General features: G+C 61.1%; 51 protein-coding genes and 2 pseudogenes (1 of these 53 cut by a window edge). 25 read left to right on the top strand and 28 right to left on the bottom strand.

The genetic code is table 11. The features are described from left to right. The first annotated feature begins 163 nt into the window (after positions 1–163). Entirely contained in the window at positions 164–577 is a 414-nt protein-coding gene (locus BKX96_RS17330; protein WP_046818513.1) for a c-type cytochrome, read from the top strand. A 139-nt stretch (positions 578–716) separates the two neighbouring features. Then, positions 717–2,639 (top strand): acetyl-CoA hydrolase/transferase C-terminal domain-containing protein, encoded by a 1,923-nt coding sequence (locus BKX96_RS17325; protein ID WP_077184909.1) that lies wholly within the window; start codon positions 717–719, stop codon positions 2,637–2,639. A gap of 120 nt (positions 2,640–2,759) precedes the next feature. On the opposite strand, the gene BKX96_RS17320 is transcribed toward BKX96_RS17325, so the two are convergent. Then, positions 2,760–3,332 (bottom strand): xanthine phosphoribosyltransferase, encoded by a 573-nt coding sequence (locus tag BKX96_RS17320; protein ID WP_007934646.1) that lies wholly within the window; start codon positions 3,330–3,332, stop codon positions 2,760–2,762. Positions 3,333–3,389: 57 nt separating this feature from the next. Continuing rightward, on the bottom strand, positions 3,390–5,399 hold the full coding sequence (gene rep / locus BKX96_RS17315; RefSeq protein ID WP_046818511.1) for a DNA helicase Rep: 2,010 nt from the start codon (positions 5,397–5,399) through the stop codon (positions 3,390–3,392). Between the two features lie 263 nt (positions 5,400–5,662). On the opposite strand from rep, the gene BKX96_RS17310 reads away from it, so the two are divergent. After that, on the top strand, positions 5,663–7,336 hold the full coding sequence (locus BKX96_RS17310) for a putative bifunctional diguanylate cyclase/phosphodiesterase (protein WP_046818510.1): 1,674 nt from the start codon (positions 5,663–5,665) through the stop codon (positions 7,334–7,336). A gap of 111 nt (positions 7,337–7,447) precedes the next feature. Here BKX96_RS17310 and BKX96_RS17305 read toward each other — a convergent pair whose 3' ends face one another. Then, a complete protein-coding gene (locus tag BKX96_RS17305) occupies positions 7,448–8,842 on the bottom strand; it encodes a NorM family multidrug efflux MATE transporter (protein ID WP_077185150.1) in 1,395 nt (464 codons plus the stop codon). Positions 8,843–9,000: 158 nt separating this feature from the next. Here BKX96_RS17305 and BKX96_RS17300 point away from each other — a divergent pair, with 158 nt between their 5' ends. Next, positions 9,001–9,921 carry a LysR substrate-binding domain-containing protein gene (locus tag BKX96_RS17300; protein WP_077184905.1) on the top strand — a complete coding sequence of 307 codons (921 nt, stop codon included), beginning with the start codon at positions 9,001–9,003 and terminating at the stop codon, positions 9,919–9,921. Between the two features lie 59 nt (positions 9,922–9,980). On the opposite strand, the gene BKX96_RS17295 is transcribed toward BKX96_RS17300, so the two are convergent. From BKX96_RS17295 to BKX96_RS17245, 11 genes are read right to left on the bottom strand one after another with little or no spacing between them, the layout of a single operon-like run. Next, entirely contained in the window at positions 9,981–11,471 is a 1,491-nt protein-coding gene (locus BKX96_RS17295) for a vWA domain-containing protein (RefSeq protein WP_046818508.1), read from the bottom strand. Positions 11,472–11,528: 57 nt separating this feature from the next. Continuing rightward, entirely contained in the window at positions 11,529–12,035 is a 507-nt protein-coding gene (locus BKX96_RS17290) for a hypothetical protein (protein WP_046818507.1), read from the bottom strand. Positions 12,036–12,039: 4 nt separating this feature from the next. Next, entirely contained in the window at positions 12,040–12,771 is a 732-nt protein-coding gene (locus BKX96_RS17285) for a hypothetical protein (RefSeq protein WP_046818506.1), read from the bottom strand. A 34-nt stretch (positions 12,772–12,805) separates the two neighbouring features. Continuing rightward, a complete protein-coding gene (locus tag BKX96_RS17280) occupies positions 12,806–14,350 on the bottom strand; it encodes an SUMF1/EgtB/PvdO family nonheme iron enzyme (protein WP_077184902.1) in 1,545 nt (514 codons plus the stop codon). Beyond that, positions 14,340–15,563: an ABC transporter permease gene (locus BKX96_RS17275; RefSeq protein WP_077184900.1), complete on the bottom strand. Its 1,224-nt coding sequence runs from the start codon at positions 15,561–15,563 to the stop codon at positions 14,340–14,342. The genes BKX96_RS17280 and BKX96_RS17275 overlap by 11 nt, the downstream gene beginning before the upstream one ends. Beyond that, positions 15,547–16,248, bottom strand: coding sequence for an ABC transporter ATP-binding protein (locus BKX96_RS17270; protein ID WP_077184897.1), 702 nt, complete (start codon positions 16,246–16,248; stop codon positions 15,547–15,549). The genes BKX96_RS17275 and BKX96_RS17270 overlap by 17 nt, the downstream gene beginning before the upstream one ends. Before the next feature lie 10 nt (positions 16,249–16,258). Then, positions 16,259–18,250, bottom strand: coding sequence for a vWA domain-containing protein (locus BKX96_RS17265; RefSeq protein ID WP_080957060.1), 1,992 nt, complete (start codon positions 18,248–18,250; stop codon positions 16,259–16,261). After that, entirely contained in the window at positions 18,250–19,272 is a 1,023-nt protein-coding gene (locus tag BKX96_RS17260) for a hypothetical protein (RefSeq protein ID WP_077184894.1), read from the bottom strand. Before BKX96_RS17260 ends, BKX96_RS17265 begins: the two co-directional genes overlap by 1 nt. Positions 19,273–19,275: 3 nt before the next feature. Then, positions 19,276–21,987, bottom strand: coding sequence for a putative virulence factor (locus tag BKX96_RS17255; protein ID WP_077184890.1), 2,712 nt, complete (start codon positions 21,985–21,987; stop codon positions 19,276–19,278). Next, positions 21,984–25,049 carry a virulence factor SrfB gene (locus BKX96_RS17250; protein WP_046818500.1) on the bottom strand — a complete coding sequence of 1,022 codons (3,066 nt, stop codon included), beginning with the start codon at positions 25,047–25,049 and terminating at the stop codon, positions 21,984–21,986. The genes BKX96_RS17255 and BKX96_RS17250 overlap by 4 nt, the downstream gene beginning before the upstream one ends. 6 nt (positions 25,050–25,055) lie before the next feature. Continuing rightward, the gene (locus tag BKX96_RS17245) at positions 25,056–26,471 is read right to left on the bottom strand and encodes an SrfA family protein (RefSeq protein WP_077184886.1); all 1,416 of its coding nucleotides are present in this window, start codon (positions 26,469–26,471) and stop codon (positions 25,056–25,058) included. 231 nt (positions 26,472–26,702) lie between these two features. Between BKX96_RS17245 and BKX96_RS33425 the strand changes: the two are divergent. Then, positions 26,703–26,972: pseudogene (locus BKX96_RS33425) on the top strand (hypothetical protein); the annotation flags it as partial. Here BKX96_RS33425 and BKX96_RS17240 read toward each other — a convergent pair. Both BKX96_RS17240 and BKX96_RS17235 read right to left on the bottom strand, forming a co-directional pair. Further along, a complete protein-coding gene (locus BKX96_RS17240; RefSeq protein WP_046818498.1) occupies positions 26,859–28,352 on the bottom strand; it encodes a YifB family Mg chelatase-like AAA ATPase in 1,494 nt (497 codons plus the stop codon). The pseudogene BKX96_RS33425 and the gene BKX96_RS17240 sit on opposite strands and share 114 nt — an antisense overlap. Positions 28,353–28,720: 368 nt before the next feature. Then, on the bottom strand, positions 28,721–28,981 hold the full coding sequence (locus BKX96_RS17235; RefSeq protein WP_077184883.1) for an accessory factor UbiK family protein: 261 nt from the start codon (positions 28,979–28,981) through the stop codon (positions 28,721–28,723). A gap of 421 nt (positions 28,982–29,402) precedes the next feature. On the opposite strand from BKX96_RS17235, the gene glnK reads away from it, so the two are divergent. The 4 genes from glnK (at position 29,403) to sutA (ending at position 32,181) form a co-directional block, all read left to right on the top strand. Then, positions 29,403–29,741 carry a P-II family nitrogen regulator gene (glnK, locus tag BKX96_RS17230; RefSeq protein WP_002555808.1) on the top strand — a complete coding sequence of 113 codons (339 nt, stop codon included), beginning with the start codon at positions 29,403–29,405 and terminating at the stop codon, positions 29,739–29,741. A 35-nt stretch (positions 29,742–29,776) separates the two neighbouring features. After that, positions 29,777–31,114: an ammonium transporter gene (locus BKX96_RS17225; protein WP_046818496.1), complete on the top strand. Its 1,338-nt coding sequence runs from the start codon at positions 29,777–29,779 to the stop codon at positions 31,112–31,114. A 216-nt stretch (positions 31,115–31,330) separates the two neighbouring features. Beyond that, complete coding sequence (locus tag BKX96_RS17220; RefSeq protein ID WP_046818495.1) at positions 31,331–31,756, top strand: secondary thiamine-phosphate synthase enzyme YjbQ; 426 nt, start codon at positions 31,331–31,333, stop codon at positions 31,754–31,756. A 101-nt stretch (positions 31,757–31,857) separates the two neighbouring features. Next, the gene (gene sutA / locus BKX96_RS17215) at positions 31,858–32,181 is read left to right on the top strand and encodes a dormancy-specific transcriptional regulator SutA (RefSeq protein ID WP_007980816.1); all 324 of its coding nucleotides are present in this window, start codon (positions 31,858–31,860) and stop codon (positions 32,179–32,181) included. A 168-nt stretch (positions 32,182–32,349) separates the two neighbouring features. Here the strand turns inward: sutA and BKX96_RS17210 are convergent, their stop codons facing one another. The 6 genes from BKX96_RS17210 to lptM are packed head-to-tail and all read right to left on the bottom strand — an operon-like array spanning position 32,350 to position 36,960. After that, positions 32,350–33,057: an HAD family hydrolase gene (locus BKX96_RS17210; RefSeq protein WP_077184880.1), complete on the bottom strand. Its 708-nt coding sequence runs from the start codon at positions 33,055–33,057 to the stop codon at positions 32,350–32,352. After that, complete coding sequence (xerC, locus tag BKX96_RS17205) at positions 33,054–33,953, bottom strand: tyrosine recombinase XerC (protein ID WP_046818493.1); 900 nt, start codon at positions 33,951–33,953, stop codon at positions 33,054–33,056. Before xerC ends, BKX96_RS17210 begins: the two co-directional genes overlap by 4 nt. 2 nt (positions 33,954–33,955) lie before the next feature. Beyond that, entirely contained in the window at positions 33,956–34,681 is a 726-nt protein-coding gene (locus BKX96_RS17200; protein ID WP_046818492.1) for a DUF484 family protein, read from the bottom strand. A gap of 13 nt (positions 34,682–34,694) precedes the next feature. Next, entirely contained in the window at positions 34,695–35,525 is an 831-nt protein-coding gene (gene dapF / locus BKX96_RS17195) for a diaminopimelate epimerase (protein WP_046818491.1), read from the bottom strand. Positions 35,526–35,529: 4 nt separating this feature from the next. Next, positions 35,530–36,777 (bottom strand): diaminopimelate decarboxylase, encoded by a 1,248-nt coding sequence (gene lysA / locus BKX96_RS17190; RefSeq protein ID WP_046818490.1) that lies wholly within the window; start codon positions 36,775–36,777, stop codon positions 35,530–35,532. A 9-nt stretch (positions 36,778–36,786) separates the two neighbouring features. After that, positions 36,787–36,960 (bottom strand): LPS translocon maturation chaperone LptM, encoded by a 174-nt coding sequence (gene lptM / locus BKX96_RS17185; RefSeq protein WP_046818489.1) that lies wholly within the window; start codon positions 36,958–36,960, stop codon positions 36,787–36,789. 318 nt (positions 36,961–37,278) lie between these two features. Between lptM and cyaY the strand changes: the two genes are divergently transcribed. The 3 genes from cyaY (at position 37,279) to rnk (ending at position 38,407) form a co-directional block, all read left to right on the top strand. Then, a complete protein-coding gene (cyaY, locus tag BKX96_RS17180) occupies positions 37,279–37,611 on the top strand; it encodes an iron donor protein CyaY (RefSeq protein WP_046818488.1) in 333 nt (110 codons plus the stop codon). Positions 37,612–37,615: 4 nt separating this feature from the next. Next, complete coding sequence (locus tag BKX96_RS17175; protein WP_077184877.1) at positions 37,616–37,843, top strand: DUF1289 domain-containing protein; 228 nt, start codon at positions 37,616–37,618, stop codon at positions 37,841–37,843. Between the two features lie 153 nt (positions 37,844–37,996). Next, positions 37,997–38,407 carry a nucleoside diphosphate kinase regulator gene (rnk, locus tag BKX96_RS17165; RefSeq protein WP_046818486.1) on the top strand — a complete coding sequence of 137 codons (411 nt, stop codon included), beginning with the start codon at positions 37,997–37,999 and terminating at the stop codon, positions 38,405–38,407. Positions 38,408–38,414: 7 nt separating this feature from the next. Here the strand turns inward: rnk and BKX96_RS17160 are convergent, their stop codons facing one another. The 3 genes from BKX96_RS17160 to BKX96_RS17150 form a co-directional block, all read right to left on the bottom strand. After that, positions 38,415–41,261: a class I adenylate cyclase gene (locus BKX96_RS17160; protein WP_077184871.1), complete on the bottom strand. Its 2,847-nt coding sequence runs from the start codon at positions 41,259–41,261 to the stop codon at positions 38,415–38,417. A gap of 195 nt (positions 41,262–41,456) precedes the next feature. Next, positions 41,457–41,702, bottom strand: coding sequence for a TIGR02647 family protein (locus tag BKX96_RS17155; RefSeq protein WP_046818484.1), 246 nt, complete (start codon positions 41,700–41,702; stop codon positions 41,457–41,459). An 84-nt stretch (positions 41,703–41,786) separates the two neighbouring features. Then, positions 41,787–42,071, bottom strand: coding sequence for a hypothetical protein (locus tag BKX96_RS17150; protein ID WP_046818483.1), 285 nt, complete (start codon positions 42,069–42,071; stop codon positions 41,787–41,789). 124 nt (positions 42,072–42,195) lie between these two features. Between BKX96_RS17150 and BKX96_RS17145 the strand changes: the two genes are divergently transcribed. Beyond that, complete coding sequence (locus BKX96_RS17145) at positions 42,196–42,855, top strand: glutathione S-transferase family protein (protein WP_077184868.1); 660 nt, start codon at positions 42,196–42,198, stop codon at positions 42,853–42,855. Positions 42,856–42,973: 118 nt separating this feature from the next. On the opposite strand, the gene argH is transcribed toward BKX96_RS17145, so the two are convergent. Beyond that, positions 42,974–44,368 carry an argininosuccinate lyase gene (gene argH, locus BKX96_RS17140; protein WP_046818481.1) on the bottom strand — a complete coding sequence of 465 codons (1,395 nt, stop codon included), beginning with the start codon at positions 44,366–44,368 and terminating at the stop codon, positions 42,974–42,976. Positions 44,369–44,700: 332 nt separating this feature from the next. On the opposite strand from argH, the pseudogene BKX96_RS33550 reads away from it, so the two are divergent. From BKX96_RS33550 to BKX96_RS17105, 8 genes and pseudogenes are all read left to right on the top strand, one after another. Continuing rightward, positions 44,701–44,823, top strand: a pseudogene (locus BKX96_RS33550) (sensor histidine kinase); the annotation flags it as partial. Further along, complete coding sequence (locus tag BKX96_RS17135) at positions 44,820–45,566, top strand: LytR/AlgR family response regulator transcription factor (protein WP_046818480.1); 747 nt, start codon at positions 44,820–44,822, stop codon at positions 45,564–45,566. The pseudogene BKX96_RS33550 and the gene BKX96_RS17135, both read left to right, overlap by 4 nt. 139 nt (positions 45,567–45,705) lie before the next feature. After that, positions 45,706–46,647 carry a hydroxymethylbilane synthase gene (gene hemC, locus BKX96_RS17130; protein WP_077184865.1) on the top strand — a complete coding sequence of 314 codons (942 nt, stop codon included), beginning with the start codon at positions 45,706–45,708 and terminating at the stop codon, positions 46,645–46,647. Beyond that, positions 46,644–47,411 (top strand): uroporphyrinogen-III synthase, encoded by a 768-nt coding sequence (locus tag BKX96_RS17125; RefSeq protein ID WP_046818478.1) that lies wholly within the window; start codon positions 46,644–46,646, stop codon positions 47,409–47,411. Before hemC ends, BKX96_RS17125 begins: the two co-directional genes overlap by 4 nt. 17 nt (positions 47,412–47,428) lie before the next feature. Further along, positions 47,429–48,589, top strand: coding sequence for a uroporphyrinogen-III C-methyltransferase (locus BKX96_RS17120; protein WP_046818477.1), 1,161 nt, complete (start codon positions 47,429–47,431; stop codon positions 48,587–48,589). Then, entirely contained in the window at positions 48,586–49,824 is a 1,239-nt protein-coding gene (locus BKX96_RS17115; protein WP_077184862.1) for a heme biosynthesis protein HemY, read from the top strand. Before BKX96_RS17120 ends, BKX96_RS17115 begins: the two co-directional genes overlap by 4 nt. 229 nt (positions 49,825–50,053) lie before the next feature. Beyond that, entirely contained in the window at positions 50,054–50,605 is a 552-nt protein-coding gene (locus BKX96_RS17110) for a disulfide bond formation protein B (protein ID WP_046818475.1), read from the top strand. A gap of 175 nt (positions 50,606–50,780) precedes the next feature. Further along, a complete protein-coding gene (locus BKX96_RS17105) occupies positions 50,781–51,239 on the top strand; it encodes an Rsd/AlgQ family anti-sigma factor (RefSeq protein WP_046818474.1) in 459 nt (152 codons plus the stop codon). A gap of 60 nt (positions 51,240–51,299) precedes the next feature. On the opposite strand, the gene BKX96_RS17100 is transcribed toward BKX96_RS17105, so the two are convergent. Further along, positions 51,300–51,965: an FKBP-type peptidyl-prolyl cis-trans isomerase gene (locus BKX96_RS17100; protein ID WP_046818473.1), complete on the bottom strand. Its 666-nt coding sequence runs from the start codon at positions 51,963–51,965 to the stop codon at positions 51,300–51,302. Positions 51,966–52,157: 192 nt separating this feature from the next. Here BKX96_RS17100 and BKX96_RS33000 point away from each other — a divergent pair, with 192 nt between their 5' ends. Beyond that, complete coding sequence (locus BKX96_RS33000; RefSeq protein ID WP_077184859.1) at positions 52,158–53,318, top strand: AlgP family protein; 1,161 nt, start codon at positions 52,158–52,160, stop codon at positions 53,316–53,318. Here the strand turns inward: BKX96_RS33000 and BKX96_RS17090 are convergent. After that, positions 53,315–53,779 carry a TIGR02444 family protein gene (locus tag BKX96_RS17090; RefSeq protein WP_046818471.1) on the bottom strand — a complete coding sequence of 155 codons (465 nt, stop codon included), beginning with the start codon at positions 53,777–53,779 and terminating at the stop codon, positions 53,315–53,317. The genes BKX96_RS33000 and BKX96_RS17090 overlap by 4 nt on opposite strands. 50 nt (positions 53,780–53,829) lie before the next feature. On the opposite strand from BKX96_RS17090, the gene BKX96_RS17085 reads away from it, so the two are divergent. From BKX96_RS17085 to rhtB, 3 genes are all read left to right on the top strand, one after another. Next, the gene (locus BKX96_RS17085; RefSeq protein ID WP_046818470.1) at positions 53,830–55,740 is read left to right on the top strand and encodes an ATP-binding cassette domain-containing protein; all 1,911 of its coding nucleotides are present in this window, start codon (positions 53,830–53,832) and stop codon (positions 55,738–55,740) included. Then, positions 55,740–56,321 (top strand): mechanosensitive ion channel family protein, encoded by a 582-nt coding sequence (locus BKX96_RS17080; RefSeq protein WP_046818469.1) that lies wholly within the window; start codon positions 55,740–55,742, stop codon positions 56,319–56,321. Before BKX96_RS17085 ends, BKX96_RS17080 begins: the two co-directional genes overlap by 1 nt. An 81-nt stretch (positions 56,322–56,402) precedes the next feature. Next, positions 56,403–56,578, top strand: the 5' end (the start) of a protein-coding gene (rhtB, locus tag BKX96_RS17075; RefSeq protein ID WP_046818468.1) for a homoserine/homoserine lactone efflux protein. 457 nt of this gene lie beyond the right edge of the window; the window shows 176 of its 633 coding nt (coding positions 1–176); its start codon is at positions 56,403–56,405; the stop codon falls past the right edge of the window.

The following is a 56,578-nucleotide window of genomic DNA, read 5'->3' as shown; positions in this document are numbered from 1 at the left end:
GTATGGCCGAGGCACTTGAGTCGTTTGACCGTTGCGCAACAAGACCCCTTCGACTTTGGGGTTGTTTCAGTGTCGCGGGCTTACCGCTATACTTGCGCCCGCCTGCGAACCGTGGCCGTAGGCGTGACTAGCCACCATTGAGGGTGAACGCGTGAATCTAATTATGAAAATGCTGGCCGTACCAGCAACCGTATTGGCCCTCTGGGCTGTCAGCGCTCAAGCTGCGACCAACGACGAAATTGCCAAGCGCCTTGAGCCAGTCGGCCAGGTCTGTGTCCAGGGCAAAGAGTGCAAGGGCATGGAAGTCGCCGCTGCGGCTGGCGGTGGTGGCGGTGCCAAGGCACCTAAAGACGTCATTGCCAAGCATTGCAATGCTTGCCATGGCACCGGCCTGCTGGGCGCGCCGAAAATCGGTGACAAAGCCGCGTGGAAAGAGCGCGCCGACCACCAGGGCGGCCTCGATGGCATCCTGGCCAAAGCCATTACCGGTATCAACGCGATGCCGCCAAAAGGCACCTGCGCCGACTGCTCCGACGACGAGCTGAAGGGCGCCATCAAAGAGATGTCCGGTCTGTAACCGGTACGCCTCTTTCGCGAAAAAGCCGCTTGCGAGCGGCTTTTTTGTGCCTGCGATTTACCGCCGGAGACTGTTCAATGCAGTAAAGACCCGGCAAGCTCGGTCCAACCCCACTTCATGGAATGTACGGGAGGATCGAATGGTACAGCTATGTTCAATCGAGCAAGCAGTCGATGACGTGTTGGCGCGGTTGCCTGCGCATATTCACATGGGCCTGCCATTGGGCCTGGGCAAACCCAACCATTTCGTCAACGCGCTGTATCAACGTGTCGCGCAGTTGCCGCAGCGGCAACTGACGATCTACACCGCCCTGTGCCTTGGCCGCCCTGCGTTGGGCGACGGATTGCAAAAGCGCTTCCTCGAACCCTTTGTCGAACGGGTCTTTGGCGATTATCCGGAACTGGATTTCCTCGCCGGTCTGCAGCGTGACGATTTGCCGACCAACATTCACATCCAGCAGTTCTTCATGTTGCCGGGCAGCTTGCTCAACAGTGCATCGGCCCAGCAGGATTACGTCAGCAGCAACTACAGCCATGCCGCCCGCGACATCAATGCCGCCGGGTTGAACCTGGTCGCGCAATTGGTTGCCAGCCATGGTGAGCATCCCGATCGCTTGAGCCTCAGTTGCAACCCGGACATTACCCTCGACCTGCTGCCGATGATCGCCAGGCGCCGGGCAGCAGGGGAAACGATCCTGATGGTCGGCCAAGTGCACGACGACTTGCCCTACATGCCCGGCGATGCCGAGGTCGGTATCGATACCTTCGACTTGCTGATTGACGAGAAAGACAGCACGACGCTGTTCTCCACGCCGAACATGCCAGTAGGTTTCCAGGATCATTTCATCGGCCTGCACGCCAGTACGCTGGTGCGCGATGGCGGCACTTTGCAGATCGGCATCGGATCCATGGGCGATGCGTTGACCGCTGCGTTGCTGGCGCGCCAGGCCGACAACGACACTTACAAGGCATTGCTGGCCGACATGAATCTCAGCCAATGGGCGCAACTGATCGAGCGTGAAGGCGGCATCGAACCGTTCGCCAAGGGCCTATACGGTTGCAGCGAAATGTTCGTCAATGGCTTGCTGGTGCTGGCCGACGCCGGGATCGTGCGGCGCAAGGTGTACCCGGATGTGCCGACCCAGCAGCAGGCCAATGCCGGCACGCTCGACGAAGCGGCACAAACCGACGGTATCTCGGTGCACGGCGGGTTCTTCCTCGGGCCGCGCAGTTTCTATCAACGCCTGCGCGAGTTGCCGCAGAGCAAGCGGCTCGAATTCAACATGACCCGTATCAGCTACATCAACGAGCTGTATGGGCAGGAAGAGCTCAAACGCCTGCAGAGGCTCGATGCGCGATTTATCAACACGGCGTTTACCATGACCCTGCTAGGCGCCGGTGTGGCGGATCAGCTGGAAGATGGGCGGGTGCTCAGCGGTGTAGGCGGGCAGTACAACTTCGTTGCCCAAGGCCATGCGCTGGAAGGTGCGCGGTCGGTGTTGTTGCTGCGGAGCTGGCGTGAGTCGGGCGGTGATGTCAGTTCCAATATTGTCTGGGAGTATGGGCATTGCACCATTCCCCGGCATCTGCGCGACATCGTCGTCACCGAGTACGGCATTGCCGACCTGCGCGGGAAAACCGATGCGGCAGTGATCGAGGCGTTGCTGAATATCAGTGATTCGCGCTTCCAGGCGCGGCTGATTGGACAGGCACAGAAGGTGGGTAAGTTACCCAAGGATTTTCGCCTCGACCCGCGCTTCACTGATAACCGACCTGAACGTCTACAGGCGATTCAGGAACGCCATGCACGCCTGTTTCCGGAGTATCCGCTGGGCTGTGATTTCACTGAGATCGAACGGGATCTGTTGCGTGCGCTGAACTGGCTCAAGAGCAAGTTCAAGCTGAGTGAGGTACTGGAGTTGGGCAAGGCAGCGCTCGATGCGCCGGAGCCTGCATCGTTTCCTGAGCATCTTGAGCGTATGCAGCTGACGAAGCCCGAAGGGCTGAAGGAGGATTTGTATCAGCGCTTGTTGCTCACCGGCCTGAAGGCCACCGCGCCATAACGCCCTAGGACGGTCCCCTGTAGGAGCAGGCTTGCCAGCGAAGAGGCCATAACATTCAACATCCATGTTGGCAGTTAAACCGTCTTCGCTGGCAAGCCAGCGGCTACAGGAATCACGGCGTTATTCGATGAAGGTTACAACGCCATCCTTCAGCGATTGCACGCGCGCCAGCGACTCAACGCGATAACCCTGCGCATCCAGCTCCGCACGGCCGCCCTGGAACGACTTCTCGATCACGATCCCCAAGCCGGCGACGGTCGCGCCAGCCTGCTTGATGATCGAGATCAGCGCCTGGGACGCCTTACCATTGGCCAGGAAGTCATCGATGATCAGCACACGGTCGCTGCTGGTCAGGTGGCGCGGCGAGATCGCAACGGTGCTTTCGGTCTGCTTGGTGAACGAGTAAACGGTCGCCGACAGCAGGTTTTCAGTCAGGGTCAGGGACTGGTGCTTGCGCGCGAAAATCACCGGCACACCGAGGTTCAGGCCGGTCATGATCGCCGGCGCAATGCCCGAAGCTTCGATGGTGACGATCTTGGTGATGCCCGAGTCCTTGAACAGCGTGGCGAATTCATCGCCGATCAGCTTCATCAGGGCCGGGTCGATCTGGTGGTTCAGAAAGGCGTCGACTTTCAGGACCTGGTCGGAAAGCACGATGCCTTCTTCGCGAATTTTCTTGTGCAGTGCTTCCATGAAGCTGTCCTCGTTTGGCGCCTTTTGCGCCGAAGGTCTAAATAAAAGTGGTCAATTCTAGCGCTTTAACATCGCGCGTATATCCGCCAATGCGCTATTGCCTCGCACGGCTTTGACTTCGGTCGGGGTGTCGTCGTTGCCTTCCCAGGCCAGGTCGTCCGGCGGCAGCTCATCGAGGAAGCGGCTCGGTGCGCAATCGATGATCTCGCCGTATTGCTTGCGCTTGGCGGCGAATGTAAAGGCCAGGGTCTGGCGCGCGCGGGTGATGCCCACGTAGGCCAGGCGACGTTCTTCTTCGATGGTGTCGGCTTCGATGCTGGAACGGTGGGGGAGGATTTCCTCCTCCATGCCCATGATGAACACGTAGGGGAATTCCAGGCCCTTGGACGCGTGCAGGGTCATCATTTGCACGCCTTCAGCGCCATCTTCCTCTTCCTGCTGACGTTCCAGCATGTCGCGCAGCACCAGTTTGCCGATGGCGTCTTCGACGGTCATCTCACCGTCTTCGTCTTTCTCCAGGGTGTTCTTCAGCGCCTCGATCAAGAACCAGACGTTACCCATGCGGTAGTCGGCGGCCTTGTCGCTGGAGCTGTTGGTGCGCAGCCAGTTCTCGTAGTCGATGTCCATGACCATGCTGCGCAGGGCCGAGATCGGGTCTTCGCCGGCGCATTGCTCACGCACCTTGTCCATGAACCGCTTGAAACGCGACAGGCGATCAGTGAAGCGGCTGTCCAGATGTTCGCCCAGGCCGATTTCGTCGGTGGCGGCGTACATCGAGATTTTTCGCTCAGTGGCGTAGTTGCCCAGCTTCTCCAACGTCGTCGAACCGATCTCCCTGCGTGGGACGTTGATCACCCGCAGGAAGGCGTTGTCGTCATCCGGGTTCACGATCAGGCGGAAGTAGGCCATCAGGTCTTTCACTTCCTGGCGGCCGAAGAAGCTGTTGCCGCCGGACAGGCGATACGGCACCTGATGGTGCTGCAGTTTCAGCTCGATCAGCTTGGCCTGGTAGTTACCCCGGTAAAGGATCGCAAAATCGCTGTAAGGCCGGTCGGTGCGCAAATGCAGGCTGAGGATTTCCACGGCCACGCGCTCGGCTTCGGCGTCTTCATTGCGGCAGCGGATCACCCGGATCTCGTCGCCGTGGCCCATCTCGCTCCACAGCTGCTTTTCGAATTCGTGGGGGTTGTTCGAGATCAGCACGTTGGCGCAGCGCAGGATGCGGCTGGTGGAGCGGTAGTTCTGCTCCAGCATCACTACTTTCAGGGACGGATAGTCGTCCTTGAGCAGCATCAGGTTTTCCGGGCGGGCGCCGCGCCAGGCGTAGATCGACTGGTCATCGTCGCCAACCACGGTGAACTGGTTACGCTTGCCGATCAGCATTTTCACCAGCAGGTATTGGCTGGCGTTGGTGTCCTGGTATTCGTCCACCAGCAGGTAACGCACCTTGTTCTGCCACTTTTCCAGAATGTCGGCGTGCTCTTCGAAGAGCTTCACCGGCAGCAGGATCAGGTCGTCGAAGTCCACCGCATTGAACGCCTTGAGCGTGCGCTGGTAGTGGGTGTAGACGATGGCAGCGGTCTGTTCCTTGGGATTGCGTGCGTTTTCCAGGGCCTGGGCCGGCAGGATCAGGTCGTTTTTCCAGGCGCCGATCATGTTCTTGATCTCGTCGACGCCATCGTCGCCCGAGTATTCCTTTTGCATGATGTCGGTCATCAGGGCCTTGACGTCGGTCTCGTCGAAAATCGAGAAACCGGGTTTGTAGCCCAGCCGCACGTGTTCCTTGCGGATGATGTTCAGGCCCAGGTTGTGGAAGGTGCAGACCGTCAGGCCGCGGCCTTCACCGGCGCGCAGCAGGGTGCCGACCCGCTCCTTCATCTCGCGCGCGGCCTTGTTGGTAAAGGTCATGGCGACGATGTACTGGGCGCGGATGCCGCAGTTCTGGATCAGGTGGGCAATCTTTCGGGTGATGACGCTGGTCTTGCCGGAGCCTGCACCGGCGAGCACCAAAAGAGGGCCGCCGACATAGCTCACGGCTTCTTGCTGCCGGGGATTGAGTCGGGACATAGGTAAATTCAGGAGTCAGTCACGAAATGGGCCGGCATTTTAACAGGCTCAGCGAATTGTGCTGCTCTGTCCGACTTGTGACGTACAACGCGATCTGCATTTGCCGGTTTTGATACTTTCACGCAGGATGCGCAACGAATTCGCGTCTAATGTTGGTAATTCCTGATACAAAGGCCTCGTTTGAAGGCTATGTCCATTGGTCATTAGGGACCGGCGCGGCATAATGCGGTCGCCTACATTTTTGCAGAGTCTAGGGAGCTAGCTTGTCTACGCCTGTCGAACCCTTGCGTTTGCTGCTACTGGCCGAAGAGCCAGCATGGGCAGCGTTGTTGCGCGAGTGTCTGGCTCCTATGGGGAGCTCGGCCGTGCTCATCAGCGCGCCGAGCTGGGAGTCGGTCAGCAGTCTGTTCGATGACAACCGCAGCGCGGTGTTGTTGACGATCCCGTCTCTCCAGCCGGCGCCGGGCCGTTGCTGCCTGCCGACGGTATTGCTGCTCGAGCATGAGCCCTTGACCCCGCCCGACGGTGTAAGCGACTGGCTGGTACGCGACCATCTCGACCCGGGCATGCTGCGCCGATGCCTGCGCCATGTGCGTGAGCGCGGCGTACTGGAAAACACCCTGCAGCGCCTGGCCGAGCAGGATCCGCTGACCGGCATCGCCAACCGCCAGGGTTTCCAGACCTTGCTGACGGCGCGGCTGGCGGAAAACGATGGTCGCGGCCTGGCCCTCGGTCACCTTGACCTCGACAACTTCCGTCACGCCAACGATGCCCTTGGCCACCAGGCCGGTGACCGCCTGATCCTGCAGGTGGTCGCCCGGCTGAAAAGCCAACTTGAAGCCGGCGACCAGCTGGCGCGACTGGGCAGCGATGAGTTCGCCTTGTTGATCGACACCCGCCGCGCCCCTCAGCGCGCCGAATGGATGGCCGAGCGCATCACCGAAGCGTTGGCCGAGCCTTATTGGGTCGACGGGGAAAGCCTGCTGATCGGCTCCAGCCTGGGCATTGCCCATGCACGGGCACAGGCGGGCGCCGACCCGTTGATGTGGCACGCGCATATCGCCATGCAGCAGGCCAAGAGCACCCAGGGCTGTACGTTTCATATTTTCAACGAACGTATCAACCGCAACGCCCGCAGCATCGCCGACCTCGAAACCGAGCTGCGCCGGGCCTTGCGCCGCGATGAGCTGGAGTTGCATTACCAGCCCCGGATGAACCTTGAAGACGGGCAAATCGTCGGCCTCGAAGCCTTGGTGCGCTGGCGCCATGCCGAGCGCGGCTTGCTGCCTCCGAGCGAGTTCGTGCCGCTGGCCGAGCAGAGCGGTTTGATCGTGCCGCTGGGTTACTGGGTCATTTCCCGGGCCCTGCGCGATATGCAGGCGTTGCTTGAACTGGGTTTGCCGCCTTTGCACATGGCGATCAACCTGTCGTTCCGGCAGTTCCAGGACAGCCAGTTGCTGTCGACCCTCAGTCGCCTGATTGCCGAGCGCGGTGTCGAGGCGCAGTGGCTGGAGTTCGAGCTGACCGAAACCGCGGTCATGCGCCGCAGCGACCTGGTCAAGCAGACCATGGACGCCCTTGGGCGCCTGGGTGTGCGCTTCTCCCTCGATGATTTCGGTACCGGTTTTTCATCGTTCGTGCACCTCAACAGCCTGCCGATCACGCTGCTGAAGATCGACAAGAGCTTCGTCGGCGGCATGGAGCAGCGCGAAGAAAACCGCCAGTTGGTGCACGCGATGATCAACCTGGCGCATAACCTGAATCTGGAAGTCGTCGCCGAAGGCGTGGAAACACCAGAGCAGCTTGACCTGTTGCGCGGGTTCGATTGCGATCAGGTGCAGGGGTACCTGATCAGCAAGCCGTTACCGTTGGCGGAGCTGGTGGAATACCTGACGTTTGACAGCAGCCAGCAGGCGCCGCTGGAAATCGTCGTTTAAACACCCTCGCAAACCTGTAGGAGCTGGCTTGCCAGCGAAAGCGGACTTTCATTCAACATATGTGTTGTCTGACCCACCGCCTTCGCTGGCAAGCCAGCTCCTACAGGTTCTTTATTCGGTCTGGATGGCGTCGAAACGCTCTGACACCGACTCCCGCCGAATCATCCGCTTCATCTTCCACTCAAACGCCAGCGTCAGGCTCACCGCTGCGCAGGCCAGTCCCAGCGCCAACCCCCACCAGACACCCGTTGGTCCCCAGTGCAGGTGGAACGCCATCCACCAGGCTGCCGGGGCGCCAATCAGCCAATAACAGCCCAGGCCCACGAGAAAAGTGGTCTTGGCATCCTTGAGCCCGCGAATGCAGCCCATGGCGATGGTTTGCGTGCCGTCGAACAGCTCGAACCACGCCGCCACAGCCAGCAGGCTCACTGCCAGGTTGATGACGTCGCGGAACGCCGGGTCGTTGTGATCGAGAAACAGTCCGACCAACTGATTCGGCAACAACCAGAAAACCATCGCAAAACACAGCATCGCCGCCGCGCCAAAAGCCAGGCCGACCCTTCCGGCCAGCCGCGCGTCCAGCAACTGCCCGGCGCCATAATGCTGGCCGATGCGCATGGTGATCGCGTAGGAAATCCCCGCAGGCACCATGAAGGCCACCGAAACGATTTGCAGCGCGATCTGGTGCGCCCCCAATTGCGTGCTGCCCATGGTGCCCATGCACAACGCGGCGAAGGCAAACAGTCCGACCTCCACGGCGTAGGTGCCGCCAATTGGCAGGCCCAGGCGCCACAATTCCTTCAGGTACTGGCGGTTGAGCCGCGACAAGCCCTGGCGCAAGGGGTAGGCATCGTAGGCCGGGTGCTGGCGAATGTGCCATGCCAGCGCCAGGGCCATCAGGTTGGCGACAATCGCCGTGACCAGGCCAATGCCCATCAGTCCCAGTTTCGGCAGGCCGAACATCCCGGTGATCAACGCGTAGTTCAGCAGGAAGTTGGCGACCGTGCCGCCCAGGCTGATGACCATCACTGGCGTTGCCCGGCCGATGGCGCTGGTGAAACCGCGCAAGGCCATGAAGCTCAGGTAGCCGGGCAGGGCGAACGGCAGGAAGATCAAAAACTGACCGGCTGACTGCACGTTGCTGGCAGTCTGGCCGAACAACAGCAACACCGGCTTGAGGTTCCACAGCAACAGGCCGGCGCCCAGCGCCATCAGCCATGCCAGCCACAGCCCGGCCTGGGTCAATCGGGTTGCGCCGAGAATATCGCCGGCACCCTGACGAATCGCCACCAGCGTGCCAACCGCTGCGATCACACCGATGCAGAAAATCGACACGAACGAATAGGTCGCCGCGCCAAGTCCACCACCGGCCAGTGCCTCGGGACTCAGGCGCGCCATCATCAGGGTGTCGGTGAGGACCATCAACATGTGCGCCAACTGCGAGGCAATCAACGGCCCCGCCAGCCGCAGGATGGCCCAGAGTTCAGTACGCGCTGGATGCTGCATGATCATCACGCTCGGTTATCAAAGGGAACAGCAAAGCGTCGATTCTCGGCGCTCTGCGATGTTTGCACAAAGGGATAAAAAGGATGGGTAGCATGATTCAAACTCATGCTGGAGAGTATCTGCTAGGGTATTCGAAAACCGCTGTAGGAGCTTTCCTGATGTCGCGTCGTCTTCCTCCTTTATATGCCCTGCGCGCATTCGAAGCGGCGGCGCGACACACGTCGTTTACCCGAGCCGCAGAAGAACTGTCGATTACCCAAAGTGCAGTGAGTCGGCATATCCGTACGCTCGAAGAGCATTTTGCCTGTCGCTTGTTTCACCGCAGTGGGCGCAACCTGCAGTTGACCGAGTCAGCCCGCTTGCTGCTACCCGGCATTCGCGAAGGCTTCACCGCCCTGGAGCGAGCCTGCAATACCTTGCGCGCCGAAGACGACATCCTGCGCATGAAAGCCCCATCGACCCTGACCATGCGCTGGTTGCTGGCGCGGCTCAGTCGCTTCCGCCATCTGCAGCCGGGGAACGAGGTGCAATTGACCAGCGCCTGGATGGACGTCGACTCGGTGGACTTCAATCAGGAACCGTTCGATTGCGCCGTGATCCTCAGCAACGGGCACTTCCCGCCGGACTGGGAGGCTACTTTGTTATTTCCAGAGGAACTGATTCCGGTGGGCGCGCCTAATCTTCTGAACGATCAGCCTTGGGACGTCGCACGCCTGGCCAGCACCGAACTGCTACACCCAACGCCCGACCGTCGCGATTGGCGCAGTTGGCTGGAGCGCATGGGCCTGACCGATCAAGTCTCACTCAAGGGCGGCCAGGTGTTCGACACGTTGGAGCTAGGGATGATCGCCGCCGCCCGAGGCTATGGCGTGTCCATGGGCGATTTGTTGATGGTGGCTGAGGATGTTGCGCAGGGACGTCTGAGTTTGCCGTGGCCGACGGCGGTCGCCAGCGGTGAGAATTATTACCTGGTCTGGCCGAAAGCCCGCCCCGGAGGTGAGCGTTTGCGCCGCCTCAGCGTTTTTCTCTTGGGTGAGGTTCGGGCCATGGAGTTACCGGCGGTCGAGCACCTGCGCTGAATCATCGCGGGCAAGCCGGCTCGCGATGGGCTCACCTCAATTTCGGATCTGTCCCCAAGCTAATTGCACTTGGCACTGCTGGACACTTCCTTGCTCGCCTGTTTCAACAGGCTGCCCAGTTCAGCCGCATTGGTGCTGTTGTAAACCCGGCCACCGGTGTTTTCAGCGATACAGCGTGACGGGCCGCCAGCACCGATTTTCACCACGTTGACCCGCAGGCGCGGTTGTTCCCTGGCGATTCGACGGGATACCGCGCAAACGTCCTGCCCGCAACCGTCCTCACCGTCGACAAACATTACGATAACTGCATCGTTATTGCGCCCGTCGACGGTACTCGCCGCGTGGGCCAGGCTGTCGGCCAGCGGCGTGCCGTCGTCCGGAACCAGACCTCGAATGCCATTGATCAGCCGCGGGCGGTCGCCGAACTTGAACACACCCCGGTCCGGTGTTCTTTCGCAGCCGGCGAAGGTGATCAGGCGTGTGTCGATCTTCGGGTCCAGCCCGTTGATCATGCCGGCCAGCGAGTCTTTGGCGACGTCCATGCGGCTGGGTTTGGCGGTGAGACGCATGTAGCGATTCGGGTCCATGAGCTTGTTGAGGTCACCACTACCGAAGAACCAGTCCTCGTCGGCTTTCACTGACTTGATGTTCAGGTTCATCGAACCCGAGGTGTCGAGCACCACCACGAATTGCGGGACCTCTGCGGCCGGCGCATTTTTACGGCATGCGAAGTTGTCCAGCGTCGGGGCCGGTGGCGGTGGTGGCGGGGCAGCCACTACCGGTTTTGGTGGTGGAACCGGTTTGGGTGGCGGGATCGGCTTGGGTTCCGGTGCCGGTTTGGGTGGCGGGACAGGCTTGGGCTCTGGCACCGGTTCTGGTGTGGGTTCTGGTACCGGAGCAGGTTTCGGTTCTGGTTCCACGACAGGTTCGGGGACAGGTTCAACCGGCTTCTCAACCGGTTTCTCAACGGGTGTCACCACCGGCGCCACAGGCGCTACCGGAGGAGCCACGACAACCGGCTCACGGTGCAGGAACCACCAGAGCCAAAGCGCCAGAAGCAGCAACAGCAGTGCAAGCAAGGCCGCCGCGAGCCACCAGCCACGCCGCGACGGCGGTACGACCGGTACCACAGGAACCACCGGCGGCACGATCGGTTTGGGCGGGCGCTGGTTCCAGCGCACCACCAGAGGCTCACCGTTGAGGCTGTAGAGTTTGTCCAGCTCAGGCGCGCCGAGCAGGCTGCGCAGGTCGTCCGCTTCCGTTGGTTGACCGCGATTTTGCAGTTCGTCCGCCAGCTGTCCGAGGGACGTCTGGCGCACTTCATAGGTCTCCAGCAAGCGTCGTTGCGCATCCTCGTTGAGGTCGGCATAGGGCGTGGGTTGGCCACCCAGTTCGGTCCACCATTCCAGCACGTCGCCGCTGCCCATCCGCGGGATAGCAAACAGACTGGCGACGGTCGGCGGAAAGTGTTTCTGGATGAGGGCGACTTTGGCTTGCAGCGCACTCATCCCCTCCGATGTGGCTTGCGCATCCCTGATGACCCGCTGCATGACGACGATTCCTGAAAAAGTGCAGGCATCCGTCGGGATGCCCTGCGGGGTGAAAAGTTACTCTTCGTAGCCGAGGCTGAATTGCAGCTGATTGACCTTCTTCTGCAACGCTTTCAGCTCTTGTTGCTTGGCCGCCAGTGTCGCGGGTGTTGATTTGGTTGTTGGCGCCGCTTGCGAAGCCTTGAGCTGCTTCTCGAGATCGGCAATCTGCTTCTGCACCTGGGCTTCATTGCCACGCCGAGCCTTGAGCGAGTTCAGCAGTTGCGCCAGCGACTGATTCAGCGCCGCCTGGGATTTCTGCTGGCTGGCCAGATCGGTCTTGGTGCTGAGCTGCTGGGCCTGAATGTTCTCGTACACCTGATGGAACATTGCGTTTTGCTGACGGGACTCGCTCAGAGTCTGTTCCTTCTGCTTGACCTGATCGCTGTAACCACCGGAGTAGTCGCAGTTCATCTTGGTCAGCATGCTGCTGTCGCGATTGGTCGCATCGCACTCGCCGGGCTGGGTCGCGCAACCGCTCAGGCCCAGGACGGCAGTGATGACTATCAGTTGTCGTAGTGTCATGCGCTTAGCCCAGTGTGATTGCGGAGCGTTGGCTGTACAGAGCGTCGACTTCCTTCTGCAGGCTGACGACTTTCTGGTTCATTCTCTGAATGTTCATGTCCACCTGCCTGATCTCGGCGCTGCTACCTTGTGAACGCTCGGCGTCTGCCACTTTGCGGTACTCGGTGACTTTGGTACGCATGTTGGCCAGGTCTTTACGCAGGCGCGCGATGTCCGAATCGATCCCGGCGATTTGCGCCTGAGCTTGGCTCTTGTCGACTCTTTTGTTGGCGATGTCCTTTTTGATCTGGGCGATTTGTGCCTGATCATCTTTGATCACTTGCTGAGCGGTCGCGGTACGGGCGATCACCTTCTGCGTGTCTTGTTCGACGTCGCTGTTCATCTTCGCCAAACGGGTGGTGGTGTCGGCGTATTCGGCGCGACGTTGATCCAGGTAATAGTTCGCGCCCATGGCCACGCCGCACGCGGTAATGCCGGCGGCGATGACGCACACGGTTTTGTTGCTGCTGTTGGACAGCGCACAAGCGAGGATGCCCACACCGGCGCCAACGGCGCAGGCCTGGTATCCGGACTTGCTGAAGAACTCTGCGTCATTGCCTTGGGTCAGGCGCGGGTCGGCACCGTCGCCTTCGCCGAGCATAGAGCTGCCAGTGTTGGCGCATCCGGTCATTAGCAGGCTGCCGGCGACTACGAAAGCGATCTGTAGCTTGAAGCGAGTCCAAAGGCTGCGCGACATGGTGAAACTCCTACGTAACGGTGTTGACGCGTTGTTATTGACTGACGGTTTTGCAGCTGTTCAACCAGGCTTCAGTATCGATTCTCTGCTTTTGCAGAAACGCTTTCTGATTGGCCCAGTGGGTGCGCAAGTAAGGTTTCAGGTCTTGCAGCTGTTTGTTACGGGTGAGGATTTCTTCCATTACCGGGACTTGTGTTTCAAGCAGTGGCTGGCCGTACAAGGTAGCCGATTCCACCAGGCTGCTGGCGTAGTAACGGCTGAGTTTGTGCAGGCGATCCTTTTGCTCCTCGAGCTTTCCTTTACGCATATCGCAACTGGCGTCTTTGTCCGCGCCTTCGCAATTGAGCTTGTAGTTCTTTTGCAGGAAGTCCACGTACTGGCCGTCGTCGAGCATCTTGGTGCACAGGAACGCACCCAGGTTGAGGCTGGCGCGGATCGCCTGGTCGCGGGTTTCTTCCTGCTGCTGGTTGCTGGCGCGCAGCAGGTTTTCCAGGGCCTGGAGCTTTTCCTTGAGCGCTTTGTCTTCGACGCCCGAGGCGAGGTTGTTCAGGGATTGCACGGTGCCTTTATCGGCGGATTCGGCTTCCTTGCTGCCGGTGCCGAGTTTCTTCCAGCTGCTTTCGATACTGGCAACCCTTTCGCGAGAGGTGAGGGTCGGGGAGACCAGTACCAGTCGCAGGCCGGTGGTTTTGTTTTTCACCTGACCTTCGGCGTTGTAATACGGCTCTTCCTGACGCAATGCCGTACGCAGGTCGGCCTGCGCCGTCAGGTAATTGCCGCCACGCACGACATAGCCGCCGGCCTGACCATGCTGGCGGTCGAGTTTGTTCAGGCGAAACGGCTCGAACATCATTTCGTTGACGTTACCGAGCATGTCATGCAAGCCCAGCGGATTGGGCTTTTGCAGTCCGCTCAATTGTACTTTGCCGTTGGACGATTGCGCCCCGGCGAACCACTCGTAGGCATTGATGCCTTCCGGCATCGGGTAGTGCGTATCGCGAAATTCAGCGGCACTGACTTCAAGCCCGCCGCGCGCGGCGAACTCCCATTCGACTTCGGTGGGCAGGCGCAGGAAGCCTAGCGCACCGTCTTCCTTGGGCAGCTTGCCGGCGGCATTTTTGCGCAGCCACAGGTTGTACTTGTCGGCGGCGTCGATGGCTTGCACCCAGCTCACCGACGTTTGCGGCAAGCGCATCTTGGTGGCGGCGGTGGGGCAGGTTGCTTCGGTCAGCGCGGCGTATTGCAACTGACTCATCTCGTACTTGGCCATCAGGTAGTAGCGGGATTTGTCGTTCTTGGCCCCGGTGAAACTGCCAGCGATGAATGTTGGCCGGGTCTGTTCGACATAGCCGTATTCCGCACCGTCCTGACCGATGTTGATCGGGTAGTCATCCAGCGGACCGGTGACCGGAATGAACACCTTGCGAAACACCATCGAGCCTTCGCAGGGCATCGGCAGCACGACGTCGCCAGCCTCGGGCATCGGGTTGTAATACTTCTCTTCCCAGCCCGCCGCCGAGGCGTCGAGCAAGTAGCCGAGGGTCAGGGGTAACAGCAAGCCAAAACGTTTATAGCTCACGCAGACTCTCCGCAGGTTGGATGTTGATCGCTCGCAGGGCGCCGATCATGGCCACCAGTGCAGCGACCAAAAAGGTCAGGAGCAGGGCGGCCAGGCCATGCCAGACAGTGATGTGGCAAACGAAGGTGCCGGTGGTCTGGCTGCTGCCGAGCAAGTAGTCGAACAAATGACTGCCCACGGCATAAAACCCCAGCCCGCCAATGTAGCCGGCCAGGCTCAGCACCAGCGCTTGCAGGACCACAAAACCGCCGACGGCCCGGCGCTTGAAACCCAGCAGGCGCAGGACTGCCAGGCTTTTGCGTTTACGGTCGATGTTGGCCAGGAACGCCCCGACCATTGACGCCACGCAGCCGATCAGCGCCGCCATGGCGATTACACCGAAGATCAGCCCCAGCACATGGTTGATGGCTTTGACGTTATCGATGTCAGCCAGCCGGCTAGACGTTTCGATGTGCTGTTCGTTGAGCCAGTGTTCCAGCGGCGCGACCTGATCGATGTTGCGCGCATACACGCGGGCGCGGGCATACAGTGGTTGTAGATTACCCTGAGGCTTGCCGGTGGTCACACCGAACCCGATGACCTGATAACCGTCGCGAAAGCGTTCCAGGTCCAGCAGCAGCGGCGGGGCGACAAACCCGGCCGCGCGACCGAAGCGGGCACCGTCGAGCACGGCCAGTACCGTCAGCGTCATCTCGCCGCGTTCATTGACCCCTTCCAGGCGACGCAAGGCGCGCAGCTGCACGCTGTCGCCGACCTTGGCCTGCAAGCGTTGTGCTGCACTGGCGCTGAGGATCACTTGATTGCCGACGGGGTTGAGTGACGCCAGGTTCAGTTGTGGGTCGCCCGGCTCGGTGGCGATGATTTCCGCTCCTTCGACAAAACGTTGCATGCCGATCACTAGATCAGCCTGGGTATTGAGCGAGCGGGTCTGGCCGAGGGCAAAACCGGTTTCGGGGCGCTGGCGCAAACGCTCGATCCAGGCCGTGTCGTAGTTGCCGTTGCTGAGCATCTTCACTTCAAGGTTGCGCGGGTCGCGCAGCAGTTCGTCCTGCAACTGGCTGACCACCCCGTGCTTGAGCCCGAACAGCAGCAACAACGGGGCAATCACCGCCACCAGGGAGGCGGCGATGCACAGCGAGACCTTGCGGTCGTGCCAGAGGTCTTGCAGCGCCAGTGAGCCCAGCAGGCGCAAGCGATCAATCCATCGGTTCAAACAGAGTCTCTCCCTGATGGCTGATAGCGCCGAGACGAGGTAAGCCGAAATCCTTCAGCAAGGCCCAGTCATGGGACACAATGAGTGCACTAAGACCCATGCTGGACACCAGGCTCAGCAGCAACTCGAACAAACGCCGGGCACTGTGAGGGTCGAGCGCGGCGGTCGGCTCGTCGGCCAACAGCAGCAACGGTTCATGGGCAATTGCCCGAACGCAGGCCACGCGCTGGCGTTCGCCGATCGACAAGGCCTGCGGTTGTTTATCCAGCAACCCTTGCAGGCGCAACACGTCAACGGCGTGGTCGATGTGCTCGCTCTTGGTCGACATGCCGAGCAAGCGACGCGGCAGGCTGATGTTGTCGCGCACGCTCAGGAACGGCAGCAAGCCGCCGCTCTGCAAAATGAAGCCCAGATGTCGTGAACGCACCGCTGCAAGAGCAGGCTGGTCGTCAGTCGCCAGCAGATGGGCGATATCTTGAGCGTGCGCCGCGCCCAGCCGAAAGCGCTCGAGTTCCACCGGCGCGAGTAACAGGCCGATGGCTTCGAGCAACGTGCTTTTGCCGCTGCCGCTTTCACCGGTGATGGCGAGGATTTCCCCGGCACCGACCTGCAAATGCGGCAGGCGTACGTGATGAGCCAGCGCGCCTTCACCACGGCGCACCAGCAGGTTCTTGATATCGAGCATCAGCGTCTCGTTAAGGCATCATTTCGAGTGGCACGGGGTACACGTTGTCCCGCGCATCGCTGTCCTTGGCTAAAGCCACCCAACGGTCGACATCGGCGTTGTAACGCTGGTAATGCCGCAGTTTGGTGTTCAGCGTGCGGATGAATTTCTCTTGCGCCAGACCGTCCCAGCTCTTCCAGGTCTCTTCATCCAGGTTCAGCACTTCACTCTGGTAGGGCAGGTCTTCGAGGTACTCGCCGAGCACGCCCATGTCCGCCAGTTTGGCGTTACTGTTTTGCTTGAGCTGATTGGGATCGGCGCCCATGGTCGCCGCCACTGTGCGCAGGCGATCGAACATTTCCGTGGGTGAAATCAGGCCTTCGTTGGCGGCATCGAGGATTTTTTTCATCACGTCGCTCAAATCGCTGAGCTGCGATTTGGTCAGCAGCACCCGCACATCGGTGGTCGGGATGTTCTGCTTGATCAGGTCGCGGTCGGTGATCCACGCCTTGAACACCGGCGGGGCCTTGCTGTTGGTCTTCTCGCCGAGATAGGCGAGTTGCATGGCATGGCCGATCAGCGCCGCGTCTTCGAGCATTTTCTTCTCGGCCGGGTCCTGCTTGGCGTTCGCCGCGCTGCCGATGGCGTCTTCGCCCATGTAGGCGGCTTTGACCTGTGTAGTGATCGCCCCGGCCAGGGCGTCCACCTTGCGCCCGAATTCCTGCACATCGCCAGCGTTCACCGGGTAGTACAGCGAGGTGTTGGTGCCCGGGTAGGTCGACAGGTTCTGGTACTGCGCCTGCGCCTTGGCGTGGTCCTTGGCCCCGGCCGGGGTTTTCAAGTGCAGGGTGTAAATCGCCACGCCCGGATTGGCGGCTTCCATGCGCACCTGCGCGGCGCTCAAACCGGTCTTCGACAGCTTGTCGTCGCCTTCTATGGCGCCCGCATCGGTGATCAGCACCACGTAGCGCGCGCCGAATTGAGTCCAATCGACCTTGTCGATGCTCTCCATGACGCCAGCAAACGAGTCTTCATCGAAGCTGCTGCTCGACACGGTGGCCTGCTTGAGGTCAGCGATCTTGGCGAAAAAGTCGGCGCTGTCTTTCACCTTGGTAGGGTCGGCGTACATTTTGGTGGTGTATTCCAGCCCCGGCACTGCCTGGGTATTGGAACGGAAAGCCACCAGGCCGAATTTGACCTGCTTGCCGAGATTCTGCGCTTCGATCTTCTGGTAAACCTTGCGGATCGCCTCGCGGGTGCGATCGATGTAGGGGTCCATCGAAATCGTCGAGTCGATGACAAATACTACGGCCGCACTGAATTCCTTCAGCTGGTTGGCCTTTTTCTCTTCGGCTTCCTTGCTGCCGGCAGCGCTGGTTGCAGCACCGCCCTTGGCGTTTTTGTCATCCGGCTTGCTGACGGAGGCGACGTTGAGCAGGCGCGTGCGGAAGCCGCTTTCGGTCATGACCTCTTCGCCACTGAGCACCGGTAGCAGGTAGAACTGCTTTTGCAGGTCGACGAAGTACTCCGGTTCTTCAGCCAGCACGCCCGGTGCTTGCTGGCCTTTTTTCAGTGTGGCCCGCAGCGGCGCGACTTTGCTGACCGGGTCCGGTGCATCAAGGATGCCTTCGACGGTGGCGCGGTCCTTGAAGAACAGCAACCGGTCGCGGTTGGCCGGGTTGGTGAAGGCCAGTGTCAGCTGCATCTTCCAGTCGGTGGTGCAACTGGCAGGCAGCCAGCCAATGGTTTTGCCGTAGCTGTCGGGGCCGACTTTCAGCCATTCGGCGTTCTTCGCTTGCGCACGTTCGTACACATAGAAGCGGCTGAAGACCGGTTGTGCGTCACCCTCGGCACCACCCGCCGTCGGGCTGATTTTGCAGCCCGGTGTGGTCAGCACGCGCTGGAACAGGGTTTTCTTACCGGCCTGGATCAGCGGTTTGTCATCGGCCTGGGACAGCGGGCTGATGCACAGCGCGAGCAAGGCGGCACCGCTCAGCAGGAATCGACTCAGGGGTGAGCGCATCACTTCTGCAACTCCTCGAAACGCTGTTTGGCTTCGGCGTTGTTCGGGTCCTGGGTGAGGATGGTTTCATACCAGTAGGCGGCGGTGGCGTTGTCCGCGGCCGGGAAGCACTCGCTGGCCTTCAGGTATTTAGGGTCGTATTCGCGGGCATAGGCGTTGGCGATCAGCGCGTCACCGGCCTGGGCACGGTTGGCGTACAGGCGCTGGGCGACGCCGCAGTGTTTACCGGCCTTGGCCTGGTTGATGATCTCCAGCAACTTGGCGCTGTCGGGTGCGGCCTTGATGCAGGTCTGGACGAAGGTCAACTCGGGCAGGCTGTTCATGCTGTCGAGGGTGCAGGCTTGAGGGTCGGCGCTGGCGGGTGTGGCGGCAGTGGCTGCAACCGCAGGGGCCGGGGTGCGTTGGTAGAACCAGAATCCGGCGCCCGCTGCCAGCAGCAACACCACAATCAACAGACCGATCAGGCCTTTGTTGCTTTTCTTCACCGGTGGGGGAGGCGGCGTGTAGGCGGGCTCGGTGAGCACCGACTCCAACTCCAGTTCGGGCTCGGCGGTGGACAGGACCAGTTCAGGTAGATCCGGGATCTCCGGGACATCCGGTGCCGGTACGCTCGGCGCCGTCAGTTCCGCGCCGCCGTAGGTCGAGCGCGTCTGGCCGCCGGCCGTGGACGGCAGCAAGCCAACGCCTGGGCGAACCACGCCTTTATCGGCATGTCCGTGGTTCTGTTCGCGCAGTTCGATCTGGAATTGCGAGTTGGCGCCGCCTTCCAGCAGCGGGTCGACCACGACCGGGCCGACCTGCGTTTCCAGGGCTTCGCCACTGGTGGCAAGATTGAAACGCGAGACCTTGAACCAGAACGGATTGTTGCTCCAGGCCTTGTGGTCCTGGAGATAAAAACCGTCCTGGTTACGCTGAATGGAAAACTCCAGCTGTTCCTCGCCACCCTGCCATTTCTTTACAGTGAGGCGGGCCTGGCCAGGCACATTGGGCTCTAACGCGAGCAGGTCGACACGAATGGGCATTGCTTATCTCGCTACGAAGGCTGTGAGCACTTGGCCCAGCCGTTCATTCTGTTCAGGGGTGATTTCACGTCCGGCACCATGGCCGGCATTGTCCTGCGTGATGTAGGCCAGGCCCGAGAGCCAGTCGCCCAGATACCGCTGTGCCTGATTCGACGGTTGCGCCGGCAGCACGGGGACTTGCCCCGGGCCAATGTCGGTGTAGAACGAAAACAATGGTGCCTTGGCGCCGGTGCGGCTGTTTGGACGCTCGTTCACCGGCGTCTGGAGGTAGCCGAACCAGGACACGAAATCGCGCAGTACACGTTGCACTTCCAGTACCTGGCGCTCGACCAGTTGATCGCGCCGCGCGCCACTTTGTGCTCGCTTGAGGACGGCGCGGCTCAGTTGCCCCGGCAAGTCCTGGCGATAGCCGGCGGTGATCAGTTCATCGACCACCGCTTCCAGCAAGGGCTTTTCCAGCCCCAGCAGGTTCAGCAGGCTTTGCCGGGTGGTCAGTTCACGAAGGTGTGCGATCCAGGCCTTGAAGGCCGCTTTGGCAAAACGGTGTTCATTGCTTTGCAACTCGGGCGCCGGGGTGCCGGTTTTACTGCTGACCGGCGCTTCATGGCTCAGGTCGTCACTGAAATCGAAATCGAAACCGGCGTCGTTGCCATACAGGCTCTGGCTCGGTGTCGGGGCGACCGGTTCGTCTTGCGCGACCGGCTCGTCATCGGTTTCGTACACGCCGCTGAGGTACAGGTCGCGCACCTCTTCGCTCGGTATGTCGAGTTGATCGATCAACTCACCGAGCACCGCCGGACGACGGCCCAGGCCCGTCAGAATCATTTGCGCCTTGGCTTTCTTGGCGGCTGCGGCGCTGTCGTCGTCAGCGTGGTACCAAGTGCTCAGGCCGTGGGTGGTCAGGCCTTCGAGGCATTCGCTCAATTGCTCGCGGATGCGCTGCAATTTGAATTCGATATTGGCCACGCCTTCGAAACTGCCGCTGAAGTGGCTGATGCCACCGTCATCGTTGCGCAGCATCTCTGCCCAGGCGTTGGCCGGGTTCTTGATGTGTTTGCACACCAGGGCGTTGCTGGCGAAGCTGGCGCCCAGCGCGCTGACACGTTCCTGATAGATGGCATTGAGGCCGGTTTCCGCACCGCTCGCGTCTTGCCCGATGAACGCCGCGTCCATGCGCGGTTTACGCACCAGGTAGGTGTTCTGGAACGGTGTGCCGGCCCAATCGTTCATCCAGCTCAGGCTGCCGAAGCGCTCCAGCATGGTCAACTTGACCATGCCGTTCCAGCTCTCGTCGTACTGATCGGGTGTCAGGCTGAGGGAGTTGGTAATGCGCAGGTCGAGCATGGTCAACGCCCAGATCAGACCGGTGTCGCGTTTGCTGCGAGCGGCCGAGTCGGCGCCCTGGGTCTTTTCGATCCAGCGGGTCAGCACCGGGCCCACGTCGTTGACGTCGCTCTGCTTGGTCGTGCCTGTGCAGACCACCAGCGCGTTCATTTCCTGGTTGTCGGTGTAGCGTTCGAACAGATAGGCAACCTTGCCACGCAGGATCAGCTGGGAAACCGAGTTGTCCTTGGCGGTGGATTGCGGGTCGTTGGAATCGGCGATCTCGTGCAGTTTCTGGCGTCCGCGATAACCGGGGAAGTCAAGCAAGTCGACCTGATTGACGATGTCATCCACCGGCGCTTCGATCAGGCGAAAGGTCATTTCGGCGGTCAGTGCCGCCAGTTGCGCGACGGGAATCGCCTGACTGTTTTGCAGGCGATCGCCTGCCAGCGGTCGAACATCGATCGGCAAGTCCAGCGGGCTGCCGAAGCGTTCGAGGATGTCGACGTTCATGATGCTGTCGCGCTGGCTGTAGGCGTCGTTTTCGAAACTCACCAAGGCCTTCAACGGTGCGAACACGGTCTCGGGCAGGCCCAGCTTGTGCAGTGCGCCAGCCAGTTGCTGGTACACGCGGGTCAACTCGCGTTGCTCACCCCAGAGGATCGAAAACAGCTCGGCCCGTTCCTGGAAATTCAGGCGTGGCACCAGTTGCAACGCTTTGGGCCAGTACAGGTGCTCAAGCTTCTTCACCGAGTTGCGGAAGTTGTCGCGTAGGTAATCCCACAGCGACACCAGATCGTCGGCATTGACCCCCGTTTGCAGCGGCCCGGTTTCGCGACCTTCGAACGGTTTGAGCACGCGCTGGATGCGCTCTTCGTCGATCTCGTAGGAAATGCGTTCAAGGTCGAAATCCTTGAACCAGGCGTTGGCGAGAATCTTCGCCAGCTCGATTTCCTTGAACAGGGTGAGTTCTACCGGGAAGTCCTTGTCCTGACTTTCCGTTGCCCGACGGCTGAAGCGCGTTACCAGACCGGTGGCCTCCTTGCCACCACCCACCGGGTTGATGTGTTTGATGAAGTCCAGGCGCTGGTCGCCGAACTCGGTTTCCAGTTTGCCGTTCTGACCGGCGGCGAGGGCCGAAATCAGGTAGGACTTGCCGGCCTGGGACAAGCCGAAAAAGCCAATGGTCATCGGCGTGCAGGCCACGCGACCGAGGCTTTGGGCCAGGTTGCGGGCGCGGTGCAGGCGGATGTTCAGGTTGTCGGCTTCACTGTCCAGGCGCGGCGCATTGCCGCGCGTCTGGTCAATCCAGTCCAGCGCCTGACCGGCGCCTTCATAAACAGCGGCCCAACTGGCAGAGAGCTGAGTTTGATCGGGGGTCAGGTCGTTCATTTGCGTTTCACACTTCCACTGTCGAGCCAGTACTTGGTCTCGCTCAGGCCGGCGTCGAGCATGGTGTTAAGTTCCAGTTCGAGGTCGCTGCGCGGGTTGAAGTTGACGTTGTTGCTGTTGGATTCTATGTCGCGAACCGAGAGGCGGTCGCTGACCAGATCCTGCTTGCGCGTGTATTTGTCCGCCGGTTTGACCTCGAACCGCACCTTGAGCAGCGGCGCGCAGCCGTTTTCACCGATCGCGCGGGAGAACTTCTCCCGACCCGCCTTGGTAAACCGCAAGGTATACAGCGGCGAGGCGGCCCAGCGGTCAGCGGCCAACTGGCGGAAACCGAGGCGCAGATCGCCGCGCATTTCCAGCTGTGGCGTGTCGGCGGCGTCGCCGACGCCAATTTCCGGCAGCTTGATTTTGTAGTCTTCGGACTGGATGTCGCGGTACAGCACATCCGCATCCTTGATCACGTTGTTCAGGTCGATGACGCCGATGTACTTGACCGTCGAATACGGCTTGAGTGCCGAAGCACGGAAGTAGAAGTTCGGCACGCTGTGGTTGGCGCACAACAGGCAGAGCATGGCGCCGACCGAGGCAGTACTTTTCGGGTCGTCGATCCGGCCGTTCTTGTGAAACGGATACCAGCCGCCGGTGCGGTAGTTTTGTAGCGCCAGAATGCGTCCCGGTGGCAGTGGCAACACCTTGCGAATGAACGCCTGGATGCCGGGCAGGCGAGAAGGGCGGCCGGTCAGCAGCAAGACATCGCAGGGGTACTGCGCGGCCACCTCGCACAGCGCACCAAGGATCTTGGTGATGTTGATCTGGTCGTTGAGGAAGGCGGCGTGGAGCTTTTGCAGGTCGAAGCTGATCGGTGCGGCATACAGGTCGAAACCACTCTGACCGCCGACATCGCGGCGCACGGCGGCGTTGACGTAGTCGAGCACGCTCTTGCTGATCGCGTTGTCACCAAGCAATTGGCGGTAGCTTTGCGGAGTGACTTCTTGCGGCACTTGCGGATCGTAATGCTCGTACGCCTTGAGCAGCGCCAGACCCAGCGGGGCGAACACCTGGAGGTTCAATTGTTGGCGCAGGATCATGTCCTGGGCACTGACCGATTCATCGCCGCACAGCCGTGACATCAGCGAGTCCGGGGCTTTTACCCCAGCGTTCTGCAAGGCTTTTTCAAAACTTGGCAGGATGAAGTCCTGAATCACGTCCAGCAGGATGTCGTCGCCGGCTACTTTGAAGCCATCGCGAAAACGCTGCTCGGGCACGATGTGTACGTTGCTGCCGCTGCCGGTATTGCCCGCGCGATCGAGGCGATAGTCGGTGATCACCAGGTCGGTGGTGCCCCCGCCGATGTCGATGGTCGCGAGGGTGATGCGTTGGCGATCGGTCTTGTCCGGCCGGGCGATGGTGTCAAAAAACTCTTCCGGGTGGCCGGCGAAATTCTCGTTGACCTCCGTGTATAGATACACCAGCTGGCCGCAGGACGCTTCGTCCCATTCCACGCGGATACTCGGGATCGGCGTGCGCGGGCTGACGGCCTGATCCTGATGTGGATCTTCCTCGCCGGCATGCCAGCCGAGGCTTTTCCACACCAGGCCGATGGCTTGCAACATGCGTTCGTTGAGGATGCTGCGCTCGGCCTGCGGCATGCCCGGCGGCACGGTCAGGGTAATGCTGTTGAGCTGGCGCGGCACGCGGGTGTGACCCTGGCGCGAGCGCTGGGCCGGGCTGTTGATTTGCGACAGCGCCTGGGCCAGCACTTCGGCGAGCATGAAGGTCATCAGCGAGCTGCGTGAGTAACGCGGCATGAACACCGGCAGGCGATCGTCCTCTTCAAGGCTGTAAAGCGCCTCGCCGGTTTCGTTGATCAGATGCGAGAACGGCGCGGCGGTGGCGTATGGCTCGTTGTCTGTCTTGATGTACGAGCAGTTGAAGCGCCAGCCGTGGCCATAGGCGTTTTCGTCCCACAGGTAGCGTTTCGGGCTGGACAGCCCAGTGGAGCCTTCGGTGCCGCGACGACGGCTGGCCAGACGGCTGGCCTCATTGCCGACACGGGCAATCGTCGCCCATTGGAACGCGTCGTGACGGCCGCTCTTGACCGAGCAGTGGTCCTTGCCAAAGTACGCCTGGGCGAACTCCACGCGGCTTTCGAACGGCAGGTTGTAGGTGTGTTCGGGCGTGATCAGGTCGCGCAGTTCCAGCACGTAGTTCTGCTTCAGCCCGGAGCCGGCCTGACCGTGGTTTTCGATCAGGATACCGCAAGTGCGAGAGTTGCCGACGTCCAGCACCAGGTCCACCGGGATCGGTTTGACCAGGCCATTGCTGTCGTTGGCGACCACTTTCAGTTCGGGGATTTCAACTTTCGCCCGGGCTGTCGACTGCTGGGCGGCTGACGGCGTGCTCAACAGGCTGAGCAAGTTGAGGTAGTGCGCCAGGTGATGGTTGGAGCGGATATCGATGTCCAGTTCTGCGCGCGAACGGTGGGCATTGCCCTCGTTGAACACTTCCAGCAGCCACTCGTTGACCCACGGCTGCGCCAGGAACCAGCGGGTTTCGCTGGCCTTGGTCGCCAGTTTGAAAGACACACCGGAGCTGATGTCTTCTTCGTTTGGCGCCAGGTAAGCAGTGCCGTCACGCTTAGGCATCACGCGGCTGTCGAAGGCCATCGTCAGGCGGTGGGTGTTGCCGTCGATATCGGGTGTCGCCAGCTTCACCAGACGCATGCGCGACCAGTTCGTCGGACCTTCATCGAAGCGATGGGGCGGCATGAAGCGGAAAAACGGGGTCGGCAGCCAGATACCGTCGAGCAGATCGAGGCTGCTTTTCATGTCGACGCTGAACGCAGGTTTGGCTTTTTCGACCTTTTCCGGTTCGGGCTCGTAGAAAAAGAAGTCTTTCTCTTCGTTGTACGCCAGGCGGCAGATCAGCCCACTGATCATCGGTGCGAACTCGCCTGCCGGTTCCTTGCGGGGATCCAGGCGCAGGGCGAAATCCATGAACTGGATGCCGGTGTCGCTGACCAGCGTGACGGTGTCTTCGAATTGGGTGACTTCAGGCAACATGTCGGGTTATTCCGTTTTTTCGGCCGCTTGCCGCATGGACATGGGGAATTGTTCTGTGCCGTAACCGCCGGTGCAGTCCGCGACCGTGGTCGCCCCTGGGCGGCAGTTGACCTTGGGCATGTCGTAAGTGCTGCCATCGCCGCACACGGCCTGGCCCTGGCTGTCGATGGCCAGGCTGCCACCCTTCATAGTAGCGCTCACCGGCCCGCTGCATTTGGAACCGTCGGCCTGGTGTACGGTGACTTGGCCCTTACCGTCCTTGAGCTGGTATTCCAGACGCAGCGGTTTGCCGGTCCGGCGGTCCTGGATCCCGGCGCCTGCGTTGTACTGACCGTCGAGGAACTTGGCGGCACCGTCGGCGGCGTCTGGCGGGATGCTCAGGGGAGGGCCGGGTTTTGCGGCGGCGGATTTTTCTGCGTCGGGCGATGTGACATCCGGCGGCGTGGTTTTGTTTTCGGGTGGCGCGGTTGGGGATTCGGCTGCCAGGTCTTTGGCCGGGTCTTTGGATGGGTCCTTGGCCAAGTCGGCGGGTGCTGCGTCAGCCTCGTTACCCTCGTTACCCTCGTTACCCTCGTTACCCTCGTTACCCCCGACGGCCGGTACTTCACCTTGTGTTCCGGTCACGGCGGTGCCGGTTCCAGTGGTGGAACCGATAACGGTGCCTGTCACCGGAACGCCATTCAACGTCGTGACATTGCCAGTCAGTGGCGGCTCTTCCAGCTGTTTTTCCACCGGCACGATGCCCTTGGGCAGCAGGTCTACCGCCACCAACGGAATAGGCACGCAACCCCGCAGGCCGAGCAACAGCCACAAAAGCAGCAGCAGGAGCGGCAGCAGCAACCACCACCACCAGCGACGCCACCACGGACGAGCCACCACCGGCACGATGGGCGCAATAACAGGCGCTTCGACCGCCGGTGCCGGCGTCGGAACCTGATAGAGGCAGTGCAGGGGATCGCGATTGAGGTCGGTACCGGCGTGCTCGAAACCCCAGAAGGTCAGCACCGGTTTGCCTTGCACCAGGTAGACGAAGTTTTCGTCAGGGATATGAATGACGCGCTTGAGCAACTTGCCGAACACGGCTTTGTCGCCTTGCTGCTGTTCGCCGGATTCCGTGCCAAGGAAACGCTGGCTCAATTCCTCCAGCGCGGTCTTGAGGGCTTCAAGTTGGCGGCGGGCAGGGGCGCGTTCTTCTTCGGTCGCGCTGCTCCACGGAATCACATCGCCGTCGAGGGCGCTGTACCAATCGATCTGGTTGCCGAGTTCATCGCTTTGAGGAATGGCCAGATGATCGACCAAATCGGGGTTCTTGCGGCGAATGGCTTCGCGCAATTGCAGGGCTGCCCGGTAGACCGGTTGACCTGTTTCGCCGAGGGCAGTGAATGACCCGCTCTTACCGCTGCGTAATAATGCCCCGCGCATTTAAACTCCATACGATCCGTTGCGCAAAAATGACAGACAAATGTGTCTGTACTTGCTCCTGCAGTTGGCGGACAACCATGATGCCATAATGATGTCGCCGTCAATCTGCCGGAGGTTCAAACCTCATGAGACTAACGTAAGCGTGCGGAGGTTGCATAAGGTCAATTTTAATTGGCTTTGGAAGGATCTGGCGTGGGCTTTTTAAGTCTGCTGAATCGTTTAATCAGCCACGAGGCCGGCAGCCTGGGCGTTTCGGTGGGCTTCAATACCCAGGCGCTGCCCGTGTTTTCCCAGTGGAAAAATGAAGCTGGTAAGCGAGATTCAGGGTGGACGGGAGACGGAGGTGCGGCAGAGCCGTTGGTTGATCTGACCAAGGGGGGGCGCCGGCTAGAGCGTTGTCGGCCGATATTGCAGCGCCTCGGCCAAATGTTCGCGTCTGATTCCGTCGGTTTGTTCAAGGTCCGCCAGCGTGCGCGCGACCTTGAGCAGTCGATGGGCTGAACGTAGGGAGAGATTTAGCCGTTCACACGCGGTTTCCAGCCAGTTTTCATCGACTGTGGATAACGTGCAGTGCTTGCGCAGCCCCGGTAGATCGAGAAACGCATTGGCACAGCCCTGACGCTTCTGTTGGCGCTCGCGTGCCTCGGCCACTATCAATGCGGCGCTGGCGCTGTCCTCTCCTGGTTTCACGGGCGGATTCAGCGCCGTGGCCTCCCGTGCCACGGTCAAGTGCAAATCGATCCGATCCAGCAGCGGGCCGGATAGCTTGTTGCGGTAGCGCTGCACCATGTCCGGGGTGCATGAGCAGCGGCCCGTAGGTTCGCCAAGATATCCACAGGGGCACGGGTTCATCGCCGCCACCAACTGGAACCGCGCCGGGAATCGCACACGATCCTTTGCCCGGGAGATCACGATATAGCCGGATTCCAGCGGCTCCCTTAGTACCTCAAGCACCCTGCGTTCAAACTCCGGAAGCTCATCAAGGAACAGGACGCCGTGGTGAGCAAGGGTGATTTCGCCCGGCTGCGGTTTCGAGCCGCCGCCCACCAGCGCAGGGCCTGAAGCCGAATGGTGGGGCTGGCGAAACGGCCGATGAGGCCAATGGCTCAAGGGCACGCAACTGGTGACCGATTGGATGGCAGCCACCTCCAGCGCCTCGCTTTCGGAAAGCGGCGGAAGGAGGCCGGGCAGACGGCTCGCCAGGAGTGTCTTGCCCGTCCCCGGCGGCCCGCTGAGCAACAGGTTGTGCGCGCCCGCCGCAGCAATCAACAGCGCCCGTTTGGCCGCAAGTTGACCCTGCACTTCATTCAAATCGGGATAAGGCTTGCTGGCGTAGAGCAAGCCATTGGAAACATAAGGCTCAATCGGCGTATGCCCATTGAAATGCGCGACAGCCTCCAGCAAATGATCCACCGCAATCACTTTCAAGCCCGACGCCAGGCACGCCTCCTCGGCATTGGCCCGCGGCACCACCAACGATCGCCCGGCCTTGCGCGCCGCCAATGCCGCCGGCAACACTCCGCGTACGGCCCGGACCGCACCCGACAGCGCCAGCTCCCCCAGGCACTCCACATCATCGAGCGTCAGCGTCGGCACCTGCACACTGGCCGAGAGAATCCCCAGGGCGATCGCCAGATCGAAACGCCCGCCATCCTTGGGCAAATCCGCCGGCGCCAGGTTCAAGGTAATGCGCCGAGGTGGAAACTGCAGCCCCGAATTGATGATCGCACTGCGCACCCGGTCCTTGCTCTCCTTCACCGCCGCCTCGGGCAGGCCGACCATGGTCAGCGATGGCAAACCATTGGCCAGATGGACTTCAACGGTGACAGCGGGCGCATCCACACCAATCTGGGCGCGGCTGTGGACGATGGAGAGGGACATGATCGTTCCTTGAAATGACGGAGGCCGCTTCCTGCGGGTTTTTCAAGGGTAGCCAGGAGATGAGGGTTTCGCGTGGGGGCAGTGGAAATGAATTTTCGCTGGATGTTGCGGGAGGCTTTAAAAGCCCTTGAATGGGGCGTTTACAAGGGGGGATTTACACTGAATGTGGTGACTATAGGCCGGCATTAGAGGACATCCATGGGAACACCGATCCTCGAGCCGAGATAGTCTGGCAGCCATGGTTGAGCAGGTCGGCCTTATGGGCTTCCCACGGGTGTATGACGCCAAAGCCGCAGTTAACGCGACGATGAACACCTACACGCAGGTCTTCAATCGCGGGCAAGCCCGCTCCTACAGGGATCGTGGTGTTATTCGGACGGGGGAGTGAGCTTGGCTTCCATCTCCGCCACTTTCGCCTCAAGAGCCTCCAAGCGTGCCCGGGTACGCGCCAACACCACCATCTGGCTATCGAACTCTTCGCGGCTCACCAGATCCAGCTTGCTGAACCCGCTCTGCAACAGCGCCTTGAACTGGCTTTCGATTTCGCTTTTCGGCAGTGGCGTGTCGCCGCTGAAGAGGCGGGAGGCGGTGCCTGTCAGGGCGTCGAGGAAGTCTTTGGGCGCGAGCATGGGGGATTGTCCTGGTAGCAATGGCGGGCAGTGTACCACGCAGTGTCTATAGTCAATTCGGCGGGCAAGGAATGCACGCTTTTCGCGCATGCGGACGGACGGCAGCGCACCGTTGTTGTGCGTAACGCGTGGGGTGCTGTCGTGAAGTGGTTGCGATCTGTTGGCAAAGGCTTGAAAACAATGCGTTTTGTGGAGATGGCAAGCTTTCTGCTTAGATGCTGATGACCCATGCACTGATGCAGTCGCTGTGACGAATGCAGTGCGCCAGGCGAAACGCGGGGAGTGTTTCGCAAGGAGCGGTTAGCTGGCGTCGGACGGGCAGGTAAGGCCGACGATGCGTTACAAAGCCAGGCACTGCGCTTAGACTTGAGACGGGTTTGTTTTCCTGGGGCAAGTCCACCAAATTCGGGAGAGAGTTTTCATGAAGCTAGTCACTGCCATCATCAAGCCGTTCAAGTTGGACGACGTGCGCGAGTCGTTGTCCGAGATCGGCGTGCAGGGCATTACCGTTACTGAAGTCAAAGGCTTCGGTCGGCAGAAGGGTCACACCGAGCTGTATCGCGGCGCGGAGTACGTGGTCGATTTCCTGCCAAAGGTGAAGATTGATGTCGCCATTGACGACAAGGATCTCGACCGGGTTATCGAGGCGATAACCAAGGCGGCCAACACCGGCAAGATCGGTGACGGCAAGATCTTCGTGGTCAATCTGGAACAGGCGATTCGCATCCGTACCGGCGAAACCGATACCGACGCAATCTAAGCCGCCACAAACCCAACGCCCCAGGAGAAAACAAAATGACTCTGCGTAAATTCGCAGGGCTAGGAGCCCTGTTGTCCATCGTAATGCCCAGCCTTGCTTTGGCGGCAGACGAAGTGGCGGCCCCAGTCCTCAACTCCGGCGACACCGCCTGGATGTTGACCTCGACAGCTCTCGTGCTGTTCATGACCATTCCCGGCCTCGCGCTGTTCTACGGCGGTATGGTTCGTTCCAAAAACATTCTTTCCGTGATGATGCAGTGCTTCGCCATTACCGGTCTGATCAGCGTCCTGTGGGTCATTTATGGCTACAGCATCGCGTTCGACACCACCGGCATGGAGCAGGGCGTCGTCAACTTCAACTCGTTCTTCGGCGGCATGGGCAAGGCTTTCCTCGCCGGTGTCACGCCATCCAGCCTGACCGGCCCGGCCGCGCTGTTCCCTGAGGCGGTATTCATCACCTTCCAGATGACCTTCGCGATCATCACCCCGGCGCTGATCGTCGGTGCCTTCGCCGAGCGCATGAAGTTCTCCGCGATGCTGATCTTCATGGGCATCTGGTTCACCCTGGTGTATGCACCGATCGCGCACATGGTCTGGTCCGGCAACGGCGGCCTGATGTGGGACTGGGGCGTGCTGGACTTCGCCGGCGGCACCGTGGTGCACATCAATGCCGGTGTGGCCGGTCTGATTGCCTGCCTGGTGCTGGGTAAGCGTAAAGGCTTCCCGACCACGCCGATGGCACCGCACAACCTCGGTTACACCTTGATGGGCGCGGCCATGCTGTGGGTTGGCTGGTTCGGCTTCAACGCCGGCTCCGCTGCGGCGGCCAACGGCACTGCCGGCATGGCGATGCTGGTCACCCAGATCGCAACCGCCGCTGCGGCATTGGGCTGGATGTTCGCCGAGTGGGTCACCCACGGCAAACCAAGCGCACTGGGCATTGCATCGGGTGTGGTTGCCGGCCTGGTAGCCATTACCCCGGCCGCTGGCACCGTAGGCCCGATGGGCGCCCTGGTGATCGGTCTGGCCGCAGGCGTGGTGTGCTTCTTCTGCGCGACTACCCTGAAACGCAAACTCGGCTATGACGACTCCCTGGACGCCTTCGGCGTGCACGGTATCGGCGGTATCCTCGGCGCGATCCTCACCGGTGTCTTCGCTGCGCCGTCCCTGGGTGGCTTCGGCACCGTGACCGACATCGCCGCGCAAGTATGGATTCAGTGCAAAGGCGTGGGCTTCACGGTGATCTACACCGCGATCGTCACCTTCATCATCCTCAAGGTCCTGGACGCCGTCATGGGCCTGCGTATTACCGAGGAAGAAGAAGCGGTCGGCATCGATCTGGCGCTACACAACGAACGCGGCTACAACTTGTAAGCACGCGCATGAAAAAAACTTGCCCGGCTTGCCGGGCATTTTTTTGTCTGGAGTTTGTCATTGAAGTGAGAGCTGAAAGGTTTTTTCCTACAGGTTTTACGATGTTTGCGTCGGGTGTATTTGTACGGTCGATGGCTTACAAAAATGAAGGATGATCAGGGCCTTTGTTTTTTCCCAGAGCGCGCTAGAATGCGCCCCGAACGTGCGGAGAACTGTATGTGGCAACAGACTCTGATAACCCTGCGGGCGAGGCCTCGGGGCTTTCATCTGGTAACGGACGAGTTACTCGCCGGCTTGCCTGAACTCAAGGCATGTCGGGTCGGTCTGTTGCATTTGTGGCTGCAGCATACCTCGGCGTCGTTGACCATCAACGAGAACGCCGATCCGGCGGTACGTCGCGACTTCGAACGATTTTTCAATCGTCTGATCCCACAAGGAACAGACGGCTATGAGCATAACGACGAAGGCCTGGACGACCTCCCGGCGCATTTCAAGGCCAGCGTGCTTGGCTGTCAGCTCAGTTTGCCGATCTCGGCGGGCCGGCTGGCGTTAGGCACCTGGCAAGGCGTTTATCTGGGCGAGCACCGTGATCACGGCGGTGCTCGTAAAGTCCTCGCCACCTTGCACGGTGAAGGGGCATAACCGCTGGTCACCAGCGGCTGTTGATTTTTTTCCGGCAGCCTTCGACAGAGGGCAAAGCTGGGCTATAACTAATCTGCTTTTCGCAAGTCATGAGGTAGAACATGAGCGACGATGATCTGGAAAACGACGACCTCGAAGTAGGCGACGACGACGAAACCGAAGAAGGTCTGGAAGCAGCGGCGGAAGACGTCGCTGAAGACGACGGCGGTGATGCCCCCGTTCCGACCGCCAAAGGCAAGGCCAAGGCAGCGGTATCGGTCGATGAGCTGCCGAGTGTCGAAGCCAAGAACAAGGAACGCGACGCCCTGGCCAAGGCCATGGAAGAGTTCCTGGCTCGTGGCGGCAAGGTGCAGGAAGTGGAGGCCAATGTGGTCGCCGATCCGCCCAAGAAGCCAGACAACAAGTACGGCAGCCGGCCTATCTGAGCCAGCTACGCGCTTGCTGAAAAAGCCCGCCGTCGCTGCGGGCTTTTTCATGGGCGGCTCAAAATCGTTCGCGGATCCTGTAGGAGCCGGCTTGCCGGCGAAGGGGCCCTTGAGTCTGGGGTAATCCTGAGGACGCCTTCGCTGGCAAGCCAGCTCCTACAGATTCGGTCAGGCCGAAACTGAATTCCACTGCGCCAACAACGCCGGCAATTCGGTCAGGCTGCGAATCTCGGCATCCGGCAAGCGCTCGGCCTCCCAAACCTTGCCCGCCGGGTTGAACCAGATCGCGCGCAGCCCTGCCTGCTGGGCGCCGGCAATGTCATCGCCGGGATGATCGCCGATATGCACCGCCGTTTCGGCGGTTGCATCACCACGCTGCAATGCCTCATGGAACAGTCGCGCGTCGGGTTTGGCGACGCCGATATCTTCGGCGCACAACGCAAACTTGAAGTAGTCCGCCAGCCCCAAGCGACGCACATCGGCGTTGCCGTTGGTGACCACGCCGAGGGTGTAATGGTTAGCCAGCACTTCCAGCGTTGGTTGCACCTCCGGAAAGATTTCCAACTGGTGCCGGGCATGCAGGAACACTTCGAAACTCTGGTCGGCCAGGTCCGAGGCCAAAGCATGGGCGTATCCGGCTTCTTCCAATGCTTGAAACAGCACGCGACGACGCAAGGCGCTGATGCGGTGCTTGAGGTTGGGTTCGATACTCAGGATACGCTCGCGAATGGCCCACAGATGCTCCACTGGCACCGCTCCCAGGTTGGGCGCATGTTGCGTCAGCCATTCACGCAATACGGCTTCGGCGCTGACGATCACCGGAGCGGTGTCCCACAGGGTGTCATCGAGGTCGAAAGTGATCAGTTGGAGGGTCATGAATCGTCGCCTTTAATGCGTTTGGCCCGTGGGTGGGCGCTGTCGTAGACGGTTGCCAGGTGCTGGAAATCCAGGTGGGTATAGATCTGGGTGGTCTTGATGTCCGAGTGGCCGAGCAGTTCCTGCACGGCCCGCAGGTCCTGGGAGGATTCCAGCAGGTGGCTGGCGAAAGAATGCCGCAACATGTGAGGGTGCAGGTTTTGCCCCAGTTCGCGTTCGCCAGCAGCCTTGACCCGCAGCTGAATCGCCCGCGGCCCCAGGCGCCGGCCTTGCTGGCTGACAAACACCGCGTCGTCCGCCGGGTTGGCCATGGCCCGCAGCGGCAGCCACTGCTCCAGCGCCTCGCGGGCTTTTTTGCCGACTGGCAGCAGGCGGGTCTTGCTGCCTTTGCCGTGCACCTGGACCATGCCGTCGGCCAGATCCAGCTGTTCGAGATTGAGCCCGGTCAGCTCTGACAGGCGCAGCCCGGAGGAGTAGAACAGTTCGAGGATCGCCTGGTCCCGGCGTGCCAGGAAGTCATCTTCCACGCCACCTTCAAGCAGTTGCAGCGCCCGGTCGGTGTCGAGGGTTTTCGGCAAGCGGCGTTCGCCCTTGGGCGGTGCCAGGCCATTGGCCGGGTCGTGGTCGCAGAGGCCTTCACGGTTCAGGTAGTGATAAAGCCCGCGCACTGCCGACAGCAACCGCGCCAGGCTACGGGACGATTGACCTTGCGAATGCAGGCGGGCGACCAGGCTGCGCAGGCGCTGGATGTCCAGCGCGGCCCAGCTATCGATGTTCTGTTTGGCGCACCACCCCAGCACTTTGTCGAGGTCGCGGCGGTAGGCCGAAAGCGTGTGGGGCGACACCTGTCGCTCACTGCGCAGGTGTTCGCAGTAAGCGTCAAGTTGCCGTTCCATGATCAGCGTACCGAGCGCAGGGAGCTGTTGAACCGTGGCAGCACGCGGCCCATGACTTCGGCGATGTAGCTCAGGAACAGCGTGCCCACCGAACTCTTGTAGTGCTGCGGGTCGCGACTGGCAATGGCCAGTATGCCGTGGATGCCTTGATAGCTGATGGCGACGACGGCAGTGGAACCGATCTGCTTGCGCTGTTCTTCGCCGAACAGGAAATCCAGTTCGTGCTCGCGCAGGCTGCCGCTGACGCTTTTGTCTTCCAGCAGCAGGCCGCCAATGGCTACCTGGGCATCGGCGTGGGTCACCCAGCGGCCCACTGGCATGGCGTTGTCGCCCAGCAGGATGAGGCTGACGAAGGGTACCTGGAAGTCCTGGCGCAGACTGTCTTCGACGCAGATCACCACGTCTTCCAGGCTGCTGGCGTCGAGCAGGGAGAGAATCAGTCGGCGGGTCTTGTCGAACAGGCGGTCATTGTCGCGGGCGACGTCCATCAAGTGTGAAAGACGATGACGCAATTCTATGTTGCGGTCGCGCAGGATGGTCATCTGCCGCTCCACCAGCGACACGGTATCGCCGCGCCGGTGGGGGATGCGCAAGGACGCAAGCAGCTCTTCGTGCTCGACGAAGAAGTCCGGATGAGCCTCCAGGTACGCGGCAACGGCCGCCGCCTCCAGGCTTTCGGACGCTGATTCGTCGGGCTGTAGGGCGGGTACCTGAGGCTTATCGGTCATGGCTGTGGCTCACTCAAAGACGCACTTGTCCTTCATAAACGCGCACTGCCGGGCCGGTCATCATGACCGGTTGGCCAGGGCCTGCCCATTCAATGGACAGACGCCCGCCAGGCAGGTCGATCAGCAGTGGCGAATCCATCCACCCCTGGCTGATCGCGGCGACGGCGGCGGCGCAGGCGCCGGTACCGCAGGCCTGGGTTTCCCCGGCCCCGCGTTCCCAGACGCGCAACTGCGCGCGGTTCCGATCGATGACCTGGAGAAAACCGACATTGACCCGTGCCGGGAAGCGCGGGTGATGTTCGATTTTCGGCCCCAGTTCATGCACCGGTGCGTTGTTGATATCGCTGACCCGCACCACGGCATGGGGGTTGCCCATGGACACGGCGGCCAGTTCGACGGGCGTGCCATCGACGTCGACCTGATAGTTCAGGGCCTGCTCTTGGGCCTGGAACGGAATGTCGGCCGGCACCAGTCGCGGAGCGCCCATGTTGACACTGATCTGGCCATCGCTGCGAACGTCGAGCTCGATGATACCGCTCTTGGTTTCGACACGGATCTGCCGTTTCGCGGTCAGGCGCTTGTCGAGCACAAAGCGGGCGAAACAGCGCGCACCGTTGCCGCACTGCTCCACTTCAGAGCCGTCGGAGTTGAAGATCCGATAGCGGAAGTCCACGTCCGGGTTGCTCGGGGCTTCGACAATCAGCAGCTGGTCGAAACCGATGCCGGTGTGCCGATCGCCCCACTGCTTGGCATGCTTTGGCAGAATATGCGCGTGCTGGCTGACCAGGTCGAGGACCATGAAGTCATTGCCCAGGCCGTGCATCTTGGTAAAACGCAGCAGCATGGTTTCACTCCGGCAGCAGGCTTTCGCCAGCAAACAACTCGGCTACCGTCTCACGGCGACGCACTTCAAATGCCTGATCACCGTCCACCAACACTTCAGCGGCGCGGCCGCGGGTGTTGTAGTTGGAGCTCATGACAAACCCATAGGCGCCGGCCGAATGCACGGCCAGCAGGTCGCCTTCTTCCAGGGCCAGCTCACGATCCTTGGCCAGGAAGTCGCCAGTCTCGCAGATCGGGCCGACGATGTCGTAGGCGCGCGCAGCGGTGTTGCGCGGGCGCACGGCGGTGACGTCCATCCAGGCCTGGTACAGCGCCGGACGGATCAGGTCGTTCATGGCCGCGTCGACGATGGCGAAATCCTTGTGCTCGGTGTGCTTGAGGTATTCGACCTGGGTCAGCAGCACGCCGGCATTGGCGACGATGAAGCGGCCCGGCTCGAACACCAGCGCCAGGTCGCGACCGTCGAGACGCTCGCGCACGGCCTTGATGTAGTCACCCGCCAATGGCGGCTCTTCATCGCGATAACGTACGCCCAGGCCGCCGCCGAGGTCGATGTGGCGCAGGTAGATGCCGCAGTCGCCGAGGCGATCGACCAGGCCCAGCAGGCGATCGAGGGCATCGATGAACGGCGGCAGGGTGGTCAGTTGCGAGCCGATATGGCAATCGACGCCGACCACTTCCAGGTTCGGCAATTGCGCGGCACGCACGTACACGTCTTCGGCGTCGGCGATGGCAATGCCGAACTTGTTCTCTTTGAGACCGGTGGAGATGTACGGGTGTGTACCGGCATCGACGTCCGGGTTCACGCGTAGCGAAATCGGTGCGCGAACACCCAGCTCGGCAGCTACAACCTGCAGGCGCTCCAGCTCATCGGTGGATTCGACGTTGAAGCAGTGCACACCGACTTCCAGGGCGCGACGCATGTCGTCGCGGGTCTTGCCGACGCCGGAGAATACGATCTTGTCAGCGCTGCCGCCGGCGGCCAGTACGCGTTCCAGTTCGCCACGGGAGACGATGTCGAAACCGGCGCCAAGACGAGCCAGGACATTCAGCACACCCAGGTTGGAGTTGGCCTTGACCGCGAAACAGACCAGGTGAGGCATGCCGGCCAGAGCATCGGCATACGCCAGGTATTGGGCTTCGATGTGCGCGCGCGAGTAAACGTAGGTCGGTGTACCAAAGCGATCGGCGATAGCAGACAGGGCAACACCTTCCGCGAACAGTTCACCGTCACGGTAGTTAAAAGCGTTCATGATGTTCCCTTATTGGTAGACGTCGTGCTTGTGCGATTTGGACGGCTGCTTTTGCGAGGACTGAGCCTGCTCTGCCGGGTCCTGGTCCTCATCGGGCAGGTACAACGGACCTTTCTGACCACAGGCCGACACCAGGCAGGCAACCGCGACGAGCGCAGCAAGGGAAGAGATCAGGCGCTTCATGGCGAAATCCTTGAAAATGCATTAATTGCGCCGGAGTATACCGGCCACCCGGCAGCTTGCCTATGTGACGGGGCTCCCGTCCGGCGGGCCTTGTCGCAAGCGCATCGAACACTGTGGGAGCGGGCTTGCTCGCAAAAGCAGTGGTTCAGGCAACGACGATGTTGAATGTGCCGGCCTCTTCGCGAGCAAGCCCGCTCCCACAGGTACAGCGTTTGATATACCTATATCGGCCCATGATCGTTATCCTTTGCAATCAGCGGGGCTCGGCCGTATCTTGCGGCGCTTGAACCTGATCAGACACTTTTTGAGGTTGCCGTAATGAGTTTGTCCGAAGCCCGTTTCCACGATCTGGTCGATGCCACCCAGCAGACGCTGGAGGATATTTTTGACGAGAGTGACCTGGATATCGATCTGGAGAGCTCGGCCGGTGTGCTGACCGTCAAGTTCGAAAACGGCAGCCAGTTGATCTTCAGTCGCCAGGAACCTTTGCGCCAGCTGTGGCTGGCGGCCGTGTCCGGCGGCTTCCACTTCGACTACGACGAAGAAAGCGAGCGCTGGATGTGCGACAAGAGCGAAGAGCAGCTGGGCGAAATGCTCGAGCGCATCGTCAAGCAGCAGGCCGGCATCGAACTCGATTTCGAAGGCCTGTAACGCCGTGACCCAACCAGCCCCCGTGCGGCCACCCAAGCCGCTATACAGCAATGTCAGCCCGGCAGTCCCTTCGCCGTGCAGCGGCGTGTGTCGGCTGGATGAGCAGAAGGTCTGCCTCGGGTGTTTTCGCCATGTCGAAGACATCCGTGAATGGCGCTCGGCGGATGACCAGCGCCGGCGGGTCATTTGCGCCCAGGCCGATCAGCGCAAGACTGGCGCCGGTCCCCGGTAGGGGCATACAGCCGTACGCCGGTGGCGACTTGTATATTTTTTGAGCTGTGATAGTGTCCGGGTACGCCTCAACCCATCGAGGCTTGTGAAAACCCCGCCTTTTTCTGGCGGGGTTTTGCTTTTTTCGTGCAGAAGAAAGGAGTCTGCCCTGATCATGACCGCACCTTCCATCACCCTTACCCGTCTGGACGTACAACGTCTGGAGCGCCTGATCGACAGCCTGGACGAAACGCTGCCGGGCGTTATCGCGCTGCAAACCGAACTGGATCGCGCCGATACAGTGGTCGGCCACGATGAAGTGCCCGCCGATGTCGTGACCATGAACTCCCGAGTGCATTGCCGTGAAGAAGGCAGTGGCAAGGACTATCACCTGACGCTGGTATATCCGAAGGATGCCAACGCCGACGAGGGCAAGATTTCCATTCTGGCACCCGTCGGGAGTGCGCTGCTGGGGCTCAAGGTCGGTCAGCACATCGACTGGCCTGCGCCGGGTGGCAAGACCTTGAAACTGACTCTGCTGGAAGTCGAATCGCAGCCAGCCAACGGCGGCGCCTTCCCCGAGTAACGTCCTTTCAGACCTGCCCGAGCGCCTCGTTCAATGCGCGCTCCAGGTCGGCCTTGTAACGCAGATACAGATGGCTTGACCCCTGACCATCACCGAGCAGGCCTGACAGGTCCAGGTCGGTGATGTAGCAGCGGTAGCGTTCGGTCTCGCGGCGTTGCTCGACGATTTCCCGGGCGACCACGCGAAACAGCTGGTCGCCATGTTCCAGCTCGGAAAACTCTCGCTGATTGCAATACAACGTGACCTGTACCTTGCCCGGTGCGGCTTTGCCGACGATCGCCTGGACGTCATAGAAGGGTTTGTCGGCCGGGGTTTGCGGTGCCGATCGGGCCTCGATCCGCCGCGCCTTGCCGGTACCTGAAGGCAGCAGTTGGTAATACAGGGTGTCCAGGTTCGCAGGCGTTGCCGCGTCTATTGGCAGGGCGGCGTCGCGCCGGTACTGGATCGATTGCAGGAAACGCTGCAGCGGCACCAGCAGGCTTTGCTCGTCATGCCACGGCAGGCGCTGCTGCCACAAGGCGTTGAACTCATCGAGCACGTACAGGTCGGCCTGCTCGTCGTTAACCCGGTAGAACACCTGGATACAGTCTGGCCGCCCCATGGGCAGCAGCAGCGCCAGGTCGTGGTCGTCCAAGGCCATCGGGTCCAGGTGCAGCGGACTGTAGTTCGCCCGTTCTTCACCGAGGTAATCGAGCAGCGCCGGCAGGGTGGCCAGCGCGATGTGTTTGACCTGGCCGGGTATCAGCTCCAGTACGTGGTAATGCTGCTGGACCTGGATCAGATAGCGATGATTGAGTTTGCTCAGCAGCAGGGTCTGCGCGGTGTCGAGGATGTCTTCGACGCGCTGGGCGATGAATTGCGCGCGGTTGTGGCAGAAACAGCGCACTTTCAACCTGGGCTGCTGCGGCCCGCCGGGCAGGCTGTTGAGATAGTCGCGCAGGCAATCGAGCAGGGCATGGGGGCCGTCGTAGCGGCTGACCAGCACTTCGTTCCAGCTGTTGAGCGTGACCTGGTCCAGGGTCAGCACCAGGTTTTCCTTCACACCTGCGTAGCTCAGGGAGTCGGTGCGCTCAGTGGTCATCAGGATGTTCAGTTCGCGGTGGTGCTTTAGCGGATCGATGCCGACGTTGACCAGGATCAGCACCTCGCTGGGCACGCTGGCGCGCAGCAGGGGCTCTTCGGCGACGGTCGACAGTGGCAGGGGAATGCTCTGTTGCAGGCTGCCCAGCAGGTTGAACAGTTCGAACTCGCTCAGGTCGCTGCTGCCCGGGTGCAAGGCCAGGCGGGTGCTGCTGTCGATCACGCCGTTGCGGTGGCACCAGGCGAGCAGCTCGAGCAAGTGACGACTGCGTTTGATCGGGGCGAAATGTTCCCACTCGATCACGGTCAGGCTGCCGTTGTACAAGCCCCACTGGCTTTGGCCCGGTTCTTTCCTGGTTGGCGCATACACCAGCGTCAGAGTGTCTTCGGCCAGGTCCGGGGCGATGCCGGGGTTGATGAACTCGACCTTGTTCGCCTTGCGGTCGAAGGCCGCGTACAGGCGTCGGCCCAGCACGCTGAGGTCACGCTTGTTGATCAGGCTGATGGTTTGTTCCTGGCGGGCGAACTGGGTCAGGAAGCGATAGCTGAAATTCAGTTCGTTGACCAGGGCCCGGCGCTCCGAGCTGACCTGGCGGACTTTCCACTGGCTGCGGCTGTCGAGCAGGGCCAATTGGCGATGGTCCCATTTCCATTCGTGGGCCAGGCGCTCAAGCAGCGAGCGTTGCCAGCCCTGGGGGCGTCCGCCGCTGGCGGTGAGTTTTCGGTTGACCTTCAGGTACAGCGCTCGGCGCACCAGCTCCAGTCGTTCCGGCTCATTGCGGGCGATGAGGTACTCGGCGATGCGCCGATAGACCACGACATAGGGGTCCAGCTCATCGAGATCGAGCCGGTTGGCGAACACCGCCTGTTTGAAGCGCAGGCTCAGGCATTGGACCTTGGGATGTTCGCTGGCGTACACCTCGGTCAGCAGGAGTTTGAGCACCGATTTGTACGGCGACTCGATGCCCTTGAACAATTGCCAGAGTCCGGCACCTATGAATTCCCCGGGCGGAATGCAGGCCAGATGACCCAGGTCCAGGGTTTCATCGGCGCGGATGAAGCGCTTGGATGTCAGGGTGTGGGTGTACCGGTCGTAGTTGGCTTCCTCATACACGGGCACCAGCCACCAGATCGGCGTGCGCCCGGCCAGCCAGATCGCGGTGCGATAAAACTCGTCCAGCAGCAGATAATGCTGGGTGGTGCCGCAGTCTTCGGAGCTCAGCTGGCTGTCGCGCTCACCCCGTACGAAGCGCACGGGGTCAATCAGGAAGAAGTGCGCCTCGGCGCCCTGGCTGGCCGCCCAGGCTTCCAGCAGTTGGCATTTCCTGCGCAACTCAGTGAGTTCGTTTTCACTCAGATCCGGGCTGTGACAGACCCACACGTCCATATCACTCTGCTCGGCCTGGGCCAGGGTGCCGAGGCTTCCCATCAGGAACAGGCCGTGAATCGGCCGGGGTGGATTGCTGCCGTGGCGCGGTTTATAGGAAAAGGAACGGGTCAGGCGCTGGGCTTCGGCGAGGACGCCGGCATCCGGCTCGAAATTCGACAGCCCGGCCGGCGTGCTGCCCGAAACGTAACCCGGCAGCAGCGGATGGTTGACGTGGAAGAACAGCGGCAGCAGGTTCAACACCCCTTGCTGGCGTGTCGACAACCCTTCCATGGCTCGCGCCATGCGCCCCTCGTTGAGCTTGAGGAAGCGTGCACGCAGCTGGCTGAGCACCTTGCGGTCAATTCCCTCGTCCAGATCGGGGCGGATTTCATGGGTGCGGGTCATGTCAGCTCAAACCGGCTCGCAGGGCTCGGATGTGGAGGCTCTCGGGATGAGGGGCAGTTTAGCGCCTCGGCCCCGGGACTTTTAAGCTGATTTTGTATTTCTGGCGTCAGATTTCTATCGCAGGGCGACGTCGGGTGGCCGAACGTGCCCGCGGAAAACCCGTGGCGGGGGATTCCGTGGGCAATGCGGTGGAATTCAGGCTGTTTCCTGAACGCTCAGAATAGTCAGAACGGTTTGCACATTTTGCGCGGCGTCACGACCCAGGCTGGTCAGGTAACCGCCATCGGGCTGGTCGATGAGTTCTTTTTCAAACAGGCGTTTGGCGGCGGCAATGTGTTTCGGGGCAGCGGTCTGATGAATTTTCAAACCTTCCTGGGAACTGTCCAGGTTGAAGAGTGCGAGGACTTCCAGTTCGGCAACCAACTCAGGGGTAAGCGACATAAGGACTCCAGACTTTCTAGGAATTTGGCGACAGCGCCCCTAAGGTGATCCCACTCGTGCGGTATGTCCAGTCACTGTGACGCGTTATTTCTTTTCCGGCGGAAGCTCTGGCAGCGCCCGAAGCGCGGCTTCGTACCATTCGGTGTTGAACGCGCGGTCTTCTTCGAGGATCGCGTCGATTTCCACCGCCAGCACGTGGGCCATCAGGTTGAGGATTTCCTCGCGCTCGTAACCCACCAGGGTCAACTTGTTGAACGTTGCCTTGGCCGCGGGCGGGTTATCGCTTTCGATCTGGTTCTCGATGGCTTCGATCAGCGTGTTTTCGGTGAACTCTTCTTCGTCGGTGTCGATATCGGTTGGCTCGCTCATGGCAGGCTCCTTAAGGAAAGGTCATCAGTTTAACTGCATTCAGCGGCGTGATGCTGCTGGCAAGAAAGCTTCGGGCGTTCTATAAACAGGCACTGCCCACCCCGCACGGCCTGGAGGCTCTGTGATGTTCAAGCTTTATGGTTTTTCCGTCAGCAACTACTACAACATGGTCAAGCTGGCGCTGCTGGAAAAAGGACTGCCGTTCGAAGAAGTGCCGTTCTACGCAGGCACCAGCCCGGAAGCGCTGGCCATCAGCCCGCGCGGAAAAGTCCCGGTACTGCGTACAGAGCAGGGTTTCATCAATGAAACCAGCGTGATTCTCGAGTACATCGAACAGAGCCATAAAGGCACGCCGCTGCTGCCGAGCGACCCGTTCGAGCGGGCGCAGGTACTGGCGCTGACCAAGGAAATCGAGTTGTACATCGAGTTGCCAGGACGGGCCTGCTACCCCGAGGCATTTTTCGGCGCGAGCGTGCCGGACGCGATCAAGGAAAAAACCAAAGCAGAACTATTGCAGGGTATTGCGGCGTTAGGCCGGCACGGAAAATTCAGCCCTTACGTGGCAGGTGAAACGCTGAGCGTGGCGGATCTGTATTTCCTGTACAGCGTGCCGCTGGCGTGTGGGGTTGCCAAGAAGCTGTTTGGCATGGATCTGCTGGCGGAGCTGCCGGCTGCCAAGGCGCTGCTGGAACGTCTGGGAGATAATCCGAACGTGCAGCGGATTGCGGCGGACAAGGAGGCGGCGATGCCAGCGTTCATGGCGATGGTCGCGTCCAAGAAGTAGGTTTGTAGCGCTCTTAAGGCCGCCTTCGCGAGCAGGCTCGCTCCCACATTCGATCTCATTCTTTCTGAAAGAACTCGGTCAACTGTGGGAGCGGGCCTGCTCGCGAAGCTTTTGGCGATTAGCGGCTGGCGATCAGCGCCTGGCCACGCACCACAGCTGCCTTGACCTGCGCCGGCGCGGTGCCGCCGATGTGGTTGCGGGCATTGACCGAACCTTCCAGGGTCAGCACGGCAAACACGTCCTGATCGATCTGGTCGCTGAACTTGCGCAGTTCTTCCAGGCTCATTTCTGCCAGGTCCTTGCCGCTTTCCACGCCATATTTCACAGCATGGCCGACGATTTCATGGCAGTCGCGGAAGGGCAGGCCGCGACGCACCAGGTAGTCGGCCAGGTCGGTGGCGGTGGAGAAGCCGCGCAGGGCTGCTTCGCGCATCATCGCGTGCTTGGGCTTGATCGCCGGGACCATGTCGGCAAAGGCGCGCAGCGAGTCGCGCAGGGTGTCGGCGGCGTCGAACAGCGGTTCCTTGTCTTCCTGGTTGTCCTTGTTGTAGGCCAGTGGCTGGCCTTTCATCAAGGTCAGCAGGCCCATCAGCGCGCCGAACACACGGCCGGTCTTGCCGCGCACCAGCTCCGGTACGTCCGGGTTTTTCTTTTGCGGCATGATCGAGCTGCCGGTACAGAAACGGTCTGGCAGATCGATGAACTGGAACTGCGCGCTGGTCCACAGCACCAGCTCTTCGGAGAAGCGCGACAAGTGCATCATCGCGATGCTGGCGGCCGAGCAGAACTCGATGGCGAAGTCGCGATCGGACACGTTGTCCAGCGAGTTGCCGCCCACTGCATCGAAGCCCAGCAGCTGGGCGGTGTATTCGCGATCGATCGGGTAGGTGGTGCCGGCCAGAGCGGCGCTGCCCAGTGGCATGCGGTTGGTGCGCTTGCGGCAGTCGACCAGGCGCTCGTAGTCGCGGCTGAGCATTTCGAACCAGGCCAGCATGTGGTGCCCGAAGGTCACCGGCTGCGCAGTCTGCAGGTGGGTGAAGCCCGGCATGATAGCCCCCGCTTCGCGCTCGGCCTGCTCCAGCAAGCCTTTTTGCAGGCGGGTGATTTCGCCCAGGATCAGGTCGATTTCGTCACGTAGCCACAGGCGAATGTCGGTGGCGACCTGGTCGTTACGGCTACGACCGGTGTGCAGCTTTTTACCGGTCACGCCGATGCGGTCGGTCAGGCGCGCCTCGATGTTCATGTGCACGTCTTCGAGATCCACGCGCCAATCGAACTGGCCGGCCTCGATTTCACCCTGGATGGTCTTCAGGCCATCGATGATGCTGTCGCGCTCGGCATCGGTCAGCACGCCGACCTTGGCCAGCATGGTAGCGTGGGCGATCGAGCCCATGATGTCGTGGCGATACAGGCGCTGGTCGAAGGTGACGGAGGCGGTGAAGCGGGCGACGAAGGCGTCGACGGGTTCACTGAAGCGGCCGCCCCAGGACTGATTGGTCTTGTCAGTGCTCATGAATTCGCTCGTATCGGCTGAAGAAAGATGGCGTTGAAAGCTGCCGCGGATAATAACAGGGTTGCCAATCCTGTCGTTGACACTGGTCGACTGGTTTTCATCGTTGGGCTTGCCAGAGCCAGTGCGCGAACAATTTGCACAACGATATTTTTCAATTGAGCAATATCGTTCCGGCAACCGTCTACAGTTGGACAGGAGGATGAGCGCACTTCTCGGTGCGCAAGAGGACTATAAGAAGAGGGGTGTTCATATTGCGAATCAGCAAACCCTGTGGCGATGTGTCGCCAAAGCGGGCCTGGGCCGCTAATCGCCCGGCAGATGAAAAATTAGCTGCCCGACCAGCGGCACTTTTTCACGCTCGCGCTAGTCTTAGCGTGGATCGCGGTGACGGACGTCACTTCACCTGTCTACGCTATCCTTGTGCGAGACTCACGCAGGAATCCAGCGCAATATGAATGTCCTGATCGTTGATGACGACCCCCTAGCCCGCGAGCGCCTGAGCCGAATGGTTGGCGAACTCGAGGGATACAGTGTCCTGGAGCCCAGCGCCACGAACGGCGAAGAAGCGTTGGCACTGATCGACAGCCACAAACCGGATATCGTGCTGCTCGATATCCGCATGCCAGGCCTCGATGGCCTGCAAGTGGCCGCGCGATTGTGCGAACGCGAAACCCCGCCAGCCGTGGTGTTTTGCACAGGCCCCGATGAATTTGCCGTGGAAGCCTTACAGGCCAGCGCCGTAGGCTATCTGGTGAAACCTGTGAGAACTGAACAACTACATGATTCGTTGAAAAAGGCCGAACGGCCCAATCGTGGCCAACTCGCCGCCCTGACTCGTCCTGCTGCCGAAAGTGGCAGTGGCCCGCGCAGCCATATCAGTGCCCGCACCCGCAAGGGGATCGAGCTGATTCCGCTGGATCAGGTGGTCTATTTTATCGCCGACCACAAGTACGTGACCCTGCGTCACGAAAGTGGTGAGGTGCTATTGGATGAGCCACTCAAAGCCCTCGAAGATGAATTCGGTGACCGTTTCGTGCGCATCCACCGCAACGCACTGGTCGCTCGCGAGCGAATCGAACGCTTGCAACGAACACCGCTGGGGCATTTTCAGCTGTTCCTCAAGGGCCTCAACGGCGATGCCCTGATCGTCAGCCGACGTCACGTGGCCGGTGTGCGAAAAATGATGCAACAGCTTTGATTCGCTGATCGCAGGCGGATATCACACCCGATTGCCGGACATCCGGGGGCCAGGGAGGCCAAGTAGTTTCTGATACAAGTCAAAGTGGATTTGGCTGAGCTGTTATTATCCGTCGTATCTTTTCAGTACGGATTGATCCATGTCCTCTCGCCAGATCCGCATCGCCACCCGCAAAAGCGCTCTTGCCCTGTGGCAGGCCGAATACGTCAAAGCCCGTCTGGAGCAGGCCCATCCGGGTCTGCTCGTGACTTTGGTGCCCATGGTCAGTCGCGGCGACAAGCTGCTCGACTCACCGCTGTCGAAAATCGGTGGCAAGGGCCTGTTCGTCAAGGAACTGGAAACCGCGCTACTGGAAAACGAAGCCGACATCGCCGTGCATTCGATGAAAGACGTGCCGATGGACTTCCCTGAAGGCCTCGGTCTGTTCTGTATCTGCGAGCGCGAAGACCCACGCGATGCATTCGTGTCCAACACCTACGCCAGCCTCGAGGCGTTGCCTGCCGGCAGCATCGTCGGCACGTCGAGCCTGCGCCGCCAGGCCCAGTTGCTGACTCGTCGTCCGGACCTGGAAATTCGCTTCTTGCGCGGCAACGTCAACACCCGCCTGGCCAAGCTGGACGCCGGCGAATACGACGCCATCATCCTGGCGTCCGCAGGCTTGATCCGGTTGGGCTTCGAAGATCGCATCACCTCGGCCATCAGCGTCGAAGACAGCCTGCCGGCCGGTGGCCAGGGCGCTGTGGGCATCGAATGCCGCACCGCGGACAGCGACATCCACGCGCTGCTCGCACCGCTGCATCACCAGGACACCGCGACCCGCGTGAGTGCCGAGCGCGCCCTCAATAAACACCTCAATGGCGGCTGCCAGGTGCCGATTGCCTGCTACGCCGTGCTCGAGGGCGAGCAGGTCTGGCTGCGAGGACTGGTGGGTGACCCGAGTGGCGGCCTGCTGCTCAGTGCCCAGGCGCGTGCGCCGCGGGGCGATGCCGAAGCCTTGGGTGTGCGTGTGGCCGAAGACCTCTTGAGCCAGGGCGCCGCGGATATCCTCAAGGCGGTATATGGCGAGGCAGGTCACGAGTGACAGGTTGGCGCCTGCTGCTGACGCGTCCGGCGGATGAGTCGGCGGCGCTGGGCAGTCTATTGGCCGAGCAGGGGATTTTCAGCAGCAGCTTGCCGCTTTTGGACATAGTGCCGATCCCGGTCTCTGAGACAATGCGCGAAGCGTTCCGCGATCTGGATCGCTACTGCGCGGTGATCGTGGTCAGCAAGCCGGCGGCGCGCATCGGTGTTGAGCTGCTCGACCGCTTTGGCCCGCCAGCACCGCGCGTGAAGTGGTTCAGTGTCGGCGCTGCGACGGCGCAGATCCTCGAGGCTCGCGGTTTGGACGTCAGCTTCCCAGCGCAAGGCGATGACAGCGAGGCCTTGCTTGAACTTGCAGCGTTGCGCGAGGCTATCGCGCGGTTCGATCCGCAGGTGCTGATCCTGCGCGGGGAGGGGGGGCGTGAACTGCTGGCTGAGCGCATGCGCGAGCGAGGTGCTAGTGTCGAGTATCTGGAGTTGTACCGCCGCGAGCTGCCGCTATACCCGCCAGCGGCGCTGGAGCATCGGATCAAGGCGGAACGCCTGAACGCGCTGGTGGTCAGCAGTGGACAGGGTTTTGAGCACCTGCATCAATTGGCTGGCGATGCCTGGCCGCAGTTGGCGCAGTTGCCGTTGTTTGTACCAAGCCCCAGGGTCGCCGAGCTGGCACGTGCCGCCGGGGCCCTGACAGTTGTGGATTGTCGTGGCGCCAGTGCCGCGGCTTTGCTGACGGCGTTACGGGAGCATCCCGTGCCCGTTCTCTAAATGCAAAGGATGGATACGTGAGCGAAACAGCCTTGCCTAAAGATGACTCGCGGCCAGTGCTCGATGCACCGGTTGATGCACCTTTTGATGAACTGCGACCACCACCTGCCGAACAGCAGCGCCGAGGCAACGGGCTGGCAATCGTCGCGTTGCTGGTGGGCGCCGTCGGTGTCGCAGTGGGTGGCTGGGGAGTCTGGCAAGTGCGTCACTTGCAAGCCAATACCCAGCAGCAGTTGAGTCAGGTGCAGGCCTTGAACGATCAGGCGCAGAGCCTGAAGCTGAACGAGCAGCGGCTGAGCGCGCGCCTTGAGCAACTGCCCAATGCCGATGTACTGGAAGAGCGCAGCCGCCTGGTGACTCAGTTGCAGGGCGACCAGCAACGTTTGAATCAACGCCTGGAAACCGTTCTCGGCGCCAGCCGCAAGGACTGGCGCCTGGCCGAGGCCGAGCACTTGTTGCGCCTGGCCAGCCTGCGCCTTTCGGCGTTGCAGGACATCAGCAGCGCCCAGGCCCTGGTCCAGGGCGCCGATGAAATCCTCCGTGAACAGAATGACCCAGGCTCTTTCGCCGCTCGCGAGCAAGTGGCCAAGACCCTGGTGGCCTTGCGCAGCACGGAGCAGCCGGATCGCACCGGTCTGTTCCTGCGCCTGGGGGCGTTGCGCGATCAGGTGATCAGCCTCACCGAGCTCGCGCCCGAGTACAAGGACCGTGGCGAGTCCCTGCTGGGGCTGACCGCCGATGGCGACGGCGCCAGTCGCTGGGCGCAGTGGTGGGATCAGATCTCGCGCTACATCCGTATCGATTTCAACGCCGACAAAAATGTCCGTCCCTTGCTGGCCGGGCAGAGCCTGAGCCAGGTTCGCCTGGCATTGAGCCTGGCGCTGGAACAGGCACAGTGGGCGGCACTCAACGGTCAGGCAGCGGTGTACTCCCAGGCGCTGGCAGAGGCTCGGGATGTACTCAAGGGCAACTTCAATCCGGACAATCCTCAGAGCAAAGTGATGCTCGAGCAGGTGGCCGAACTGAGCAAGCAGCCGGTCTCTGTGGTCACCCCGGACCTGACCGGAACCCTGAGTGCGGTCCAGGGTTACCTGGAGCGGCGTAACGTCAACGCCGAAGACTCGATCAAGCCGCTGGCCAAACCTGCGGCGAACCCCGCACAGGAGGCCACTCCATGAAACGCCTCTATGTGATCGTGTTCCTGGCCATTGCGGCTGCGGCTGCCTTGGGCCTGGCCATTGCCGAGCATTCCGGTTATGTCCTGATTGCCTACAAGAGCTTTCGCTACGAATCGAGCCTGTGGGCAACGTTGGCCCTGGTCGCCGTTCTCTGGCTGGTCTTCTGGGGCGTCAAGGCGTTGGTCGAACTGGTCACGACCTCCGGTGGCGTGGTCAATCCGTGGTCACGGCGCAATCGCAGTCGCCGGGTCCAAGTGGCGATCGAGCACGGGCAACTGGATCTGGCCGAAGGTCGCTGGGCCAGCGCGCAACGTCATTTGCATCGGGCTGCGGAAGCCGAGCGCCAGCCGCTGCTTTACTACCTCGGGGCTGCCCGCGCCGCAAATGAGCAGGGTCGTTACGAAGAAAGTGACAACCTGCTGGAGCGTGCCTTGGAGCGCCAGCCCCAAGCCGAGTTGGCGATTGCCCTGAACCACGCGCAATTGCAGACCGATCGCGGTGATACCGAGGGAGCCCTGACGACCCTGCAGGCGATGCACGAGCGCCACCCGCATAACGCACAGGTCCTGCGTCAGTTGCAGCGCCTGCATCAGCAGCGAGGCGACTGGTCGGCGGTGATTCGCCTGCTGCCTGAGCTGCGCAAGGATAAAGTCCTGCCGGTGGCGGAACTGGCCGAGCTGGAGCGTCGGGCCTGGGGGGAGAACCTGTCCCTGGCGGCGCATCGGGAGGAGGAGGGCACACTCGGTCTGCAAGCGCTCGAGCGCGCCTGGCAGCAGCTGACTTCAGCGCAGCGCCAGGAGCCGCAATTGGTGCTCGCCTATGCCGAGCAACTACGGCAACTGGGTGCCCAGGTCGAGGCCGAGGAGGTCCTGCGCACGGCTCTGAAACGCAACTACGACAGCCATCTGGCGCGCCTCTATGGGTTGGTGCGCGGCAGTGACCCGGCTCGCCAGTTGCAACTCGCCGAGGGCTGGCTTAAAGACCATCCGACCGATCCAGGCCTGTTGCTGACGCTGGGTCGCCTGTGTTTGCAAAACAGCCTGTGGGGCAAGGCCCGGGACTATCTGGAAAGCAGCCTGCGAGTCCAGCGCAACCCGGAAGCCTGCGCCGAACTGGCACGCCTGCTGGCACAGATGGGAGACACCGAGCGCAGCAATCAATTGTTCCAGGAAGGCCTGGGCCTGCTCGATGAGCGCTTGCTGGCGGCACCGCTGCCGGTGTTGGCTCACGGTTGATCGCTGGGTGAAGGATCGCTCGAGGGGGCGATCCGTTCCCCGGTCCTGTCGGAATTTTCCCTTCGCAATGGGGCGTCAGCAAAGTCCTACAGACCCCTACGTCAGATCCCCTGATGTCTGTCGGGATTTCCGTATGTATTTGCTGAAATGTCTGCATCTGCCCGCCTTGTAAGGCTTGCGCGCTTTCAACTACCGTAGCGACCGGACCCTTAATCGTTACGGAAACGCCATGTCGTTGGCCTGCCCACGCTCCCTGTTTTTTACTGTGTTCCTCGCAGGTGCCCTGGCCCTGGGCGTTTCCTATTACCTGGAATATGCGGTGGGTCTCAGCCCCTGTGGCTTGTGTCTGTTGCAGCGGGCTTGCCTGGCGCTGTTGAGCGGTGTGTGCCTGACGGCTGCGGTGCATGGTCCCGCTCGCCTGGGGTCCTTTGTGTACTGGCTGCTCGGGCTGTCCTGCAGCCTGCTGGGGACCTTCACGGCCTGGCGCCAGGTGTTGCTGCAAACCGATCCGGTGCACCAGTTTTCCGCCTGCACACCTGACCTGGCCGAGGTATTCACCTACGCACCGTGGCTGAGCGTCGTGCAGAGGGTGTTCCAGGGGGCCGTCGACTGCCCGCAGATCGCCTGGACGCTGTTCGATTTGAGTATCCCGGAATGGAGCCTGCTGTTCTTCGTTGCGATGATGATCCTGGGTATTTATCAGCTGATACGCCTGGTCTTGAGCGTCAGCCGGCGACCGCTCGGCGGCGATTCGTCGCACCGGGTGCTTGCCGGCGATTAAACACTTGTATGAACTTTATCGTCTGCGTACCTTGAAGCCACCGTCGTGCGGGCATAATCTGGCCCGCACGTGTCATTGGATTTATGTTGCTCGATGACGCTCTGCCTGGTCGAATCTTGATTCTCAAGGGCGACAGGTGTAGAGCAGCATGACCCACAAGGGAAGAGAGACCGCCATGCTCGAAAGTTGTCAGAATGCTCAGGAACGTTGGGGTGGAGTACATCTGCTGATCGATCGTTGGTTGCAGGAACGTCACGAACTGGTTCGGGCCTATGACACTCTCGGCGAGAAGCCCGAGGCGTTGGGCGAAAACCGAAAACCTTTGCAGGAATTCTGTGGGGTGCTGGTCGACTACGTATCCGCCGGCCACTTCGAGATCTACGAACAGCTGACGGGGGAGGCCAAGGCTTTCAACGACAAGCGTGGCCTGGAACTCGCCGAGACGATCTATCCGCGCATCGACGTCATCACCGAGAAGCTGCTCGCGTTCAATGACCTGTGTGATGCCGGAAAATGCGTCGCGGAGAAGTTCAAGGAGCTGGGTGGCCTGTTGCATGAGCGCTTCGAACTGGAAGACTGCCTGATTGAAGTGCTGCACACAGCTCACAAGGAAACCGATTCGGTCCAGGCTTGAACCGTTTCCCGCTGGACCCCGAAACGGCGTGCCAAGGCACGCCGTTTTTCATTTCCACGTTCAGCCGGCAGCGCCGCGTAACTCGACTTCGAATACCAGAGGCGTATACGGCGCGATCAAGTCGCCGGCACCGTCGGCGCCATAGGCTTGGGCCGATGGAATCACCAGGCGCCATTTCGCACCGACCGGCATGTCTTGCAGGGCGCTGCGCCAGCCGCTGATCACACTGTCGAGGCTGAACCACTGCGGCTGGCTGTTCTGATCGAACACCGTGCCGTCAGGCAGGCGACCGACATACAGAACCTGCACCTTGCCGTTCGGCCCGGCCTTGGCGCCTGTCCCTGGTGCCAGCTCTGTCAGCAGGATGCCATTAGCCAATTCACGAACCCCATGCCTCGCTTTTTCTTCGCTGAGAAAACGCTGCTCTTTTTCCAGGGCCAGTTCACTTTCCGGCGCAGCTGATTGCGTGGCCGCTCGGGCTTCGTGTTCGGCCAGAATACGTTCGATCTGCTCGTCCTTCAACGCCAGTGGCTTGCCTTGATAGGCCTGTTGCAATCCGTCGACCAGCGCCTGAATCTGCAAGTCGGGAACCTCTTGGCGCAAGCGTTCGCCGAGACTGGCACCCAAGCTGTAAGCGAGATCGTGAGCCTCTTTTTCCTGGTTTTTTTCAGCGGCGTTGGCCACGGAAAAAATCACGCAAAGCGATAAAAAAAGGTAGCGCGACATGGGCACTCTCCGACCTGAGTTGCGGGCGATTATGCCAGCGAGAATGCATTCCACGGTGAACTGCTTTTGCGCCAGCGCAGAACATTTTCAATTCCTTGCAACGCGGCGCTTTGGATACTGTCAAGATGCCCTAGCGGCGGTAGCAGCAGAGGTCTAGTATGAGCCGCACTCACGCCAGCCAGGAGGTAAACCATGTCGGCCACCAAGAAGCCTGTAAGTACTCCGTTGCACCTGCTCCAACAACTCTCGGGCAGCTTGCTCGAGCATCTCGAAAACGCTTGTTCCGAAGCTTTGGCTGATGCTGAAAAACTGCTCGCCAAACTGGAAAAGCAGCGCGGAAAAGCGCAAGAGAAATTGCACAAATCCCGAACCAAATTGCAGGACGCAGCGGCCGCCGGAAAGGCCAAGGCGCAGACCAAAGCCAAGGACGCGGTGAAGGAGCTCGAGGACCTGCTTGATGCGCTCAAGGATCGTCAATCGGAAACTCGCGGCTACATTCTGCAACTCAAGCGCGATGCCCAGGAAAGCCTGAAACTGGCCCAGGGTGTTGGTCGCGTACAAGAGGCTGTTGGCAAGGCGTTGTCCCTGCGTTCGGCCAAACCAGCAGCGGCCCCTGCGAAGAAAGCCGCTGCCAAACCGGTTGCCGCAAAAGCACCGGCCAAGCCTGCCGCCAAACCTGCCGCCAAGGCACCGGTGAAAGCCGCAGCCAAACCTGCTGCCACATCTGCAGCGAAAAAACCTGTCGCGGCCAGTGCTGCAAAACCAGCTGCCAGAACTGCAGCTGCCAAGCCTGCTGCGCGGACAACCGCGGCGAAAACAGCGGCCGCTAAACCGGCAGCCAAGCCTGCCGCCAAAACCGCTGCTGCAAAACCGGCCGCGGCGAAAACCGCAGCCGCCAAACCAGCCGCCAAAACCGCCGCTGCAAAACCGGCTGCAAAACCTGTCGCGACTAAAACCGCTGCCAAGCCAGCTGCAAAAAACGCGGCCAAACCGGTGGCAAAAACAGCCGCCAAACCCGCCGCAAAACCGGCTGCTAAAACGGCTGCTGCCAAACCTGTCGCCGCCAAGCCAGCCACTGCCGCAAAAACTGCCGCAGCGAAACCGGCAGCCAAACCAGCCGCTGCAAAACCAGCAGCCAAACCAGCGGCAAAACCTGCAGTGAAAAAACCAGCCACGGCTAACAAGCCTGCCGCTGTTGCCAAGCCGGCTCCGGCTCCTGCGGCCAAGCCAGCAATCCCAGCGCCGGCACCCACTGCTTCGGCTGCTCCTGCAGCAACGGCCTCGACTGCCTCCACTGCGCCAACGCCAGTGGCACCGTCGAGCAACAGCTCCACCCCAACCAGCGCTTCTTAAGTGCCGGTTACCGCGACGCGCAGCTGATGCAGCGCGTCGCGGTCGAGGTGGGCGGCGTCTGCCGTCACACCTTCCAGCCAGATCGCCAGGTCGGTCGCGGCACCCTGCGGCCAGCCCTCAGCCGATCGTTCCAGGCGCAATATCAGAATTCGCTCGGCCTCCAACTCAAGTGACTTGACCTTTTCGCGTAGCGAATGCAGTTCGGCATCGCCGGTGGCGGCATATTTCCAGTGCACGCGCAGTGCCCGTAACGGTTGCACGACATCGGCGTCCCAGGCCTGCGCCACACCGCGAAGTTGCTGCAGGCGTTGTTCATCGCAGGCGATACCCCGTTGTCCCAGCCAGGCTGCACACAGCAGCAGACACACACTGACTCCGGCCGACTGCAATTGCAGGCACGCCTGTTCAACGCCCGGACGGGCATAAAGGGTCAGGGAAAAGCTCCACAGGTCAGAGGACATAGTGCTACTCGCGCCAGTTGCGAGCGAAGCTGGTAGACTCCGCCGCCATTATGATTCGACTTCAGAACCTGACTTTACAGCGTGGCCCGCAACGTCTGCTAGAAGACGCCGAGCTGACCCTGCACGCCGGCCAGAAAGCCGGCCTCATCGGTGCCAACGGCGCCGGCAAATCGAGCCTGTTCGCCTTGCTTCGGGGTGAGCTGCACCCTGACTCGGGCGATTGCTTCCTGCCGGCCGACTGGCGTATCGCCCACATGCGCCAGGAGGTCGACACGCTCGAGCGCCTGGCGGTCGACTACGTGCTCGATGGTGACCTGCGCCTGCGCCAGGTGCAACGCGACCTGGCGGCAGCCGAAGCGGCCCATGACGGTGCCGCACAGGCCCGTTACCACTCCGAGTTGGACAGTGCCGACGGTTACACCGCCGACGCCCGCGCTCGCAAGTTGCTGGCAGGCCTGGGCTTCACCAACGAGCAGATGGATCGCCCGGTCGGCGATTTCTCCGGTGGCTGGCGGATGCGCCTCAACCTGGCGCAGGCCTTGATGTGTCCTTCGGACCTGCTGTTGCTCGACGAACCGACCAACCACTTGGACCTCGACGCCATCATCTGGCTCGAAGAGTGGCTCAAAAGCTACCCAGGCACCTTGATGCTGATTTCCCACGATCGGGACTTCCTCGATGCCGTGGTCGATCACGTGGCTCATGTCGATCAGCGCAAGATCACCCTGTATCGCGGTGGCTACAGCGCCTTCGAGCGTGCTCGAGCCGAACGCCTGGCCCAGCAACAACAGGCGTACGAGAAGCAGCAGGCGCAACGTGCGCACATGGAAAGCTACATCGCCCGCTTCAAGGCCCAGGCCACCAAGGCCCGCCAGGCCCAGAGCCGGATCAAGGCGCTGGAGCGGATGGAAGAGCTGACCGCCGCGCACGTCGATTCGCCGTTCGACTTCGTCTTCCGCGAATCGCAGAAGATCTCCAGCCCGCTGATCGATCTGTCTGATGCCCGCCTGGGCTACGGCGACAAGGCCGTGCTGGAGAAGGTCAAGCTGCAACTGACCCCCGGCGCGCGGATCGGTTTGCTCGGCCCGAACGGCGCCGGTAAATCGACCCTGATCAAAAACCTTGCTGGTGAGCTGTCGCCACTGGCCGGACGCCTGACTCGCGGCGAGAACACCGTGGTCGGTTACTTCGCCCAGCATCAACTCGATTCCCTGGACTCCAAGGCCAGCCCGTTGCTGCACTTGCAGCGCCTGGCGCCGACCGAGCGCGAACAGACCCTGCGCGATTTCCTCGGCGGTTTCGACTTCCGTGGCGCGCGGATCGACGAGCCGGTGCTGAATTTCTCCGGTGGCGAAAAGGCGCGCCTGGCGCTGGCCCTGATTGCCTGGGATCGGCCGAACCTGTTGCTGCTCGACGAACCGACCAACCACCTGGACCTGGAAATGCGCCTGGCGCTGACCATGGCCCTGCAGGAATTCAGTGGTGCGGTACTGGTGGTCTCCCACGATCGCCATTTGCTCAAAAGCACCACCGATAATTTCTATCTGGTGGCGGACGGCAAGGTCGAAGAGTTCGACGGCGATCTGGAGGACTACACCCGTTGGCTGGTGGAGTACCGTCAGCGCAATGCCCCTGTCAGCAACACCCCGGTCAATCCGGACAAGACCGACAAGAAGGCCCAGCGTCAGGCTGCCGCTGCGTTGCGCCAGCAACTGGCACCGCACAAGCGCGAGGCTGACAAGCTGGAAGCCGAGTTGGGCAAGCTGCACGAAAAACTGGCGAAGATCGATGCCAGCCTGGGCGATAGCGACATCTACGAACCGTTGCGCAAGAATGAATTGCGCGACCTGTTGGCCGAGCAGGCCAAGCTGAAGGTGCGTGAAGCAGAGCTGGAAGAAGCCTGGATGGAAGCCCTGGAACTGCTGGAAAGCATGCAGGCGGAGTTGGAGGCGCTGTCCTGATGGAGGCGTTCAAGCTGCCGCTGCCGGCTATGTGGATCGAGCCGCTCTGGCTCGGTATGCAAATCCTGCTGATTCTGCTGGCCGGTTACATCGCCCAGCGTTTCGTTGCCAAGTGCCTGACACGTCTCGGCGAGCGTTACCCGTTTCCGCCGCAGTTGCTGATGCCGCTGCGCGGGGGGCTGCGCTGGCTGATCATGGGCAGTGCGCTGATCTTCGTGCTGGAGCGCCTCGGGGTTTCGGCCACGGTGCTCTGGACGGCGCTGTCGGGTTTCGTCGCGGTGGCGGCGGTGGCGTTTTTCGCCATGTGGAGTGTGCTCTCCAATCTGTTGTGCGCGATCCTGATCTTCACGGTTGGCCCGTTCCGCCTCGGTGATGTGGTCGAGTTGGTGGACACCACCGATAAGCCCGGCGTCAAAGGCCGGGTGATCGCGATCAACCTGCTGTACACCACGCTGATCGAGGCTGAAGAGCTCGGTACCGGCAGCGCCATGGTGCAAGTGCCCAACAGCCTGTTCTTCCAGCGTTCGGTTCGACGCTGGCGTGGTACGGATGTGTTTCCTTCCAGCGGGTTTGAAAAATAAGCCTTCTGCAAAAAACGGTAGTCATCCAGCCAAAGCCACATTAGCTTAGACATCTGTCACGAGTTCGAGTCGAGGTGTGCAATGGAGCTTCAAACATGGCTGGCGTTTTTTGCCGCCTGCTGGGTGATCAGCCTGTCCCCCGGTGCCGGCGCCATTGCGTCAATGTCCAGCGGTCTGCAATACGGTTTCTGGCGCGGTTACTGGAACGCCCTGGGCCTGCAATTGGGATTGGCGGTGCAGATTGCGATTGTCGGCGC

This window comes from Pseudomonas putida, assembly GCF_001976065.1.
GTDB classification, from domain to species: Bacteria; Pseudomonadota; Gammaproteobacteria; order Pseudomonadales; family Pseudomonadaceae; genus Aquipseudomonas; species Aquipseudomonas serbica.
This window is presented reverse-complemented; position numbering and strand designations above follow the sequence as displayed.

Excerpts from the sequence above, each read along its gene's own strand:
- BKX96_RS17330 (WP_046818513.1), top strand. The coding sequence starts at position 164 with ATGAAAATGCTGGCCGTACCAGCAACCGTATTGGCCCTCTGGGCTGTC.
- BKX96_RS17325 (WP_077184909.1), top strand. The coding sequence starts at position 717 with ATGGTACAGCTATGTTCAATCGAGCAAGCAGTCGATGACGTGTTGGCG.
- BKX96_RS17320 (WP_007934646.1), bottom strand. The coding sequence starts at position 3,332 with ATGGAAGCACTGCACAAGAAAATTCGCGAAGAAGGCATCGTGCTTTCC.
- rep (WP_046818511.1), bottom strand. The coding sequence starts at position 5,399 with ATGTCCCGACTCAATCCCCGGCAGCAAGAAGCCGTGAGCTATGTCGGC.
- BKX96_RS17305 (WP_077185150.1), bottom strand. The coding sequence starts at position 8,842 with ATGCAGCATCCAGCGCGTACTGAACTCTGGGCCATCCTGCGGCTGGCG.
- BKX96_RS17300 (WP_077184905.1), top strand. The coding sequence starts at position 9,001 with ATGTCGCGTCGTCTTCCTCCTTTATATGCCCTGCGCGCATTCGAAGCG.
- BKX96_RS17295 (WP_046818508.1), bottom strand. The coding sequence starts at position 11,471 with ATGCAGCGGGTCATCAGGGATGCGCAAGCCACATCGGAGGGGATGAGT.
- BKX96_RS17290 (WP_046818507.1), bottom strand. The coding sequence starts at position 12,035 with ATGACACTACGACAACTGATAGTCATCACTGCCGTCCTGGGCCTGAGC.
- BKX96_RS17285 (WP_046818506.1), bottom strand. The coding sequence starts at position 12,771 with ATGTCGCGCAGCCTTTGGACTCGCTTCAAGCTACAGATCGCTTTCGTA.
- BKX96_RS17270 (WP_077184897.1), bottom strand. The coding sequence starts at position 16,248 with ATGCTCGATATCAAGAACCTGCTGGTGCGCCGTGGTGAAGGCGCGCTG.
- BKX96_RS17265 (WP_080957060.1), bottom strand. The coding sequence starts at position 18,250 with ATGCGCTCACCCCTGAGTCGATTCCTGCTGAGCGGTGCCGCCTTGCTC.
- BKX96_RS17260 (WP_077184894.1), bottom strand. The coding sequence starts at position 19,272 with ATGCCCATTCGTGTCGACCTGCTCGCGTTAGAGCCCAATGTGCCTGGC.
- BKX96_RS17255 (WP_077184890.1), bottom strand. The coding sequence starts at position 21,987 with ATGAACGACCTGACCCCCGATCAAACTCAGCTCTCTGCCAGTTGGGCC.
- BKX96_RS17250 (WP_046818500.1), bottom strand. The coding sequence starts at position 25,049 with ATGTTGCCTGAAGTCACCCAATTCGAAGACACCGTCACGCTGGTCAGC.
- BKX96_RS17245 (WP_077184886.1), bottom strand. The coding sequence starts at position 26,471 with ATGCGCGGGGCATTATTACGCAGCGGTAAGAGCGGGTCATTCACTGCC.
- BKX96_RS17240 (WP_046818498.1), bottom strand. The coding sequence starts at position 28,352 with ATGTCCCTCTCCATCGTCCACAGCCGCGCCCAGATTGGTGTGGATGCG.
- BKX96_RS17235 (WP_077184883.1), bottom strand. The coding sequence starts at position 28,981 with ATGCTCGCGCCCAAAGACTTCCTCGACGCCCTGACAGGCACCGCCTCC.
- glnK (WP_002555808.1), top strand. The coding sequence starts at position 29,403 with ATGAAGCTAGTCACTGCCATCATCAAGCCGTTCAAGTTGGACGACGTG.
- BKX96_RS17225 (WP_046818496.1), top strand. The coding sequence starts at position 29,777 with ATGACTCTGCGTAAATTCGCAGGGCTAGGAGCCCTGTTGTCCATCGTA.
- BKX96_RS17220 (WP_046818495.1), top strand. The coding sequence starts at position 31,331 with ATGTGGCAACAGACTCTGATAACCCTGCGGGCGAGGCCTCGGGGCTTT.
- sutA (WP_007980816.1), top strand. The coding sequence starts at position 31,858 with ATGAGCGACGATGATCTGGAAAACGACGACCTCGAAGTAGGCGACGAC.
- BKX96_RS17210 (WP_077184880.1), bottom strand. The coding sequence starts at position 33,057 with ATGACCCTCCAACTGATCACTTTCGACCTCGATGACACCCTGTGGGAC.
- xerC (WP_046818493.1), bottom strand. The coding sequence starts at position 33,953 with ATGGAACGGCAACTTGACGCTTACTGCGAACACCTGCGCAGTGAGCGA.
- BKX96_RS17200 (WP_046818492.1), bottom strand. The coding sequence starts at position 34,681 with ATGACCGATAAGCCTCAGGTACCCGCCCTACAGCCCGACGAATCAGCG.
- dapF (WP_046818491.1), bottom strand. The coding sequence starts at position 35,525 with ATGCTGCTGCGTTTTACCAAGATGCACGGCCTGGGCAATGACTTCATG.
- lysA (WP_046818490.1), bottom strand. The coding sequence starts at position 36,777 with ATGAACGCTTTTAACTACCGTGACGGTGAACTGTTCGCGGAAGGTGTT.
- lptM (WP_046818489.1), bottom strand. The coding sequence starts at position 36,960 with ATGAAGCGCCTGATCTCTTCCCTTGCTGCGCTCGTCGCGGTTGCCTGC.
- cyaY (WP_046818488.1), top strand. The coding sequence starts at position 37,279 with ATGAGTTTGTCCGAAGCCCGTTTCCACGATCTGGTCGATGCCACCCAG.
- rnk (WP_046818486.1), top strand. The coding sequence starts at position 37,997 with ATGACCGCACCTTCCATCACCCTTACCCGTCTGGACGTACAACGTCTG.
- BKX96_RS17160 (WP_077184871.1), bottom strand. The coding sequence starts at position 41,261 with ATGACCCGCACCCATGAAATCCGCCCCGATCTGGACGAGGGAATTGAC.
- BKX96_RS17155 (WP_046818484.1), bottom strand. The coding sequence starts at position 41,702 with ATGTCGCTTACCCCTGAGTTGGTTGCCGAACTGGAAGTCCTCGCACTC.
- BKX96_RS17150 (WP_046818483.1), bottom strand. The coding sequence starts at position 42,071 with ATGAGCGAGCCAACCGATATCGACACCGACGAAGAAGAGTTCACCGAA.
- BKX96_RS17145 (WP_077184868.1), top strand. The coding sequence starts at position 42,196 with ATGTTCAAGCTTTATGGTTTTTCCGTCAGCAACTACTACAACATGGTC.
- argH (WP_046818481.1), bottom strand. The coding sequence starts at position 44,368 with ATGAGCACTGACAAGACCAATCAGTCCTGGGGCGGCCGCTTCAGTGAA.
- BKX96_RS17135 (WP_046818480.1), top strand. The coding sequence starts at position 44,820 with ATGAATGTCCTGATCGTTGATGACGACCCCCTAGCCCGCGAGCGCCTG.
- hemC (WP_077184865.1), top strand. The coding sequence starts at position 45,706 with ATGTCCTCTCGCCAGATCCGCATCGCCACCCGCAAAAGCGCTCTTGCC.
- BKX96_RS17115 (WP_077184862.1), top strand. The coding sequence starts at position 48,586 with ATGAAACGCCTCTATGTGATCGTGTTCCTGGCCATTGCGGCTGCGGCT.
- BKX96_RS17110 (WP_046818475.1), top strand. The coding sequence starts at position 50,054 with ATGTCGTTGGCCTGCCCACGCTCCCTGTTTTTTACTGTGTTCCTCGCA.
- BKX96_RS17105 (WP_046818474.1), top strand. The coding sequence starts at position 50,781 with ATGCTCGAAAGTTGTCAGAATGCTCAGGAACGTTGGGGTGGAGTACAT.
- BKX96_RS17100 (WP_046818473.1), bottom strand. The coding sequence starts at position 51,965 with ATGTCGCGCTACCTTTTTTTATCGCTTTGCGTGATTTTTTCCGTGGCC.
- BKX96_RS33000 (WP_077184859.1), top strand. The coding sequence starts at position 52,158 with ATGTCGGCCACCAAGAAGCCTGTAAGTACTCCGTTGCACCTGCTCCAA.
- BKX96_RS17090 (WP_046818471.1), bottom strand. The coding sequence starts at position 53,779 with ATGTCCTCTGACCTGTGGAGCTTTTCCCTGACCCTTTATGCCCGTCCG.
- BKX96_RS17085 (WP_046818470.1), top strand. The coding sequence starts at position 53,830 with ATGATTCGACTTCAGAACCTGACTTTACAGCGTGGCCCGCAACGTCTG.
- BKX96_RS17080 (WP_046818469.1), top strand. The coding sequence starts at position 55,740 with ATGGAGGCGTTCAAGCTGCCGCTGCCGGCTATGTGGATCGAGCCGCTC.